Here is a 48,090-nt window from a genome sequence, read left to right as displayed (position 1 = left end):
CGAGAAAAAGCAGTGGAGTTATTCAAAGAGTTTTCACGGCAGGAAAACCAGGATAGTTTTATTGAATACAAGGAAGAAGAAAAAGTAAATAAGACAATACAAAATGAGCAAGAGGCAAAAGAGTATATCATCGAGCAATTACGAACACATAATGTATCTTTGGAAGAAATAACGAATGTAGCAAATATAAGAATACGAAATGACTTAATAGTGAAATTAAAAAACAAGTCAAGCTTATCTGTGCGTCAAATAGCGGAAATATTGGGTATTGGTAGAAATATAGTTCAAAGAGTCCAATGAGTCAAGGAACCGTCCCCTGACTCAGGACGTTATTATGTGTTTAACAGACGGATTTTCTTAAGTTTTGATGAAAAGTCAGGGAGGGGAATTTGGTTGAGGAAAATTGACGCAATCATTCGTCCGGACAGGCTGAATGCGGTGAAGGAGGCTTTGGTTCAGATCGGTGTCAAGGGGATGACGGTGTCCGAAGTGTTTGGCTGCGGGTTACAAAAGGGGCACACAAGCGTATACCGTGGACAAGAATACAAGATTAATTTATTGCCAAAGGTAAAAATAGAAATTGTCATACCGGCCGGCATGGTGCAGGACGTTGTTACGGTTATTAAGGAGCAGGCATATTCCGGCAAGATTGGCGACGGCAAAATCTTTATTTATCCTGTAGAAAATGTATATCGAATACGCACAGATGAGTCTGGAATAGCGGCTTTATAGTACATAAAGAAAAATAGTAGGTAAAATGTATTGCGGAATTAGGATACTATGCTATAATATAACTGAATTTCATACTAAAATCATGGCGAAGAAGCCAGTGACACTGATGTAATAGTTACATGGGTGTTGCTGGCTTTGTATTTTTTAAGGAAGGTGAGTACGGTGGAATTATCCATTAATTCATTGGCTGCCGGTATTGATACGGTTTGGGTGCTGTTGTGTGCTGCGCTGGTATTCCTGATGGAGGGCGGGTTTGCAGCGCTGGAAGCCGGCTTTGTCCGCAGCAAGAACTCATTAAATATCATTATGAAAGTGATCATGGATTGTACGGTCGGTATCTTAGGATATTTTGCAATTGGTTTTGCTTTGATGTACGGGTTGGATAAGGCCGGAATGATTGGCTGGTCGGGTTTCTTTTTAAAAGGTGATATGGACTATTTGGGGTTAAAAATACCTGTTTATGCATTTTGGCTGTTTCAGGCGGCTTTTGCCATTGCGATGGCGACCATAGTGTCCGGTGCGGTGGCCGAACGCATGAAGTTTATGCCTTATCTGGTCTTTTCGCTTGTTGCCACAACGGTTATTTACCCGGTTGCCGGGCATTGGGTCTGGGGAAATGGCGGCTGGCTGAATAAACTTGGAATGCTTGATTTTGCCGGATCGGCTGTTGTTCACTCGCTGGGAGGCTGGGCTTCTCTGGCCGCAGTGCTGGTGCTGGGACCACGGACAGGAAAATTTGGCAAAGACGGTGCTGTGCATGTTTTGCCTGGTCACAATTTACCGTTGGCAGCGCTTGGTGCTTTTTTATTGTGGTTTGGCTGGTTTGGTTTTAATCCGGGCAGTACCCTGTCAGGGCTTGATATGAATATTGCCCGTATTGCTGTTAATACGAATTTGTCCGCTGCGGCAGGCGGTACGATTGCGGCTCTCTATACAGCAATAAAATGGGGAAAGGTTGATCCAAGTATGGCGATTAACGGTGCATTGGGCGGCCTTGTGGCTATTACGGCCGGGTGCGCTTTTGTAGAACCTGTCAGTGCCATGATTATTGGGGGAATTGCCGGATTGCTGGTAGTGTTTGCCGTACCGTTTTTTGACCGTCTGCGGGCTGATGATCCGGTTGGCGCCATCGCCGTACATGGGGTATGCGGTACATTTGGCACAGTGGCTGTCGGCGTTTTTGCCGAAAAAGGCGGGTTACTCTATGGAGGCGGCCTGGCACTGTTAGGTATTCAAGCGCTGGGCGTTATCGCTGTATCCTTATGGGGATTTGCCGCTACTTACGGATTGTTTTCGCTGCTCAAGGCGGCGGTTGGCATCCGGGTATCGGTGGAAGCGGAGACAGATGGTCTGGATCTGAGCGAGCATGGGATTACGGCCTATAGTGATCTGGAGTGTAATCCGCTTACAACTTTTGGGCCGATTGGCAGTGCTAAGCCGCTGCCTGTTGGCCAGCAGCAACTGGCAGAGTAGTTTATAGGGCTTTACGTTTACCAAAAATCAGCACAGCCTGTTACTCAGGGTTATGCTGATTTTTTTCTTTAGCGAAATTTTTCTGGAGGAAATTACTTTTGTTTGATGGAATTTATCAAAAGAATAGCAGGTAAACTAATGGAAGTACAAGCTAGACAGCCTAGATGAACCCAAATGCGGATTCTCTAGATCAAGTGCGGTAATTCTGCTTTTGGGTTAGATAGAAAATAATTGCGGTAGGGTGATGGATTGGCAAATGTTGGTTGCTTTTATCAAGGGAAAGGGGTTTCTATGTGAGGAAAAAATTGCAGCAGCTTACCTACTATAAATGGATGCTTTTTGGTGTTGTCAGTGTAGGAACTTTTATGTCGACAATGACATCTTCGATTGTTAATGTGGCTTTACCGCCTATTACCCTGGCTTTGCATACCGATATCCCCACAGCGCAATGGGTGGTGACAGGGTATTTGCTGACGATTACCAGTTTGCTGCCGCTGGTGGGGCGGCTGGGTGATGTCCTGGGCCGGCGCAGAATGTATGGTTATGGTTTTATCGGTTTTACGCTGGGTTCTTTGTTATGCGGCCTGGCCGATTCTATCGGTATGTTAATAGGCTTTCGCATTATTCAGGCCATTAGTGCCGCCTTGCTCATGGCCAACGGTATGGCTATTGTGACGGCAAACTTTCCCGCCAATGAACGGGGCCGGGTGCTGGGAGCTGTCGGGACAATCGTAGCGCTTGGCGGCCTGAGCGGTCCGGGATTGGGAGGATTGCTTGTCGAAATGTTTGGCTGGCATGCTATTTTTTATGTCAACATTCCTATTGGTTTGCTCGGTTATGCCGGTGTGCGGCTGATCTTGCCGGCAGATCGCAATTTACAGCAGGAGAAAATAGATTACTTAGGGGCAGCTTTATTTACGGCAGGGATGGTTAGTTTTTTATTGCCCCTGAGTTATGGAACCAAGTGGGGCTGGCTTTCATGGAGCACACTTGGCTGTCTGGGAATTGCCGGTGTCATGTTTATGCTGTTTATTTGGCAGGAAAAAAGCATCGACTATCCGATGCTGGAATTGTCCATATTTAACAATTGGGAGTTTTCTGCCGGGAATTTGGCCGGGATGCTTTCCTTTATGGCTATGTTTACTAATACATTGCTATTGCCGTATTTTCTCCACGATGTACTGGCTTTTGCACCGTCTAAGACCGGGCTGATTATGTCGGCGTTTCCTGTTGTTATGGCAGTGGTTGCACCTCTTAGCGGCAGTTTGTCGGACAAGATCGGTACCGGGCTGATGGCTACGATTGGTTTGATTATCCTGGCATTAGGCCTGGTTTGGACCGCCAAGCTGCCGTTGGATGCTGCATTAGGAATCATCATGGCTTCGCAGGCCACAATGGGATTAGGTAATGGCCTGTTTCAGTCGCCGAATAATAACAGTGTGATGAGTGCCGTACAACCAAACCAATTAGGGGTGGCAAGCGGCGTCAACGCTTTAGCGCGCAATTTCGGGATGGTAAGCGGTACGGCTATGGCGGTATCCATTCTGGAATACCGGCGCTCTGCCAGCCTTAACGGGTTAAGCCAGCCAACCCCGGGGCAGCAGATAGCCGCCTTTATGGATGGCTACATGGTGGCTCTGCTGGTGGGGGCAGGTTTGGCTGTTGTCGGCGCGCTGATTTCTTTTCACAGGTCAGGGACAAAACGGTGATAGGGGTGAAAAACTTTTTTTACGAACCAAGAATTTTATTCAGTATACCAATAGGGAATAGGCGGTTGATCGTATGCTAAAGGCCGGACGGCTGTTTCGATTTTGGGGTTGGTTAAAACTTTTGCGTGACAATGCGTTGCTATTATATTATGCCTGGCGGCATCCGCAGACACCGGGTTACCTTAAGGGGTTACTGGCGGCACTCCTGCTTTATTTGTTCAGTCCGATTGATTTGGTGCCTGATTATCTGCCGGTAGTGGGCATTGCGGATGATGCGGTGCTGCTGACCAGTGCGATGCTTTTTCTAACTAATTTGCTGCCGGCTCAGGTAGTGGCGGAAAGCAGGCGGCAAAGTGAAAAGTGGCGCCGGCGAATGCCTTATATCACGGGGATTATCGCTATTGCGGTTGTTGCCTGGCTGGTAGTCATCTTTATGGTTATTCGTAAGATCATGCAATAGAAATCTTTTTGGGATAGGATAAAGGAAGTGATTCTTTGCGCTTGAAAAAACAATTTTGGCTGATGCTTTTGCTGACAATAGTAACGATTTTTGTTAATCTTGGCAGCATACCGCTGTTAGATCCGGATGAACCGGTTTATGGCGAAACTCCCAAAGAAATGATTCAATATAATGACTACTTATCGCCACGAATCTATGGCGAATTCTGGTATGATAAACCGCCGATGTACTATTGGCTGGTGGCGGGAGCCTATAAATTGCTGGGGATTGTCGAACTGGCGGCCAGACTGCCGTCAGCCGTCCTTGCCGTACTTTGTGTTGCAACGGTTTGTTATTTTACGACAAAATTATTTGATTCGCGCACCGGGATACTCAGCGGCTTGGTACTGGCAACCAGTTTGGAATTTTTTTATTTGGCAAAAGCGGCGGTTACCGATATTACGCTAACTTTATTTTTAACACTTACGCTGCTCTGTTTTCTAAACCGGCATTATCATTTGTTTTACTTTTTTTCCGGTTTGGCAACCTTGACCAAGGGACCCATTGGTCTGCTATTCCCGGGAGCCATTGTAATCCTTTGGCTGATATTTACCCGGCGGTTGCAGGAAATACGGCACATGAAAATTCTGCCGGGGATCATAATCTGGTCGCTTGTGACTTTGCCCTGGTATGGGGCGATGGCTTATATTCATGGCCTGGATTTTGTTAACGGCTTTATCGGGATAAATAATATCGCACGTTTTGCCACGCCGGAGCATGTGGAGACAGCAGGCTGGTACTTTTTTATTCCTGTGCTACTGATTGGCTTTTTTCCGTGGTCAGCTGTGCTTATTCCGGCGGTTATCAAGGCATTTAAAGCAAGGAATAGCGATCTGTTTTCAACAGTAAGTTTTCTTAGTATTTGGGTGGCTTTTATTTTTCTGTTTTTTACCTTATCCAGTACGAAACTTGTGACCTATATTTTACCGATATTTCCTGCACTGGCAATTCTTGTTGGCTGGTATATCAATAGCTGCCGGGATGAGGATTCAACCGGATACAGACTTGTTTGGCCAATTACCCTGACTGTACTTGTATTACTGCTGCTGGGAGCCATGGCGAAAGGTCTGTTTCTGTTCCCGGAAGTAGTAGGCGGCCTGACTGCATTAGCTGTTGTTCTAGGTATAATGGTCATAGCGGTTTGGTGGTTTGTGTATCGGGGTAAGCCGGCAAAAGCAGTGTGGGGACAAGCCGGGGCAATGGTGATGGTTTCTTTTATCTTGTTTAGCGTAATTTTGCCGCCGCTCGCGGATAATTTTCATAGCCGCGGGCTTGCACAGGCTTTTACCGGTGTATATGATGGAAAATCACCTGTTTATGTCATCAAATTTCTTCATCCCGGTTTTGCCTTTTATACCAATATGTATGGCAAGGAACTGAAGCCGGATGCGGAATTAAAACAATTTGTTGCATCGGCAGAGAAAGGCTACCTGATTATCCAGGAATTTGATTATCAGTTGTTGAGCGACCTGGAGAAGGAACGGCTGGATATTCTGACTCAGTTACATGGCAAAATGATAGTACTCAAAAAGTAAGAGGTTATTTATGAATGATTGGTTCATATCATGATATTTACGGTTCTCTGTTTAGCTTTTGCTTTTTTTGCCTTTTTTTCGGCGGCTTCTTCGCCGGCAGCCTTTAATTCGGCATCTTTCCGCTGGCGGGCTGCTTCAGCCGCCTTTATGCCATAATCCACTGCTTCGTTAAGGTCACTTTGTATTTCTGCGGTTTTCGTTGTAAAGCCGGATTGAGGGGACTGGCTGCCGGTTGTTTCTGCAGGCGATGGGCTTAAGGATAAGGACGGTTCCGTCCCGCCTGACGCTTGATACTGCGAATTCTTTATAGCGGCCGAAAGCAGTTTGCCTGTGCTGGCATTAGTAAGAGCACGTTCCTGCTTAGCCAGCGCCTTGGCCCGTTCCCGTTGGTTCTTGGCCATAGCCGCTTCTCGTTTCAGTCTTTCTAACTCAAGTTTCCTGGTTTCTTCTTCATATATCGTTTGCTGAATTTGTTTGTCGGCCGCTTGCAACTCGACAATAACCTGCTTGCGGTCTGAAGAAGCGTTATTGGTCTGGTGATCGGCGTTTACTGTTGGCTGATTACGCGTTGCTTGTTCCAGTTTATTTTGCAGCCCGTCACGATATTCTTTTAAAGCTGTTAACTGGCTTTTGGGATTGGCCATTGCCTGTAACATGTTTAAACTTGCCTGATCAATCGACATGGTAGTTACTCTCCTTACTTGTTATGCGTTGTTACTATAACTCCTATTACTTTACTATCGAGTAAATCGTGGAAAAAGTTAACAAATAGCGGAAGAATGAATAAAAACTGCCGGCAATTAGCTTTGTCGGCAGTTTTTAGTACTGGATTCATTTCTTATCTTATATTTGGACAAGAGAAATTCATAGTAGTCAACAAGACTATGTCTTGCTTCATGAGGCAGGTTTTCAAGGGCAATATGCTGCGAATGAATCGACTCACTGTAAAGGGACTGTTGTTCGCAAAATATGGTCTGCTCATTGTTTTTCAGATATTCGGCGGAGGAGTTTGCTGGTTCAAAAAGGTCGGTGGCACTACTGGCAGGCAAGTTAAAATAACTGAGTAAAGCGCTAATCAAATTTACAGTCAGATTTTTGCGCGTTCCTGTCTCAATCATGCTGAGATAAGAAGTTGAGATCCGGACGCCATAGTGTTTTTCAATTGCTTTAGCTGCTTCTTCCTGACTAAGCTGCATATTTTCCCTGGATTGTTTAATAATTTCTCCAAATCTCACAGGCATCACCTAATTGAATGTTTAGTGAATTGTTTGCAATCTCCTGTTAACTAATAGTAAAATAAAAATTAACTGATAGTAATTGACTTAGCGCCGATTTATCGTTATAATGGTGGCAAAAAGAAAAGGCGTGATACCAAGTGATTCGATACCTAGATGCCATCAGCAATGAAAGGAGTAACGGCATGGAGCACAGCCAACTGGATGAAATGCTGACCGCCGTGAAAAAATTTAATGAAGCACTGGAATTATCCCGGGAAAGTGCCGACTGCCTGCTGAATATCCTGGCAAATTGTCAACAAAATGCCGGTATTAATGCGGATGACAAAGCAGATATCATTGATGCCATGCAGCAGCTGTTATATTTGGAAACTAAGATTGGGAAGGTTAAAGCTGCATTTGATCATTGGGATGTGCTGAGCTCGCCTGCCAGGGAGACGGCAGTACTGACTCTTACGTAGCCCTTCTTGCCGGTTATAATCACAGTGTCGTAAGAGTGTAGCCGTTTTATGCAGTAACCACTCAGCCTTACATTATAATTATTTTGAAAACAATGATAAAAGATGCACCAAGACGTCAAATTATTACTGACGTCTTTTTCATATAGGCAATTAAAGAAACAAAAGATTTGTAGTGGTCAATTCAATCATAATCTGAATTTTGGGGATAAATTAGACGGAATTTTTATAGATACCAGACCGATTTGGGACTAATGTCCTAATGACAAGAGACTTTATTCCTAACTTTTTATTGACTTGCGAATCATTGAGTGTTAAATTATAGTTAAAGTTCCATTATTCGACATAATTATATAGTAGGCAAACTTATCGAAAGATAAGGACGCAAAGCTATGGGTCTAAGGACAGATGGGTCTATGATTGCCAAGTTGCCGATTCGATAAAGAATTGTACACTGGACACCAGTCTGTTTTTGGATTGGTGTCTTTATTTTCAATAGATACGGGTATCTGTAAAGTACATCGGTTACAAGGAGGAAAGCATGGATATAGTAACAGAGAATGTATTTGTCGTCTTGTTGGGAATGGGCGTTTGTGTTCTGGTGGTGCCATATTTATATTCAAAAACGCATCCTCGTAAAAGTATTTTTCAAAAACCAACCAACCATATTGAAATACGGACATGGCGGATTAAATAAACTGCTACGGCAGTAATGATGAACCACCTGATTTTGCGGTATAGAAGCGCTGCCTTTTGTCATTTTTTACATAAGCTTTATTAAAAAAGTTTGGGAATACTATAAATGTGCATTCATAGTACTTTTTGAGGAGGGATTTAATGAAAGAACTTATTCCCGGCATGTTTTCCAGTGTATCTGATGCTGAATTGCTCTTAGCAATGTCTGCCTATGATGAAGATGCATCCGAAGACGTAACAGATAAGTTTAGCGAGGATGGCAGCGACAATAGCCAAACCGGCGCAGAAATTAACTCCTCCCCTGTTTCCAACAGTTCCGTCCAGTAAGCTTTACGCATAATTTTGCGAAGAATCCCCACAAACTGAATTGTGGGGATTTTTATCGTTGGCAGGCGCTGCGCCGCATTAGCGATTATAAATGGTATAATTAATCAGGTTACTGCCATTTGAGTCGACAAATTTAATGTGGATAGGATTGTCAAAGTTTAATGTTAACCGATCTAGCGGAATCACGTCATTGGTTTTGGTAGGCCATAATTTATCAGTTTCCCAGGGGCTTTTCAGCCTGACTGTAACAGTCAGATCATTGCCTGTTTGGACTACTTTTTCAATGCCAATGCCATAGCCTTTGGCGGCAACCGAGCCAATATGCGCATACAAGGCGAGCTGCCGACCAAAGTCTATCGTATCCAGTTTATCAATAATGACACCGGGAATTTCCGCAGTATCGGCTGACTGCGGTTTAAGGAACAATACACCCAGCTTCATGTCAGCCGGATAGGTAGTTTCACGCCAGGACCAAGCGGCAAAGCTGTTGTTGGTATATAAAACCTGCTCATTGATGGTGGCAACCGGACCGGTGGCTGCCCCCAGAGTTGGATAGCCGTAAAGACTGGCAGGCCGGTAGGTGGCAGGGTAAACGCTGTTGCCAATACCCCGAATGGTGGTAATAATCCAACTGCCGGCGCGCCGTTCCAGATCAACCTTGAAAGTTTGGCCGCTGGTTTTTACTTGCACAATGGCTTTGCCGCCAGTTATGGATAAGAGGGTAAAGTAATCATTGTCGGCGTCGAAGCCAAAGGTTGCCGCATTGTCTTTTACAACCTCTACCGGGTCCCCGGCCTGAACGCCGTCACTATATCCGCCGGTGACAATTCTTTTTACACTGTCAATTGTCCAGGTACCATTATCCAGACTTAAATGAACTTTAAAGGTAGTTCCATTTTCTGTCTGCACGATAACCATCGCGTCGGTTTCACTTTGCCAGGCCAGCGAAAACTTATCATGGTTTTGATCAAAACCATATTTGGCAGCGGCGGCTTTAAGGGCTGCTATTGGTGAGGTGGCTGTGTTGCGTTCCCGCTCATGCCGGGGCTGTTTATCAGGTTTGGAGCCTTGGTCGTTGACAGGTAACTGGTTTTTTTCTGGGCTAGCGTTTTGGTCAGGCTGATTTTGCGCATCCTGTCCGGGAGTGGCAGTTTCGGCGGCAGTTTCGCCAGCCGGTGAGGCAGTTACTGTTTGATCGGCAGCATGTGCCTTGGAGATAGGAAGACCTGGCAGCAGAGCTGTGGAGACTAAAGCGGCACCGGCAAGAGCGGCCATAAGCTGCTTATATTTGCGTTTGGTAGTTTTTCGGCGACTGTGATGTTTCATGGTTTGCTCCTTTCCTGGTCCAATTATTTTCGTTATTTTATTGTTTGCAGAAACAACACACAACAACCAAGTCAGTTTATGGTTGTGTTGTTGCCAATAATACTTTTTTCATCAAAGAGAGTTAGACTGAATAAATAGTTGCATAAACAACTATTTATTGATAGGATTATGTTTGTAGCTAGAAAAATAAAGTGATTATTTTGCCAGGCATTTCTAAATAAATTCTAAAAATAGGATTATACAATTATAAAAAATAGCGGATAACCTTGTCCAAATAGTTGCGCAAACAACTTTTTGCCGAGGTCCTGCATGGTGCTTAATTTGAGTGGCGGTGATTACTATTAAACGACCTTACATAGGTAAATTTATTTCGATTTTGTATCGAATGGCACAAGCGTTTTTTGATAAGCACTTTGAAACATTCGGTGTCGGCAGTGGACGGTTTTCTTATTTGCTTTATCTCTATCGCCAGGAAGGGGTCAGTCAGGATGTTATGGCCAAGCACTTCTATGTGGATAAAGCCACAACGGCGCGCGCCATGGCCAAGCTGGAAGAGCTTGGCTATATTCGACGGGAAGAAGACCCTGTCGATAGAAGGGCTTATCTGGTTTACCTGACGGCTAAAGGCAGGGATTTGGAACCGAAGATCAGGGCGGTGCTGAAAGAATGGGCGTTGTTGCTTACCGAGGATTTAAGCCCGGAAGAACGCGATGTAAGTTATCAGTTACTTAAGAGAATGGCCGAAAAGGCTGGCATTGCCAAAGAACAGCAAAGCTATGGACAGAGAATCATGTAAAGGTTGAGGTACTTTAATTGGCGTTAGGCGTTATATGATTACAACATCAACCAAGCCGGGCTGGAGACGGCTAGGGGCATTGCGGTAAACGAGTAGGAGTACGGGCAAAGGAGCGATTCAGGTTATGCGGCATTTTACACCGAATTTAGGAAAAAAGAAAAAGCTCGTTATCTTTGGTGGCATCATTATTTTATTATGCGCAATCGTGGCGGTTACCAGACTGGTCCATCCTGCCGGGAACCAGGGAACGGCGGCCAGACTGCAGACAACGGTCGATGCCGCCAGTGTGCAGCGGGCTGACCTTGTCAAACATATTTCTTTGACCGGCCAGACGGTACCCGCAGCACAGGTTGACATTGCCGCTAAATATCAGGGGAAGGTTGTTGCAGTAAATGCTGTTCTGGGACAACAGGTCACACCGGGAGAAGTATTGGTTGTCCAGGATACCGGCGATGCGGAGTTGACAATTGGCCAAAATCAGGCTGCTTATAGTCAGGCTGTGGCGGATGCGATCGCCAGCGAGGCTACGGTTAATGCCAATTATGATAAAGCCAAAGCCGATTACCGGAAGGCATTGGCAACTTATCAACGGAATAAAACCGTATATGATGTCGGCGGTATTTCTTTGGACGAATTGGAATTAAGTGAACAGCAATTGGCCGACGCCAAGGCATCTTTGGATAGCCTGACAAACCAAATGAGCTCGGGTGTACCGGCGGCGGTTCAGTCATCACGTGCTGCTGCGCAAAAAATGCAGATTGCGGTAAGCGCTGCCCAAAAACAGAAAAATGATTTAATTATTACGGCTCCGCGTGCCGGTGTAATCGGTTACCGGCAGGCGGAAGTCGGCGATATGGTTGCAGCAGGGCAAAAACTAATCAGCATTTTTGATAATAGCCGTATTTACGTTGACTGTCAGGTACCTGAACAAGATTTGGGCGCACTAAAGTTAGGCCTTGCCCTGGGAGTGCAGATCGAATCATTAGGAAAAACATTTCCCGGTAAGATCATTTATATTAGCCCGGCTGCCGACTCGCAGAATCTTGTTTTCACGGCGCGGATAGAGCTTGATAATCCTGGCAATGATGTCAGAAGCGGTATGTTTTCCCGGGTGGCCGTTGACGCCCCGCTGCGGCAGGGTGTTTTGATCGTGCCTAAAGAAGCCGTTCAGGAGAAAGACGGACAGAGTTTTGTATTTGTCATTGGCCAGGGAAATGTTATTGAGAAAAGAATCGTTGAAATTGGCGCACGGAGTGACCAAAATATCGAGATATTAAGCGGACTAAACGAAGGTGAACAGATTGCCGCGACAAATCTGGCCCGGTTGCGTCCGAACATGATTGTCGCCGTACGTACGCCGGGCGCCAGAGGTGACAGTCAGTGAACATAACCCGCTTTTCCATCCAAAAGCCCATCGGCATTTCGATGATTGTTATGCTGTTTGTGGTGCTTGGTTTATTTAGCTTTTACCGTATCGGCGTTGAACTGTTACCGGCTATCAATATTCCCTACGTTACAGTAACCGTCAATTATCCAGGCGCCGGCACGGAACAGGTGGAGCAGGACGTCATCAAGCCCTTGGAAGACTCGCTGTCGTCGCTATCCAATTTAAAACATATGACATCGGTTGCCCGGCCGGAAAAAGCACAGATCACTCTGGAATTTGAGTTTTGGGCCAATGTCGATACTTCGGCAATTGACGCCACACAATATGTTAATCGCACCTTAAGCAAACTGCCCACCGGGATTCAGACGCCTACGGTAATCAAACGTGACGTCAATGCGCAGCCGATTCTGGAAATTGCGGTTATCGCCGATAAGCCGTTAGCTGATGTCTATACTTTGGCGAATGATGTCTTTGTGGAACGGCTGCAGCGGGCGAGCGGGGTATCCGACGTCCAGATTTACGGTGGCCGCGACAAAGAAATCGCTGTCGAGGTTGATAAAGATAAGCTGTCTTATTTTAATATTTCCATGAATCAAATTGCGACAAGAATTAATCAGGAAAATGTTTTAACGCCGGCCGGTTCGGTTTTTAACAATAATACCGAAACAAATGTCCGGTTGACAGCACAGTATACTTCCCCGGAAGAACTTGCCACAATCCATGTCACCAATGCCAAAGGTGTCAATATTCCGCTTAGCAGTCTGGCTACGGTCAAAGAGCAGGACCAACGGGTAACCCGCTATGCCCGCACCAATGGGCAGGAAGCGATTTCCCTGACGGTATACAAAAACAGTGATGCCAACCTGGTCGATACGGCCAAAGCGACAAAAGAGCAACTGGACAGTTTGCGGGCGGAATACCCTGACTATCAATTTATTCTTATCACCGACGCGGCCACTTATGTACAGGATTCGCTGCACAATACGCTGGAGGCGCTTATTGAAGGCCTTTTCACCACCGGCTTGGTGTTATTCCTGTTTTTACGGGGATGGCGTTCGACGGCGGCGGTGCTTATCGCGATTCCGACATCGCTTATTTCCACTTTTTTTGTCATGTATATGGCCGGGTTCACTTTTAACATGATGTCGCTCATGGGCATGTCGTTATGTATCGGCATACTTGTCGACGATTCTATTGTGGTGCTGGAAAATATTCACCGCCATTTAATCATGGGCAAGGAAGCCAAAGTTGCGGCTGAGGAAGGGCGGATGGAAATCGGCATGGCCGCCATCGCCATCACACTATGCGACGTGGTGGTGTTTATGCCAATTGCCTTTATGAACGGCATGACAGGCCAATATTTCCGGCAATTCGGCCTGACTATCGTGTTTGCTACGATATGCTCCTTATTTGTATCGTTTACGCTGACTCCCATGCTGGCATCGCGTTTTTTTAAGACAGGTGTATACAATCCGCAGGGCCGCATCTGGAATTTTATGGACAGGCTGGAACAAGGTGCAATCGAAAAATATGAACGGCTGCTGCATTGGAGTTTCGTTCATCCCCAAAAAGTTGTAGTCGCAGTAACCGTTATTTTTTTAGGGGCAGTCGCCCTGGTTCCCACCGGCATAATCGGTGCGGAATACATGCCGAAAACCGATGAAAGCACGTTCCGGATCAATTTGCAATTTCCTGCCGGACAAAATATTGATAAAACGAATAATGAAGTCCGGAAAATCGAAGATTATCTCACCACAGTGCCGGAAGTAGACACCTATTTGTCCAGCGTCGGTTCACCGGCCGGCAATTACGGCGGGGTAAGCGTAAAGCTTGTCGACCGCAAGGAGCGAGATAGGTCGGTTTGGCAGGTAACTGACCAGGTGAGGGGCTTTTTGCGTCAGAATTTTCCCCAGGCGATCACGCAGGTTAGTGAAACCCAGTCCTCGGTAGCCGGGGTGTCGGGCGGTACGGGTACCGGCGGTGGCGGCCCCAATAATTCGCCGGTGCAAATTGAAATTCGCGGCTCCAGTCTGGAGAATATTATTAAAGCGTCTTACCGGGTGCAGGATATCTTGGCAAAGATTAAGGGCGTCAAGGATGTTCGCAGTTCCTATTCCGAGGGTGCACCGGAATTACGGCTGGTTGTTGACCGGGAAAAAGTGAAGTTTTATAATACTACCGTTAATCAGATTAACAGTGTATTTTCCGGTGCTATGGCCGGAACACTTGCCGGATATTTTGCCAATGACCCCAATAACAATAACCAGAATACAGATATATACGTACGGTTAAAAGGCAGTGACGGATTTAAGGCATCCGACATTCGCTCTATTCCGGTTCAGGCCGGCAACGGCCTGGTAAGGCTGGGAGACGTAGCCAGAGTGGAAGATAGCACCGGACCGGTTATGCTGCGGCGGGTTGACAAGCAGGAATCCATCAATATTGGCGCCAATATTACCGATCGGCCGTTGCAGGAAGTGTTAAATGAAATTGCCCAAAATATTAAACCCGATGATTTAGGCCAAAATGTAACTTACCGGTTTACCGGCCAAGCCGACAACATGAAGACTACCTTCGGTGAAATGGCACAGGCGCTGGTCCTGTCCCTCATTTTAGTCTATATGCTCCTTGCTACCCTGTATGAGTCTGTTTCAACGCCGTTTATCCGGATGTTTTCGCTGCCGTTTGGCTTGATCGGCTCGCTGTTTTTTTTGGCTGTGACCCGCAATACCATAAATTTATACACATTAATCGGTATTTTGGTTATGGACGGTGTTGTCGCCAAGAACGGGACATTGCTGCTGGATTACACCCTAACGCTGATGGGGCGGGGGATTGCTGCCAAGGAGGCAGTTATCGAGGCCGGAAAACACAGATTAAAACCTATTTTTATGACTTCATTAACTATGATCATCGGTATGCTGCCTACTGCCCTGGCAATGACTGCAGGCTCGGAGACTAGGGTGGGCATGGCTTGGGTGGTTATCGGCGGGTTGATCACGTCGACCTTCTTTACGCTTATCGCCATCCCCATTATTTTCTTGTACTTCGAAAATCACCCGTTAAGCAAATGGATGAATTTTGCGGCGGCAATGGCCGTGCTTAAGGCGCACTGGCAACGGCTGACCCAATAAACCGACCTCTGTTGGCATATAATAGGAGTCTGCGGTTGTGATATACTAATATTTGGTTATTAAACAGGAAAGGAGAGTGATTTTATGAAAAAATATCTAGCGGCGGTTATTGGAATTTTTGCCATTGTGATGGTTGTTGCCGGTTGCTCTGGCAATAGTGCCACTACACCGCAGCAGACAGAGAACACGCCCCAGCAAACACAAACCGATAATACCGCCAAGAAAAACAGTGTTGCCCTGTTTGAAACTTCTAAGGGCAATTTCCGTGTGGAACTCTTCGAAGACAAAGCGCCGAAAACCAGCCGGAATTTTATTACGCTTGTCAACAAAGGCTTTTATAACGGCTTGATTTTTCACCGGGTGATTGACAATTTCATGATTCAAGGCGGCGACCCTAAAGGCAATGGCACAGGCGGTCCCGGTTATACGATCCCCGATGAGTTTCACCCTGACCTAAAACATGCGGCCGGCGTGATTTCCATGGCTAACGCCGGTCCCAATACAGGTGGTTCGCAGTTCTTTATTACGCTGAAACCGACTCCCTGGCTGGATAACAAACACGCCGTATTCGGCAAAGTGATCGAAGGTATGGACGTTGTACAGGCCATCGGCAAGGTTAAGACAGGGACGCAGGATAAACCGCTGGAAGATGTGGTGATTAAGAAAATTACCATAGAACCGGCGAAGTAAGCAAATAGTGATACAGCCGGAACTTTTAGGTTCCGGCTGTATCACTGAGGTTTATATGAATTGCCGCTAAGAAAATTTTCATTGGGTTGTAAACAGATGAGAACGTAGTCAATATATGAGAGGAGAGCGACAAAATGAAAAACAAAATTAGGATCACAACGGATGCCCAGGAACGGGAAAAAGCGTTTGCCATTCGGCGCAAAGTGTTTATAGAAGAACAACATGTTCCAGAAGAGCTGGAAATCGATGAGTACGATCAGCAACCGACCACCCGGCATGTGCTGCTGGTGAATCAGGATGAGCAGGCAATTGGTACAGCCAGATTTCGTCCCTATAAGGACGGTATGCTGAAAGTGGAAAGGGTAGCGATACTCAAAGAGCAGCGGGGAACCGGCGCCGGCAGGAGGATCATGGAGGCCATTGAAACGGAAGCCCGAAAATCAGGCTATCAGGGTATGAAACTGGGGGCTCAACTGCACGCCAGAAAATTTTATGAACGCCTCGGTTTTCAGGCGCAAGGGGAAATCTATCTGGACGCCGGGATTGAACATGTGGACATGGTAAAGAAAATAGAGGTCGGACAAGGTTAAAGGATGAGTCTGTGCAAGGGCATCCTCGGGCTTACCGGCAGGGGATAGTCCCTGGTATAGCCGACTCTTAACAGGAGTTGGACATCTTCGGTAATCCCCAGTGTTGTAAGGAGGTCTTTTTTTATGGCCGATTCTTCCAGCATCTGCGTCATGGGGTGGACGGCAATATTTTTTTCTCTGGCAGTGAGCCACATTTGCTGTAAGTTCCGCCCAACCCGGATAAGTTCGGCGAGGGAAGAATCTTTACTTGTAAGCAATAGCCAGCCGCTGCCGGTGGCTACTTGCTCCTGGACTTTTTTAACCGTTTCTGCGCGAAACCGCTGCGTCAATACCGATTGGCGGTTATAAAAGTTTTTTACATACCATCTTGCCAAGCCGGTGATTTCCATTGTTTCGGCGGTTAGGCCATTCCCGGACTGTTGAATCTCCTGATTGGACCAGCGGACCCAGTTGGCCAATTCCTCTTGTGCAGGACTTTGATATGCCTGCATTTGATTGGCCAGCAGAGTTCCTTCGGCCAGATACTGGCCTTCCCGGGACTGCCTGGGAAAGTAAATAAAGTGAGCTTTATCGTTGGCTGTCAGAAACCTGATGTCTTCCTTGGATAAATCATCGGTAAGCAGGCTGTTGCGCACAGTTCGGCGCAGTTTGATCTTTTCAACGTCAAAATGGTTTGCTTCATCTTTTTTATATAGTTTTATCTCCAGCAGGTCTTCGTCCTTAGAGTTTTGCGATAATAGATTAACACTTACCTCATAGCCATATGCACCTGCCGCCATGACTAAGTTTTCTAAAAAGGCGCCTAAGGAAATCAGCATTTCCCTGTTTTCCGGGTCAACAACCGGCAGCCAGCGGGAGGAAGCGGTACCGATCAGCCAATGCTGCGTGTCCAGCAGCCTTATTGTCCAAGGCTGGGCGTTATGCCCGCTGGGAGCCAATGAGGCTAAATACAGTATGTCAACATAAGCTTTTTCCAGTTTGTTGGCAATGTCGGGCACAGCTCTCGGGACTGTTTCTAATTGGGCAAGAGACTCAAACAGGGGGAATCCCCCAACGAAAGCAAGAACTGCCCCGCTCCGGATAATAAATTGCCGTCTGTTCATCAAGCCACCTCTTAATACAAAATTAGTTTGATAAAACTAACTATTTATCTATATAAAACCCGCTTATGTGCGGGTAATATTATCCGTAACCTTATTCAGCAGCAAAGCAAAAGTTTCCCGTTCGGTTTCATCCAGGGTAGCCATAATGTGTTTGGCGAATTGATAGTATCCCTCATCCTCAAGTTGAATTAACCGTTTTCCTTTTGCTGATAAGCGTATATGGTTTACGCGCAAGTCGTTTGTTGATGGAAGTTTCTCAATAAAATCGCGTTCTAAAAGTTTATTGATCGCCACAGTGACGGTTGATTTTTGCACACCGAATATCTCCGCAAGTTCAGTAATTGTAGGGTTATTGTGTTCTCTTACGGCATGGAGATAATGCAGTTGCGTTATGGATAGATTAAATAATTCCCTGCTGGCAGGCGTACTTTCTTTGTACTTTCGCATAGACTCACGCATGGAATCCGATAAAATAGTAATCGCCTTAACGATGGTATCTTCCGTGGGCATAGTAAAATCCCTTCTCATAATTAGTTTCATTAAACTAACTATATGCTGCCGGCAGTTTTTTGTCAAGCACAAAAATTTGCAATCAGGACAGACCGAAGCAGGCAAAAGTGAAATATATGTTGAACAGTTACAGAAATGATAGGCAATTGATCAAAAAAGTATCATGGAGGGAGTACCTTGGAACTACATACCATTGAGCAAGCAGCAGCCGCTTTTATTGCCCAAACGCCACTTAATGCGGCGGCCGAAATCAAGCTGACTCAAATCTACGACCAGCCGTTAGTTGGTGTGGCCAGCGCGGCAGATCCCATGTTTGCCATGCTGAAGGCAGACACGATTGTTGGTGAGCAGCATAAGCTGCCGGACGACTGGCTGCCTGCGGCGCAGTCGGTGGTTGCTTATTTTTTACCCTTCAGTCAGGCTGTCCGGGAGGCCAACCGGCAGGGCGGGCAGCCGGCTGTTGAGTGGCTGTACGCGCGAATTGAAGGTGAGATTGTCAGCAACGCCCTGCGGAAGTTTCTGGTAGAATGGTTTGAACAGGCCGGCTATCAGGCTGTCGCCCCCGGGCTTGATTCCCGCTTTACGGTCGTTAACCGCAAGAGCAATTGGTCTGAACGGCACGTTGCCTATGTGGCCGGCTTAGGAACTTTTAGCCTGAACCGGTCATTTATTACCCGCGCCGGTGCAGCCGGACGCCTGGGCAGTGTCGTTGTGTCTGCTGCTATCGCACCCACGCCGCGCAGCTATCAGTCTTACGATGAATATTGCAGCCAATGCGGGGCCTGCATCAGGCGCTGCCCGCCTCAGGCTATCGATGAAACAGGCAAAAATAATGAACTTTGTGCCCGGTATCTTGACAGTACGGCCGAGCGCTATAAACCCCGTTACGGGTGCGGCAAATGCCAGACAGGTGTTCCTTGTGAAGCGTCTGCGCCGGTAGTTACAGATCATTAGTCTTTGCTAAAAGAACAATATCCTGTGAATTATGCCGTAAATGCACGATTTTTTGTACAAATACCATGCCGTTTGCCCAAACGGCGCTTTTTATTACTTCCAAACTTTAATACGTTAAAGTACAATAGAGATAGAATTTGGGAGAGTGGAGGAGTTAATGTGAAAAAAGTACTGACAGCTATTTTAGTGGTACTGATGGCCGGAATGCTGGTGGCCGGCTGCGGCGGGACCGATAAGAAAAAAATCGTCGTTGGTCTTGACGATAATTTTCCGCCTATGGGTTTTCGGGATGATAAAAATACGATTGTCGGCTTTGACGTTGATATGGCCAAAGAAGCAGCCAAACGGCTGGGTATGGAAGTGGAATTCAAACCCATTGACTGGAACAGCAAGGAAGCCGAACTTAGCGGCAAGCGGGTTGACGTACTGTGGAACGGCTTGACCATTACCGAAAAGCGTAAGGAGAATATTCTCTTTACCAAGCCTTATATGGAAAACCGCCAAATCATCGTTGTAGATGCTAATTCGCCGATCAAAACCAAGGCCGATTTGGCAGGCAAGGTAGTGGGGGCGCAGGATGGCAGCAGCAGTATTGAGGCCCTGGAAAAAGATGCCGCAACCATGAAATCTTTCAAAGAACTGAAAAAATTCGGCGACAATGTTGCCGCCCTGATGGACTTAAAAGCCGGACGGCTTGACGCTGTGGTTGTGGATGAAATTGTCGGCCGTTATTATATCGCTAAAAAGCCGGGTGAATATACAATCCTCAAAGATAACTTCGGGTCTGAAGAATATGGCGTTGGCTTGCGAAAAGACGATAAAGAACTTGTAGGCAAGCTGCAAAAGGCACTGGATGAAATGAGAAAAGACGGTACTTCGGCTAAAATTTCGCAGCAGTGGTTTGGCGAAGATATCGTAAAGTAAGGAAGACATAAATGGACTATGTATTAGGAATTTTGCCGCCGCTGCTGGCAGGCACGGTTGTGACGCTGCAAATGTTTTTTGCCACCATTGTCCTTTCTTTGCCACTAGGATTGCTGTTGTCCTTGGCCCGTATTTCCCGGTTTAGGACTTTGAGCGGGGCTGTTGGCGTCTATATCTGGCTCTTTCGGGGAACGCCCCTGATGCTGCAGCTTTTATTTATTTACTTCGGTCTGCCGTTCTTGCCGTATGTTGGCATCCGGCTGTCGGATTTTCCGGCTGCGCTGCTGGCCTTTGTGCTTAACTATGCCGCCTATTTTGCCGAAATATTCCGGGCAGGCATTCAGTCTATTGACCGCGGCCAGTATGAGGGGGCAAAGGTTCTCGGCATGACCTATATCCAAACCATGCGCCGGATTATTTTACCCCAGGTAATAAAAAGAGTGCTGCCGCCTGTAAGCAACGAGACCATCACCCTGGTCAAAGATACCTCCCTGATTTACGTTTTGGCAATGAATGACTTACTGAGAACGACCCGGGCCATTGTCCAGCGTGATTTTAATACCATGCCTTTTATTGTAGCTGCTGTTTTTTATCTGATTATGACCCTGGTGCTCACCTGGGTGTTTCAAAAGCTGGAAAAGAAGTATGCCGTATATGACGAGTAGGAGCAAATGGTTATGAATATGATTAAAGCAGTTTCTATTTATAAGCAGTTTAATCAACTTGAGGTACTAAAAGGCATATCACTGGCAGTGGACAAAGGCGAGGTAATTGCCATTATCGGTCCTTCGGGCTCAGGGAAAAGTACGTTTTTACGCTGTCTGAACAGGCTGGAAACCATTGACCGGGGAACTATCGAAATTGAAGGCGATGTGTTGGCGACTGATCACGGTGAGGGGAAAGTCAATTACGCTGCCGAGACGGAGGTTAGAAAAATCTGCCGGCGGATGGGAATGGTGTTTCAGCAATTTAATTTATTTCCCCATCTGACCGTGTTGGAAAATCTCATTGAAGCACCCATTACCGTCAAAGGCATGAGGCAAGAGGCGATTGTGCCTAAGGCCGAGGATCTGCTGCGCAAGGTCGGACTGGCGGAAAAACGGGACGTGTATCCGTCCAGGCTGTCTGGCGGCCAAAAGCAACGGGTAGCCATTGCCAGAGCACTGGCGATGAATCCGGATATTATGCTGTTTGACGAGCCGACATCGGCGCTTGACCCGGAGCTTACCGGCGAGGTCCTGAAAACCATGCGCCAGCTGGCGGAAGAACATATGACTATGATTGTTGTTACTCACGAAATGGCTTTTGCCCGGGAGGTGGCCAACAGGGTCATTTTCATGGATAACGGTGAAATTGTGGAAGAAGGGCTGCCGGCAACCATCTTTGGCTCACCGTCGCAGCCGCGGACAAAAGCCTTTTTAAACAAGGTATTGTAAATTTTTTAGATGCTATATAAATAAAAGCGAGACTGCCTGGACGGTTCACAGTGATTTGCGAACACATGAGCAGTCTCGCTTTTTTGTTTGGCCAATGGATTCATTCAAAGAAGCGGGAAAGCTTTACGGTTTGATCGTTTCCTTGTAAACTTGCTTCCCGTCTTTCATTTCAATGATGACTACGCCGCGGACAGCATCGTGCGTAGCGTTTAATTTCATTTCGCCGCTTACGCTTTTAAAGCTTTGAGTTGCGGCCAGCGCCTCACGAATTTTATTGGGATCAGTGCTGTTCGCGCGGGTAATGCCGTCAACCAGCAGATAGGCGGCATCATAACCCATGGCCGCCATGGAATCCGGGATTTGACCGTATTCTTGCTTGTAGGCTTCCACGAAAGCGTTGGAGGTGGGGTTTTTATCCTCTACGGAATAAAAATTCGTAAAGTATGTATTGTTTAATGGCTGCGGACCGCCAATTTCCACTAATTTAGGCGAATCCCAGGCGTCTGCTCCCAGAATCGGCACCGTTATACCCAGCTCGCGCGCCTGTTTGACAATTTTGCCGACGTCTTCATAATAGCCGGGAATGTAGATCAGATCAGGGCTTTGGGCTTTAATTTTGGTGAGGATGGATTTAAAATCCTGGTCTTTCTGGAGGTAGGCCTCTTCAGCAAGGATTTGGCCGCCTCCTGCCAGGAAGGTTTCTTTAAAAATCTGGGTTAACCCTTTGCTATAGTCACTGGAATTATCCGTCATAATGGCGGCCTTTTTGGCTTTCAGGCTGTTTAAGGCGAAGTTGGCACCCACTGTGCCTTGAAACGTGTCAATAAAGCAAGCCCGGAAGGTATAATCTTTTACTTTACCGGTTTGATCATTGATGGTAACTCTGGGGTTGACAGTGGCGGCGGCAACAAAAGGAATTTTGTTGGCTTCGGCCACAGCCGACCCGGCAATTCCACAGGAACTGACGGTAAAGCCAGTAACTGCGATTACTTTATCCTGGGTAATTACTTTCGACATAGCATTGGTTGATTCGGAAGGTTCACCTTTATTATCGGCAATAACCAACTGGATTTGTTTTCCCAGTAGGCCCCCTTTGGCGTTGATTTCTTTGAAAGCCAGTTTGGCGCCGTTGGCGGCGGAAGTTCCGTAAGAAGCCGTATTACCTGTTAACTCGTAGACCATACCAATTTTGATGTCTTTGCTTTCACTGCTCCCGCAGCCGGCAACCAGACCGGTAATTAGGATAAGAATAAGTACAAGGTAACCAATGTAACGAAATCTCTTTACCATTATTACCCTCCTATGCATTATTAAAAAATAACGGAAAAATAGTAAAATTATTCTATTTTTTTAAACATTTGTCTCCACCTCACATAATTAAATTAGCATATTGCTGAATATGGTAAAATTATAACGCTAACATGTAAACTGGTGCAATAGGAAAGGACTTGTAATAAAAAAGTATACAATCCGCAAAATATGCGCAGCAATGGGCAAAACAAAATAATTGTCGATTGGTGAAAATGTTATAGCGGTTAGGCCTGTTTATCTGGGGCATTCCTTGTTGACGGCGAGGACAAAAATCCCTAATTATAGGAACAATACAGAGTAAAAACAAAAAAATAGACATAAAAAAGGATTTTGACAGTTATGGGAACCTTACGCTAAAATAGAAAGGTATTGCTACATATTTAATTAAGGAGCAAAAAATGAGTGTTTTAACTGTTGATAATGTATCTCACGGTTTTGGTGCCCGCGCCATCCTTACGGAGGCTTCCTTCCGCCTGTTGAAAGGTGAACATGTAGGTCTAGTTGGGGCTAACGGCGAAGGAAAATCAACCTTTTTAAATATTATTACCGGCCAATTGACACCGGATGAAGGCAAAGTGGAGTGGTCTAATCGCGTTACTGTCGGTTATCTTGACCAGCATTCTGTTTTGACTAAGGGAAAAAGCATCCGTGAAGTATTGCGGGAAGCTTTTCAAAAGATGTTTGACATGGAAACCGAGATGCTGGGGTTGTATGATAAAATGGGCGAAGCTTCTCCGGAAGAAGTAGAAAAAATGATGGAAGAAGTCGGCGAAATCCAAGACATGCTTGAACATGGCGGCTTTTACACTATTGACGCCAAAATTGAGGAAGTGGCGAATGGCTTGGGGCTGGGGGATATCGGGCTTGAACGGGATGTGACTGATTTAAGCGGCGGCCAGTGCACCAAGGTGCTCTTAACTAAGCTGCTTTTACAAAATCCCACTATTCTTATTCTGGACGAACCTACAAACTATCTTGACTTTGAATATATTGAATGGCTGAAGCGTTATCTCAAAGAGTACGAAAACAGCTTTATTCTTGTTTCCCATGATATTCCGTTTTTGAATGAAGTAGTGAACGTCATCTACCATGTGGAAAATGCTATACTTACCCGTTATACGGGTGACTACGAGCAATTTCGGCAAATGTATGCTATGCGCAAGAGCCAGGAGGCCAAAGCCTACGAACGGCAGCAGCAAGAGGTTGACCGTCTGGAGGACTTCATTGCCCGCAACAAGGCGCGGGTTGCGACCCGGGGGATGGCGAACAGCCGTCAAAAGCGACTGGATAAAATGGAAATACTGGAAAAGCCACGGGAGAAGCCGAAACCTACCTTCCAGTTCCGCGAGGCACGGACACCTGCCCGGTTTATCGTTGAGGCCAAGGGTTTGGTGCTGGGCTATGATGAGCCGCTTACCAAGCCGGTGGATATTGTGCTTGAACGCGGGCAAAAGGTAGCCATCAGAGGCGTTAACGGTTTGGGGAAATCGACATTATTGAAAACCTTGCTGGGGTTTATCCAGCCTGTTGCCGGTACGGTTGAACTGGGCGACTATCTGCAGCCCGGCTACTTTGAACAGGAATCCAGCCGTAATAACAGCCGGACTGCCATGGAAGAAGTATGGGACGAGTTCCCCGGTTTGACTAATTTTGAAGTAAGGGCCGCACTGGCGCGCTGTGGTTTGACAAACGAGCATATCACCAGTCAAATGATGGTGTTAAGTGGTGGCGAAAATGCCAAAGTGCGGTTATGCAAGCTTATGCTCAAAGACATTAACTGGCTGGTGCTGGACGAACCCACCAATCATCTGGATGTTGAGGCCAAAGCCGAATTAAAACGGGCACTTGTCGAGTATAAAGGTACGGTTCTCCTGGTGTCGCACGAACCTGATTTTTATGAGGATTGGGTTACGGCTGTCTGGAACGTGGAGGACTGGACGACAAAGATTGTGTAGCTACTCATGTATTCCTGGGTTTTACTAGTTTATTCAAAAAGCCATTCCAATCTTGGAATGGCTTTTTTGCATAACAAATTATTAAGAGATTAGTAACATTTCCCCAATAACAAAATCAGTGAAAACAAAGATCCAATCATCAAATAATATAACCTGTCAAATATATCTTACAAAATATATTTGACAGGTTATATTATATAAGATACAATATAGACAGATAAATGCAAAAATAAAAACAATTTAGACTTGGGAGGGGATGTTTTAGACATTATACGAACAAGCTTTTCGATAAAAGGAAAAACTACAAAAAGGGGGCAGGGTTAATGGATGATCAACAACAAAATGCGAACAAAAAGCAAATGATGAAAGTTGTTCTTGGTAGCTATGCAGGGGCCTTAATGGAATGGTATGACTTTTTTATTTATGGAACAGCGTCCGCCTTGGTGTTTAATAAATTATTTTTTCCACAAATGGATGCGGTAATGGGAACAATTTTAGCCTTTGCTACCTTCGGCGTCGGTTTTGTTGCCAGACCACTAGGCGGTATTATTTTTGGACATTACGGAGATAAAATAGGCCGCAAGAAAATCTTAATTATGACGATAATGATTATGGGACTTGGTACTTGTTTTATTGGATTATTACCAACCTATAATCAGATTGGCATATGGGCACCAATTTTGTTGACGATAATGCGTATCCTGCAAGGAATTGGCCTTGGCGGTGAATATGGCGGCGCAGCACTCATAACAATCGAGCATGCGCCCCGTAGCGAGCGTGGCTTTTGGGGAAGTTTACCTCAGTCTGCTACTTCGGGGGGAATATTGTTAGCTACAGGTGTATTTGCAATCATTAGTAAGATGCCGGAAGCCGACTTATTAAGCTGGGGCTGGCGGATTCCCTTTTTAATTAGTGTTGTGTTATTGATTCTCGGCGTGTTTATTCGTTCGAATGTATCGGAAACCCCTGAATTCGAAAAAATGAAAGCAAAGAACAAGGGCTCGAAGATTCCTCTGTTTGAGTTATTTAAGAAATATCCTAAAAACATCATGATTGCTTTTGGCGCACGTCTAGGGGAAACCGTATCTTCCAATATCTTAAATGCATTTTGTATTGCCTATATCAGCAATAATTTGGGAATGTCGAAAAATGATGCGCTAACAGGCATATTGATTGCATCTATTATTGGTATGTTTATCTGTCCGCTATTTGGTTATATTTCGGATAAAATTGGTCGCCGGCCAGTATATATGGCGGGCGCTGGATTTTTAACACTGTTTGCCTTTCCGTTTTTCTATCTGGTTAACATGAAGGACATGAATATATTATGGATAGCTATTATTTTAGGTTATACATTTGGACCGACGTTGATGTTTTCCGTGCAGTCAGTATTTTTCTCTGAATTGGTTGGCACGCAAGTAAGATACAGTGGATTATCAATTGCTTATCAAGGCTCAGCAATAATTGGCGGATTTACACCGTTAATCGCTACAACCTTATTGGCTACCGGCGGTGGTCAGCCCTGGCATGTAGCCGGCTATCTCTGTGTGATATCGTTATTGTCCTTTATTTGTACTTATCTGGCAGCCGAAACCTTTAAGAAAGACGTATCGGAAATGGAAGACGAAGAAGCGAGTATTTGAACGGGGGGATAATTATGCGTGAGGCAATAATTGCCAAACCTAAAGTTATGGAAATAAGAGAAGTACCGGAAGTGACCCGCACGCCGGGGTATGCAATCATCAATGTGGAATTTTGCGGCGTTTGTGGTTCAGAGTTGCATGTATATTTGGGAAAACATCCCAAAGTTAAGCCGCCGACGGCTTTTGCCCCTGGACACGAGGCCTCCGGCATTATTGTGGATATTTCTGAGGGTAACCACGATTTCAAAATTGGGGATAAAGTTGCTATTGTGCCGCTGGTAGGTTGCCAGGAATGCGTGTATTGTCAGAACGGTTATCCCAATTTATGTGTAAATCGGCGGGTTATCGGGTTCCAAATGCCAGGCTGCTTTGCCGATAAAGTGGCTGTGCCGATAGAAAATCTAGTGCGGTTGCCGGAAGGATGCGATGCAATTGACGGAGCTTTACTAGAACCGATGGCGGTTGTGGTACATAGTGTGGCATTATTAAATCAAGTACCTTATAAAGCCTCGCAGGCTATTATTACCGGGGCAGGAACGATTGGACTAGCAATAGCCTTATATTTAAAGCAGTTTCATAATATGACAGTGCATATCGTGGAAGTAAATAAGCAAAGAAAAAAATTAGCAGAAAAATTAGGCTTGCAAGTACATGAAAGCGTGCAGGATATTTCCCTGGGCGGAATGCGGCCTGTGATATTTGAATGCACCGGTAACAAAGCTGTTTTAAATTCAATAATTACCTGTGACCCGGCTCCGGAAGTTTTAGTTATTTTGGGAACGTTTGACCGTAGTGAAGAAGTTAATCTATTTGAATTATGCAAGCGGGAAATAATGGTGATCGGCAGCCAGATGTACGTTAAATCCGATGTTGAAAAAGCTGCGCAAATAATGTCATCGCCATTCAAAAATGAATTGCGTAAGATTGTTTCAGATAAACTATTCTCTTTAGATGAAATTCAGGAAGCTTTTGAGGAAGCTCTGGGCGGCGTAAAAGGGACAAAAGTATTAGTAAAAGTTAAAAAAGGATAACACACAATTTATTAGCATACTTTGTTGCCTGAAAATCTATTTATGGATTTTCAGGCAGTCGGGTATTTACTGGAGACTTGGAGGCTAGTAAAGTGGTTATCGATTTAGCGAACGATTGCATTGCCATTTCGGTAAAGTCAAAAGGCTCGGAAATGTGCAGCTTGAAAAAAAATAATACGCAATATATATGGCAGGGAGATCCAACACATTGGCCGTGGCAGGCACCTGTTTGTTTTCCGATTGTAGGCGTCTTAGCAAACAGTTTCTCCCCGTTTTCACATAATGAGTAATTTGTGTTAAAATAGGTATAAAAGATTTATAATAAATGCAGATATGTGAGAAACGAAAGGGTAGATTGCCGAATGTCGCTTGATAAGGAAGTTCCGGTACAGCTACATTATCAGCTAACCAATGAATTACGTAATTGTATTGAAAAAGGTCATTGGAGTATTGATGATATTTTTCTGACTGACAGAGAAATTATGGAAAAATATAATGTAAGTGGCACTACTGTCCGCCGGGCAGTAAAGCAATTGGTTAAAGAGGGCTGGCTGGAACGTAAGCCGGGAAAAGGAACATTTATAAGAAAAGAACAACTAAACGAGTCTTTAGGTCGACTTACCGGCTTTTTCGAAGAAATACGGGCTAAAGGGTTTATTCCCAGTGCCGAAATTTTTTCATCTAAATTAGTAAGCGTAAATTCTAAGTTACTTAATCAATTTCCGGCATTGGAGGCTTTTCAAGAAAATGAATTAGTCATGTTTGAGAAGTTACATAAGTGCAATGACAAGCCGTTAGTTTATGTGGAAAGTTTTTGGCGAGCTAAATATGGACAGAAGATGTTAGAAGATGACTTAGCTTTAGAAGGTTTGTATGAAATGGCCGCAAAAAAGCTGAATTTAAATTTAACAAAGGCAGATCAAACTATTTCGGCAGGCGCGGCTTCTGAGAAAGTAGCGCATATTTTGCAAATAAAAAAGAAAGATCCTGTTTTAATCATGGAACGTTTTGCTTATGTGGAAAACGAACTGGTGGAATTTTCTTATAACATATACAGATCTGACCGTTATCGTTACCAAGTTGTACTGCATAATGATCGGCCAAATGGAGAAATGATTATTGTTCCCTAAGAATGTATATATAGATTAGGGGAAACGCAATTTTTAGTGAAGCTTTTTTTATTTTTTTTACCTTCAAATATATCTTATAGAATATATTTTACGAGAACTTTATTATAAAAAAACGGAGGGTTACTATGTCAATTGCAACACTGAGAGAAGTGCTTAAGACAGGTCACGACAGGGGGGCAATAGGGGCATTCAGCACATATGACTTATTTACTGCGCAGGGTATCATGAACGGTGCTGAAAAAGCGGGCTTGCCGGTAATTGCTATGATAGGGGCACCTGTACTTAATAAACAGGGCAATGAGGAAATTGGGAGGCTTATGGTCAGGCTGGCTGATAAAGCCAAAGTACCGGTAGTGGTATTTCTTGACCATGCAAAAGACTTTGAAAGCTGCATGAAGGCGATACGCCTTGGTTTTAGTGCGGTAATGATTGATGGTTCGCATTTATCATTTGACGAAAATGTTCAGTTAACAAAAAAAGTAGTAACAGTAGCTAAAGCTGTGGGTGTGTCTGTTGAAGGGGAAATTGGTGCCCTGGCCGGTGTGGAAGATGGTGAAGGGGTCGTAAGTTCTAAAATGACTAATCCGGATGACGTACCTCGTTTTGCTGATCTCACGGGAGTGGATGCCTTAGCGATTTCTATCGGCAATGCTCACGGGTTATATAAAGGAAAACCTAATTTAAATTTTGGCATTTTGGAAAAAAGCGCAAAATTGACCCAGACTCCCCTTGTCCTTCACGGCGGCACGGGAATAGAGAAAAAGCAGTTTGCCAGAGCAATTGACCTTGGGATTAAAAAGGTTAACATTGGTACGGAGGTTAAGTGTGCCTTTATGGATACTTTCACCAAGCTGCATAGCGAAAACAAAGAAGCTTATGATTTGGTTGGCATCCCGCAAGCGATAAAGCAGGCAGTGGCAGAAGTCGCCGAAAAAGATTTAAAGTTCTTTGCGGAGCAATGGCGGGAGTATTTGAAATAAAGGGTATACTGCGCGTACGTGGAGGTCAATATTTATGCAAGAAGTTTTACATAAAAGGGAGAATGGGAAAATTCCCAAAACAATCATAGTTGCCCAAACAGGCGGGCCAAGTGCCGTTATAAATTGTACGTTAGCTGGAATTGTTAGTAGATGCCAGGAAAATCAGGTCAAAGTTTTAGGTTTGGTAAATGCTTTTGAAGGATTATTAGCTGGCAATATAGTTGATTTAAGTGGGCTTGACGCAGAGACCATACAACGTTTATATTCAACGCCGGGAGCTTTTCTGGGGTCAAGCCGTTTGCAATTAACAGCGAGTATCTTAAAAAAAATTCCGTATCTTATAAAAAAACTTGGGGGAGAGGGCTTATTATTAATTGGCGGCAATGGAACTATGTTTGCCGCTCATATCATTAGTGAAGCTGCTAAAATGGAAAATACAGCATTACAAGTTTTAGGTGTTCCCAAAACCATTGATAATGATATCGTTGGGTTGGAACGAACTCCTGGGTTTGGCAGCGCAGCAAAATACGTAGCCCAAGCTGTTCGGGATATTGGCATTGATTTAGAAGCGATGAAAACTTTTGAACAAGTGCGTATCATTGAGGTAATGGGCAGGTCGGTAGGCTGGTTGGCAGCTGCCGCAGGACTTGCTAAAAATCATCCGGCCGCATCGCCGCATCTAATATATTTACCTGAGCAGCCGTTCGATGAAAATGAATTTATTTCGGAAATAAAGCGGGCATATGAAAAATACGGCTTTGTGGTGGCTGTTGTTGGCGAGGGAGTAAAGTATCAGGACGGAACGCCGGTAGGGGCATCTCCTTTTGCCGAATTGGATAATGGCAGTCGCATTTATGGTGGGGCCGCAAATTATCTGGCTGACTTGGTAAATAACAGGCTGGATGTTCGGGCCAGGGCGCAAGATTTGACTATGGCCCAGCGGTGCTTTAAGCTTTCCCGGTCCCCCGTAGATGAAAAAGAGGCTTATACTATTGGTCAATTAGCTGTGAACGCGTTTTTGGATGGTTGCGATGACAGTATGGTTTGTTATGGAATGAGTGAAGATACCTATTCCTTATTACCGCTTAGCGATGTGGGGGGAAAAGAAAAAAGTGTGCCAACTGCATACTATGATAAGCATACTAAACAGGTTACGCCGGCTTTTTTGGAATGGCTACGTTTAGCAGTTGGGGATTGGGACTACTCGTATTTAACATTGAGAGATATCGGCTATGAAAGGCCTCGCTAACATAAATGGACTGCGTTTATATTTTTAATAGCATGAGGGGGAGCGCGCATGAAAATCGGATATATTGGATTGGGTTTAATGGGAGGACCTTTAGCGAGAAATTTAATTCGGGCAGGACAAAATGTATTGGTATATGATTTAAATAATGATGCGATAGCACGGACTTTAGCTGCGGGAACTACCGGCAGTGCGGCTGCCAAGGCTGAAGATATGGCTGACTGTGATGTAATTTTTACAAGTCTTCCTTTACCGGTGCATATTAAAGAAGTGATGATGTCTGAGCATGGTTTGTTAACTAAAATGAAACAAGGCAGTATTTATATTGATGTTAGCACAATTGACCCTACTACTGCCGAAGAAATAGAGAATTTTGCAAAAGCTAGAGGAGTTGGTTTTGTCGGTTGCCCCCTCGGTAAGGGACCGGCACAGGCGGAAAAAGCGGAAGAACCCATTTTTGCCGGGGGAGATAAAGCAACTTTTGAAAAAGTGCTTCCTATTTTAAATAGAGTAGGAGCTCCCGTGCATTATTTAGGAGGGGTAAAACAGGCCTATGCCTTTAAAGTTATTAGTAATATGATTGGGATGACGAATCTTGCGGTTTTAGCGGAAGGCCTGCATTTGGGGAACCAAGCCGGTATTGATGCTAAACAATTCTTGGAACTGCTGGCTGAAACCGGAGCAAACTCCTTCCAGCTGCAGGTGAGAGGACCCTGGATTGTAAACAATGATTTTGCTAATCGCTTTGGCGTTAGTCTCGCCCTTAAAGATGTCCGCTTAGGCTGTGAAATGGCTGATAGTTGGGGATATGACGCCAGATTTACCAAACAAGCAAAGAAATTCTACGAGCAAGCCGAGCAGAAAGGTTTGGGTAGAGAAGATTGCAATGCTGTATATAAAGTTCTTTAAAAGATTTAAAAGTTGCTTTTTTTTGATTGGAATTGAAAAGCGGTCGGCGGAAAATGAATCATTGTAGCTTTTGTTAGATGCAATAAGAGCCCTTCCGGGTATGTTTTATGAACGGAGGGGCTTTAGCGTTTAAATATTTTAAAAGTTGTTACGAGATATATATTCCGCATTAAAGAAGTTTGCAAAATTCTTTAGCACGTTGTATATAGATGACAGAAAAACGAAGATAGGAGAATTCCATGGATGTATTAAGTGTAGTTTTATTTGGGATAGTAGTCCTCGCAACCCATTTTATGGAGGGAATAACGGGGTTTGGCTGTACGGTTCTGGCTCTTCCTTTTTGTATTGCTTTAGCAGGTATAAATGTCGCTGTGCCTGTTCTTATCGTATTAGCATGGTTACTGTGTTTTTATATTGTCGTAATTGATTTCAAAAAGATTATTTGGAAAGAATATATTAAAATAATTTCTTTCGTTATTCTCGGACTGCCGATAGGAATGTGGTTATTTACGAGCATGCCGGAAAAAGTATTGAAAACCATGCTGGGAGTCTTTATGATCGTTGTAGCACTGAGAGGCTTGTATATATCTTATGGTTCCAAGCACGAAAAAACTAATGCAAACAACGATATGAATAAGATGACGAAAGTTAAAAAATACTTACTGAATGTATTGCTGTTTTTGGGGGGGATTATGCACGGGGCTTTTAGTTCAGGCGGTCCCTTTGTGGTGATATATGCTTCGCTGGCTTTGCCGGATAAAAGCAACTTTAGGGCTACTCTTTGTGCAATGTGGGTTACTCTTAATTTAATTATGATTTTTAATAACATTAGAACAGGCGTAATGGCCGGGCCTGTTTTGGATTTGATTTTCTGGACGCTGCCATTTTTAGCAGCGGGTACACTTCTTGGAAACTATGCGCATAACAACATTAAGGGAGAAACTTTTATTAAACTTGTCTATATTGTATTGTTATTGTCAGGAATTTTCATGCTCAAATAGTACCATTTAGTAAGTATGCTCGTTTTAGAGAACTCGTCAGTAAATATAATATAAGGTAATTTTACTTCTTCATGACATTTGGTGCCAGTTCATTAAGGGAACAAAAACCCGAGTAGATACACAGTAAAAGATAGAGCTAGGAAACTCCTGCCATAAAATACAAGGCAGGAGTTTCCTTTGTGGAAAAAGAAAAAAAGAGACTGTTATCACAGTCCGATGTATTGTTGGTTATTGGTAGAAGTTTTTTGGCTTTTTTCCATAAAAAATGTCTTTTCGACAGGCGCGCGGCTATGGTATAATTCGAACTATGAGTTAAAAAAAATATCGAACGTTCGGTTATGGAGGATGGAAATTGTTCACATTGCGTACAGTAGCGCAACCGGATACACTGGAAGCTGCTTACAAACTAGTAACGGAAAAAAGAAACAATACCATACTTGGCGGCTGTGCCTATCTCAGACTGGGCTCGCAAACCATTCCTGTGGGGGTGGATTTGTCGAAGCTGGGTTTACAATATATTACGGAACACAGTAGCACCATTGAAATCGGGGCTATGACCAGCTTGCGGGAAGTGGAAACCCACGCCGCCGTAAAAAACTGCGGAGCCGGTCTGTTGTCCAAAGCAGTGGCCAATATTGTCGGTGTGCAGTTTCGCAATATCGCTACCGTTGGCGCGTCTGTTTTTATGCGCTACGGTTTTTCCGATTTTCTCACCGCTCTGCTGGCGCTTGATGCCGAAGTTGAATTGGTGAAAGGCGGGCGGATGAGCTTAATCGCTTTTTTGGACAGCCCCCGCACCAAGGATATACTAACCAAAGTCATCATTCGCAAATGTAACGGGCATGCGGCTTATCAGGCTTTGCGCAACTCAGCGGCCGATTATCCTTTGCTGACAGTCGCCGTATCCCGGCTTGACGGCAAGTGGCGGATTGCTGTGGGGGCGAGGCCGACCCGTGCCAAGCTGGCGGCGCAGGCTGCCGCCCGGCTGGAAAATGCCGGCCAGGAGATTACTGCCGCTGTCACGGAAGAGGCAGCGCGGCTGGCAGTAAGTGAGCTGCCTTTTGGCAGCAACCGGCGGGCCTCGGCCGCATACCGCCAGGCTGTGGCTGAAACTCTTATTAAGCGGGCCATCGCGGAGGTAGCAGCATGCAAATAGCAGTCATCATTAATCATCAGCAATTTACCCTGGAAGTTCAGCCTGACGATTTTCTCGTGGACACGCTGCGCGCACAGGGCTTATATAGCGTTAGAAGAGGGTGTGAAACTTCCAGTTGCGGCTTATGCACCGTTTGGCTTAACGGGAAGCCGACCCTGTCGTGCTCGCTGCTGTCTTTTCGTGCTGCTGGCCAGCATATTACGACAATCGAGGGCCTTCGCTCCGAGGCGGAAGAGTTTGCCCAATTCATGGCGGCAGAGGGAGCGGACCAGTGCGGTTATTGCAGTCCCGGTTTCATCATGACTGTACTGGCGATGAAGCGGGAATTGGTTAATCCCACAGAAGCAGATATGATTCATTACTTGACAGGCAACCTGTGCCGTTGTACCGGTTATCAGGGGCAGCTCAGGGCAGTCAAGAAATACCTGGGGGTGTAGGATCATGAAGTATGTCGGTAAAGCCCTGCCCAAAACAGATGCTCTCGCCATCAGTACCGGCAAGCCTGTCTATACGGAAGACTTAGCGCCGGACAATGCGCTGGTGGTAAAAATTCTGCGCAGTCCCCATGCTTTTGCCAGAATCAAGTCTATTGATACAACAAAAGCGCACTCGGTCAAAGGGGTCGAATGCATTCTTACCTATAAAGATGTGCCGCAGGTGCGCTTCACGCTGGCCGGGCAATCCTATCCCGAACCATCGCCTTATGACCGGCTGATTCTTGACCAGGTCGTCAGGTATGTTGGCGATGAAGTGGCTATTATTGCCGCTGCTGACGAACGGGCTGCCAATGCGGCAATGAAGCGAATTAAAGTAGAGTATGAGGTTTTTGAGCCGGTGCTTGAGTTTGAGCAAGCCATTGGCCATGCCTCGGTTGTTCATCCGGAAGCGGATCTTTCCTGCAATTTTGATATCGGCATGGATAAGGCGCGCAATATCTGTTCTTCACATATCCTGGCAGAAGGCGATGTCGAGCAGGAACTGAAAAAATGCGACATTGTTATTGAAGAAACCTATTATACACAGGCGCAGGCACCGGCGATGATGGAAACTTTCCGCGCGTTTACCTATCTTGACCATACCGGCCGGCTGGTAGTTGTTAGTTCCACGCAAGTTCCTTTCCATATAAAGAGGCAGGTGGCGAGGGCGCTGGAATTGCCGGCCAGTCAAGTGCGGGTTATCAAGCCGCGGATTGGCGGCGGCTTCGGCGGCAAGCAGACGGGGTCAGGCGAAGTATTTACCGGACTGGTTACCCTTAAGACCGGTAAACCCGCCTTTTATATCTATAACCGCAGCGAAACTTTTAGCTGCACTACCAGCCGTCATGCCATGCGGCTCAAGGTCCGGCTGGGCGCCGACAAGGAAGGGGTTATCCGCGCTCTGGATATTGAGAATTTGTCCGATACCGGTGCCTATGGCGAACATGCGCCAACTACTTTTGCCGTATGCGGCGATAAGACATTGCCGCTATATAATAAAACCAGGGCGGTTCGCTATCATGGTCATGCCGTATATACCAATAAAATGCCGGCAGGGGCGCTCAGAGGATATGGCGCTACACAGGGAACCTTTGCCCTGGAATCGACTGTTAACAAACTGGCGGCCAAGCTTGGCATGGACCCCGCCGAACTAAGACTGAAAAATTTAATTAAAGAAGGCGAGACCTCCCTTGCTTTTCATGGCAATGTGCTTGGCAGCTCGGCTTTAGATCGTTGTATTGAAAAAGGCAAAGAACTGATCGGCTGGCAGGATAAATATCCCCGTAAACAATTGCCCAACGGCAATATACGCGCCGTCGGCATGGCTGTTACCATGCAAGGGTCCGGCATTGCCGGGATTGATACGGCTTCCGCCTCCGTTCGTCTGAACGAGGACGGCAGCTATTGCCTGCTGATCGGTTCAACCGATATGGGGACAGGCAGTGATACCATGCTGGCGCAGGTTGCGGCCGAGGTGCTTGCTATGCCGCCGGAAAAGATCATTGTCCATGCTGCCGATACGGATATTTCCCCGTATGACCCCGGTTCTTACGCCTCAAGTACGGCCTATGTGACCGGCATGGCCGTATTACGGGCCGCGGAGGACCTGAAAAAGCAAATCATTACCCAAGGCGCACGCATGCTGGAAGTTGCTCCCGCACAAGTTCAATTTGACGGACAGCAGCTTACCGCCCCGTCAGGCCGGGAGATCAGCATTAAAAAACTGGCGGAATTGCTGGTTGTGGGGACGGGAAACTGTCAGTTGGTGGGCAATGCCACCTATGGTTCACCCATATCGCCACCGCCTTTTGTGGCCGGCTTTGTGGAGATTGAACTGGATCCGGGAACCGGCAAATTTGAGATTATCAATTACGTAGCTGTTGTCGATTGTGGCACCGTGCTTAATGCCAATCTGGCTAAGATCCAGGTAGAAGGCGGCATAGCCCAGGGTATCGGCATGGCCATGTATGAGGAAGTCCGCTATGACGATCGCGGCAGGATGAAGACCAATAATTTTATGCAATACAAGATTCCCTGCCGGAAAGATGTTGGCAAAATTACCGTGGCCTTTGAAGAAAGCTATGAGCCGACCGGCCCGTTTGGTGCCAAGTCCATTGGTGAAGTAGTCATCAATACACCGTCGCCGGCAATTGCGCAGGCAATTTACAACGCTGTGGGCGTCAGTATCGCCAGTTTGCCGATTACTCCGGAAAAAGTATTTATGGGAATGAAAGGAGCTATGATTCATGCAAAACAATCAGATGAAACATCCGGTTGATGAAATGCTGCCGTTGGGTCAGCTCTTTACCTATGGTTTGCAGCATGTCCTGGCAATGTATGCCGGAGCGGTGGCTGTGCCGCTTATTATTGCCAATGCTTTGGGCTTAAGCAAAGAACAGCTAATTTACCTGATTAACGCTGATTTATTTACCTGCGGCATTGCGACGCTGATTCAAACCTTGGGCTTTTGGAATATGGGTATCAGAATTCCGATTATTCAGGGAGTAACATTTGCCGCGGTGACACCGATGATTATTATCGGCAAGACCCATGGACTGACAGGAATTTACGGTTCGATTATGGTGGCCGGTCTGGTTACCTATTTAATGAGTCCTTATTTTAGCCGTCTTATCCGCTTCTTCCCACCGGTCGTGACCGGAACTATCATAACCATTATTGGGGTTACGCTTATGCCGGTCGCTGTCCGCTGGGCCGCCGGAGGGAATCCGGCCGCTAAGGATTTTGCTGCCTTTCCGTATATTTGTATGGCATTGATTACCTTGGTGCTTGTATTATTTCTCTATCGCTATTTTAAAGGTTTTTTAAGTAATATTGCCGTTCTTTTGGGACTTATCGTCGGCACGCTGATCGCTATCCCGTTTGGCATGGTCAATTTTTCGCAGGTTTCCACTGCTGCCTGGCTGGGAATTACCACGCCGTTTGCTTTCGGACTGCCGACTTTTGATGCGGCGTCCATTATTGCCATGGTGCTGGTTATGCTGGTTGTAATGACGGAAACGACAGGCGATTGTATTGCCGTGGGTGAAATCATTCAAAAGCCTATTACCCAGCAAGACCTGACCCGGGGGCTGCGTGCCGATGGCTTTTCCACCATTCTGGGCGGTATTTTGAACAGTTTTCCCTATACTGCATTTGCCCAGAATGTCGGTTTGGTCGGTTTGACGCGAGTCAAGAGCCGGTTTGTTGTGGCTGCAGCCGGCATAATTCTCATTGTTTTGGGATTATTCCCCAAGGTGGCCGCCATTATTTCCGCTATTCCCAACCCGGTCCTGGGCGGCGCCGGTATTGCCATGTTTGGCATGGTAGCTGCCAGTGGCATCAAAACGTTATCCAAGGTTCAATTTGATGGTACCCATAATATCATGGTGGTTGCCATTAGTTTGGGTGTGGGGATGATCACGCTGGCTGTGCCTAACTTCTATCAAAATTTTCCTAGCTGGGCGCAGGTTATTCTCCACAGCGGCATTACGGCCGGCAGTGTGGCGGCCATCCTTCTCAACGCAGTGCTAAATGGTACTGATCAACCGGCCAAAGCTGATATTGGCAAGCAGGAATACATTGGCTAAATGGCGAAACAATAGAGGCGACAACTGCTTAATGTGGTTGCCGCCCTTATTTATTTACAGATTAATTATTATAGGAGTCAGCATGCGCGATTTAGTCATTCTTAAAGGGGGCGGTGATATTGCAACCGGTATTGCTCACCGCTTGTATCAGAGTCGATTTGCTGTTGTTATCACAGAAATACCACGGCCAACGGTCGTTCGGCGTACGGTGGCCTTTGCCCAGGCCGTAGCGAATGGTCAGGCGGTTGTTGAAAACGTGGCGGCCCGCTTGGTTGCGCTGCGGGAAGTGCCGGCGGCACTGGCTGCCGGTTTTATTCCGGTAGTGGTTGATGAGGCTGCTGCCTGTGTGGCTGAACTCAAGCCGCAAGCCGTAGTGGATGCGATTATTGCCAAACGCAATACCGGCACCAGGCTAACTGACGCGCCGGTGGTGATTGGCGTAGGCCCCGGTTTTGAAGCGGGCACTGACGTACATGCTGTTATTGAAACCATGCGCGGTCACGATTTGGGACGGGTAATTTACCGGGGAACGGCAATTGACAACACCGGTATCCCCGGCGACGTGGACGGCTATACGCTGGAACGTCTGATCAAGGCACCGGCGGACGGTGTGTTTATGGCCTGCCGGACAATTGGTGATCAGGTATCAGCCGGTGAAATTGTCGGCCATGTGGGGGAAACGCCTGTCAAAGTTACAATTTCCGGGGTGTTGCGCGGTTTGATTCAGGCAGGGTTGACAGTATCCCAAGGGTTAAAAATTGGCGATGTTGACCCGCGCTGCCGGCGGGAACATTGCTTTACCATTTCCGATAAGGCACGGGCCATCGGCGGCGGGGTGCTGGAGGCCTTGCTGCATCTGAGAAGGGGGTAATATGCTGAAGGACGCATTAGGTTTGAAACAGCCCGGGGTAGTGGCCTGTGTGGGGGCAGGCGGCAAGACTTCCGTAGTGCAGTCGCTGGCCGCCGAACTGGACGGGGCTGTTGTGGTTACAAGTACAACCAAGATGTTTTGCCGCCAGGTAGACAATTATGCGTTGGTCATGCTTGATCATTGCAGCGACGGGGTGGCTGAGGTTGCAAAGCTTTTGCTCAAACAGCCGAGGGTGGCCTGGTTTGCCGGGCAAGTCAGAGAAAAAATAATCGGCTTGCCGCCGGAATGGGTGGACAAACTGGCTGTTTGTGTGCCTGACGCTTATATTTTGGTCGAGGCCGACGGCGCACGCCGTTGCCTGCTTAAAGCTCCGTCTTGCAGTGAGCCGGTTATTCCCGAACGTACGGCAATGACTGTCGGGGTATTAAATATCGGCGCTATGGGCCAAATGCTATCGCCGGAGAACACGCACCGGCTGGAATTGGTGACCGCAATTATCCAGCGGCAGCCGGGAGACAGAATCACCTGGCAGGACATAGCCCGATTGGCTGTTCATCCACAGGGAATTTTCCAATATGCCAGAGGAACCAAGGTGCTGTTGCTGAGCGGAAATCAAGGCCCGGTTGCCAGACAGGCCGTGAAAGAGATAGCCGGCTATGTTAAGGCGGCTCAGGTGGGCATTGAGCGGGTAGTGGCAGCAACCGGATATGGTGACGCGATGCGGGCGAGTGCGGTGTTTGTGCTGTGAGCAACAGGCTGGGTGCAGTGATTTTGGCGGCGGGAACCGCCAGCCGGATGGGAAAACAAAAGTTATTGCTGCCGCTAAATGGACGGCCCTTGTTAACACATGTGCTCGATACGGTGCACAAAGTCCCCTGGAGTGACTGTATGGCCGTTATCGGTGAGCCGGCAGCGGAATTGGCCGCTCTGTGCCAACAGCGGGGAATCCGGTCTGTGTATAATTCGCAGCGGCTGGAGGGACAGGCCACCTCGCTTACCCTGGCGCTGCGGCATTTAAGCGGTGATCTTGCGGGAATTATGTTTTTTTTAGGTGATCAGCCGCTCGTATCCCTGGCACTGATTGAGAGCCTCATTGCCCAATTCTTTCAGGCAGGCAGTACTAAGGTGATTATTGTGCCCTGCCAGCAGGGGCAGCGCTATAGCCCGGTGCTGTTTGGCAGTTATTGGCGCCCGGAGTTGGCTGTTTTAACCGGCGACACCGGCGGCCGGCAGATTATGCGCGCCAATCCGGCTCACGTTATTGAGGTAGAATGGCCGGAACCGGCATGTTTTTATGATGCGGATACGGAAAACGAATATCGGCAGCTCAAAAACCTTCTGGACAATAAGCGGGGCTGACGGATAGCGGTATTTTTTGCTTGGTATAATTAAGAATAAGAGGCGATGACGTTGTATTTTGATACTGCTGAGGGGCCGGTATTTCGTCCGCCCAGTGAGGCGCACAGTTTTATTTTGCGGGTAACCATCGGCTGTTCGCACAATGCCTGTTCATTTTGCACGATGTACCGCACGGTCGCTTTTCGGGCTCGACCGCTGCCGGAAATTCTGTCGCAAATTGACGCTGCCAGACCATATGCCCCGCATATCCGTCGCATCTTTTTAGCCGATGGCAACGCGCTGGTCTTAGCGACAGATAAACTGCTTGCCATACTGCAGGCATTGCGGGAAACGTTTCCCCGCCTGCAGCGGGTATCCTGCTATGCCGGTCCCAAGGATATGTTAAATAAAACACCGGCAGAGCTTGCTGCGTTGCGTGAGGCCGGGTTAAAGCTGGTGTATTACGGTCTGGAATCAGGAGATAACCTGATTTTACAGAGAATCAACAAGGGAGTGGGGACGGCGGAGGCCATTGCCGCCGGTCAACGTATTGTCGCGGCCGGTATAAAACTGTCGGTTATGGTCATTGCCGGTCTGGGCGGTCAGGCTCATTCCGATAGTCATGCGCTGAATACGGCCAAAGCAGTTAATGCTATTCAACCACAGATGCTAAGCGCATTGACACTCATGCTATATCGTGGCAGTGAACTGTTAACCGAATATGAACGCGGTGAGTTTGCGCCCCTGTCACCGGCAGCGATTATGGGCGAACTTTATCAGTTTGTCAGTCATATTTGTTTGCCGCAAGGCCATCACTGTTTGTTTCGCAGCACGCATAGTTCTAATTATGTTGCCTTGGCGGGGACTTTGCCCAAGGATAAGGACAGACTGTTGCAGGAACTAAAGGCCGCGGCAACCCGGCTGAGCCGGATGACAGACTGGGACCCTTATAATAATGTCGAATGAAACGTCTTTTTTCTGTCAAGGTATTCCATATCTTGACAAAGGCTGTCCCAGGGATTAAAATGATGAAAGCTTTAACAGCTATGAATGGAATTATTGATGAATTAGGAGGGGTTTTATGCGACGAATAATTCAGGTTGAAGAAAAGCTGCCACTGATTGAAACATTGCCGTTAAGTCTGCAACATCTGTTTGCCATGTTTGGGTCTACCGTACTTGTGCCTATTTTATTTAAAGTTAACCCGGCCACGGTACTGTTGTGGAATGGTATCGGCACACTGCTCTACATATTGATTACCAAAGGCAGGATTCCGGCCTATCTGGGATCAAGTTTCGCTTTTTTATCTCCGGTATTTTTAGTTTTGCCTCAATTTGGTTATAATGCCGCTCTCGGCGGTTTTATTGCCACCGGCCTTATTTTTTCCATCGTAGCTTTGAGTATTGGTATTGTTGGCACCAAGTGGATAGATATTGTTTTTCCGCCTGCCGCCATGGGCGCCATTGTGGCTATCATCGGGCTGGAACTGGCACCGGTTGCCGCTGAGATGGCAGGCCTGCTGGCCAAAACACCGGATCCTATCGCGATCACGGTTTCCCTCTTCACCTTAGCGGTGACCATTCTTGGTTCCGTATTGTTCCGCGGCTTTATGGCCGTTATTCCGATTTTAATCGGCATTGCGGCCGGTTATATTCTGGCTTTGGCCTTTGGAATAGTAAATCTGGCAACAGTTTACGCAACACCGTGGTTTGCCCTGCCCACCTTCTATGCGCCGGAATTCAATCTGCAGGCCATCCTCATTATTATTCCTGCGTCTTTGGTGGTTATTGCCGAGCATATCGGCCATCTGGTTGTGACCGGCAATATTGTGGGCCGTGATTTGTCAAAATCGCCCGGCTTGCACCGCTCCTTGCTGGGAAATGGCATATCAACCATGATATCAGGCTTTTTTGGCTCGACACCCAATACTACCTATGGAGAAAACATTGGTGTTATGGCCTTGTCCAAGGTCTACAGTGTATGGGTAATCGGTTTTGCTGCTGTTATTGCCATTGTTCTTTCCTTTGTCGGTAAATTGGCAGCTCTGATTCAAAGCATCCCCGCCCCGGTTATGGGGGGCGTATCCCTCCTGCTGTTCGGTGTGATTGCAGCTTCCGGTGTGCGTATTCTGGTGGAATCCAAAGTGGATTATAATCGCTCCCGGAACCTGATTCTAACAGCCGTTGTGCTGATTATCGGCGTCAGCGGCGCGCATATGACCTTTGGGTCGGTTACCCTCAAAGGCATGGCGCTGGCGACCATTGTGGCCATTATTCTGGGCTTAACGTTTAGAATTCTTGATCTGCTTGGCCTTACCAATGATCGTGATCCGGCCGATACACAGAGTAGAGAGGATTATCTTGACTAATGGGGCCATACGGGGCCGGTTTGCCCCCAGTCCTACCGGAGAAATCCATTTGGGAAATGCCTGGACGGCACTGCTGGCCTGGCTGCAGGTTCGTGCCGCCGGCGGCACTATGGTTCTGCGGATTGAGGATCTTGATCCTGACCGGTCACGTCCTGCCTACAGTGAAGCTCTGATCGCCGAAATGAAATGGCTGGGGCTTGACTGGGACGAGGGGCCGGATAGCGGCGGAAAGTATGCGCCGTATTGCCAGGATGAACGGCGTGGCTTATATCAGGCGGCGCTTGAGCGGCTGGATGCGGCCGGGCTGGTATACCCCTGCTATTGTACCCGGACTGAATTGGCGGCTTCTGCGCCGCATGCCGGCGAACAGGAACGCGTTTACCCCGGTATCTGCCGGCAGCGAACAATCGACCCGGCCCGGCGAGCAAAACGGCGGCCGGCGCTTCGCCTGGCTGTGCCGCCTGGTGAAATTTCTTTTACTGACCTGCATGCCGGTTGGATTAGCCAGGATATCAGCCGGGAGGTTGGCGACTTTGTCGTACGCCGTTCCGACGGGGTTCACGCCTATCAACTGGCGGTTGTGGTGGATGATGCCGCTATGCAGATTACCCATGTCTTACGCGGGGACGACTTGCTGCGTTCCACGCCGCGCCAGTTGCTGCTGTACCGGCTGCTGGGTTTGAAAGCTCCGGTATTCACCCATGTGCCGCTGCTAATCGACAACCAGGGCTACCGGCTGTCAAAACGGCAGCAGGCATTGTCGATTGCGGCGCTGCGCTCACAGGGGGTTAAGCCGGAAGCCATTATCGGTTATTTGGCTTGGAAGGCCGGGCTGCTTGATCAATACCAGCCGGTCAAGGCAGCAGAGCTTGTCGGCAGCTTTGCGCTTGCTAGGATGCCGTCAGGGCCGGTTGTGGTTGATTGTCCGCTGCCTGTATAAAAAAGCATTAATGACAGAAAAAATCCAATTCGTATGCAAACTGCAGCCTGTTGAGATATTAGGGCTGCCTTTTATTTTGGAGGACGGGAATTGCGGATAGTAAAAGTTAATAATGACTTAGCAGCGGTATTCTTGACTTAATTTTCTCGGTAGGTATTCCACATCAGAGAGGTCTGCAAAAATCTTCCGTACGTTGTTAAAAGCAATGTTGGAGTTATTTTGGAGAGGCTGCCTGCTATATAAAAAAATTATGAAAGTTGGCATAAGATTTGCATTACAGATAAGAAAGAGGCGAAATGCAGCGGACTCCGTCAAAGGCCAAGCAAAATGCACGGCAGTGTGCCAACCGGGAGGTAAGTCAAAAAGTGTTCGGTTTAGATGGGATTCTTAAGAAAGCGGAACAGGAAATACCACTCAGTTTCAAAGAAATTTTAGGGTTGCTGAGTGTAAATTCGCCCAGCGAACTGGGGAAAGTCGCTTTAGCTGCGAGGAGGCTGCGCGAGCGGTATTTCCAAAATAAAGTTTTTCTTTACGGTTTTGTGTATTTTTCCACATACTGTCGCAATGATTGCACTTTTTGTCTTTATCGTAAATCTAATCAGACTTATTCACGTTATCGAAAAAATTTTGAAGAAATTATGGCGGCAGCACGTTGTCTGGCCGATTCCGGTGTCCACTTATTAGATATGACGATGGGGGAAGACCCGCTGTATTATAATAAAAAAAACGGATTTGACGAGCTGGTGCAATTGGTAAAAGAACTTAAACGGGAAACCCGCAGACCGGTCATGATTTCTCCGGGGGTAGTACCGCAGAAGATCCTGGAGGAATTTAAAGAGGCCGGCGCCGACTGGTATGCCTGCTATCAAGAAACACACAACAAGACACTTTATCAGCAATTGCGGGTGAAGCAGAGTTACGGGGAACGCATGATCCGTAAGCTTACGGCAAAAAAAATGGGCTACCTAATCGAAGAAGGATTGTTGACCGGCGTGGGAGAGAGTAAGGGGGATATTGCCCGGTCACTGTTGCTGATGAAAAATATGGAGGCCGATCAGGTAAGGGTTATGACATTTATTCCTCAGGAAAATACCCCGTTTGCAGGTTGGCCGGCAAATTCTCAATTTCGTGAGCTGCTGATCATTGCGGTTATGCGCCTGATAATGCCGGACCGGTTGATTCCTGCTTCGTTAGATGTAGACGGATTAAAGGGACTGCAGGACCGGCTGGCATCCGGTGCCAATGTTATTACTTCGCTTATTTCACCGGCAGCCGGTATGGCCGGTGTTTCCCAAAGTACGCTTGATATTGGTGAAGGAAACCGCACTGTTGAGAAAGTTTTGCCGGTTCTTAAGGCCAACCATTTAGAAGCGGCAACCCAGGGAGAATATCAGGCCTGGATTAAAGCACGGCAAACGCGTTCTGCCAAACCAGCGAGAGGAGGCCTGCCATGCGGGTAGCAATTATCGGGGGGAGGCTGCAGGGTGTAGAAGCAGCCTATTTGGCCCAAAAAGCGGGCTGGGAAGTCATTTTATTTGACCGCAGGCAGCAAGCGCAGGCAAGCGGCCTTGCCGACAGATTTTACTGTATGGATGTACTTGCCTGCCGGGACGAAGTTATCGCCGGATTAAAAGGCGTTGATCTCATTATTCCGGCTATCGAAGATGATGGGGTTTTGCAGGCCCTCAAATCCATTGCGAACCTTACCGGGATTCCATTGGCTTTTGATTTTAGTGCCTATAGTGTTTCTTCTTCCAAGCTAATTTCCAATCAATTGTTTTCCCGGTTAGGCGTGCCTAGGCCGCAACCCTGGCCCCAATGCCAATTTCCCGTTTGTTTGAAACCTTCCGGCCGGAGTGGCAGTGAAGGTGTGCAAATTCTGTATACCCAGGAGGAATTAGCTGGTAAGCGCACGCGTAATGCGGATGAAGATTGGGTTATCGAAGAGTATTTGCCGGGGCCGTCTTATTCACTTGAGGTTATTGGCTTTGCCGGTAAGTACCAGGTATTCCAGGTCACGGAGTTAGAGATGGACCGTGTGCATGATTGCAAACGGGTTCTTGCTCCGGGCGAACTTAATGCTAAGCTGCTGGCCGAATTTGCAGCGGTTGCTGTGAAACTAGCCGGAGCATTATCCTTAAATGGGATTATGGATGTTGAAACCATTCTGCATAACAGAACGTTAAAAGTTTTAGAAATTGATGCCCGGCTGCCAAGTCAAACGCCAACCGCCGTTTATCATTCTTCCGGGATCAATATGGTTGAGTGGTTAGGTTATTCGTTTTTGCAGAAAAATTTGCACGTTCCCATTCAAAAGCAACAGGCGGAAAAATGTGTTATTTATGAGCATTGTAGAGTAACTCCTCAGCAAATTGAGATTGCAGGCGAACATATTTTGTCGGAAGCAGGTCCTCTCCAACTGAGGGCTGGTTTTTTCGGTGCCGATGAAGTTCTGACTGATTATGTGCCAGGCAAGCGGGAATGGGTAGTAACCTTAATCGTCAAGGGAGTGAGTTTTGAAGAGGCCTGGGATAGACGCGATGCGATACTGCGCAGAATGCAACGGGCATTTAATATTCCGGAAATTTCGGATCTGTGTCCCGAAAATGAATTAAGCCAAGGGGGTGGCAGGAAGCATGACCCGTTTATGCGAGAAAGATATTGACGGCATTGCTTGCCGAATGGAACAGTATGATCAGGAATTAATCAACAAGACCGGCCATACGCTTGCTGAAATTGCCGCCCACGCGGCCGGCATGGAGCAACAGGGTGGAGAAAAAATTTATGATCCGGGGCTTGTTGCCGTTATCCCGATGACTTGTGGACAGGGGATTATTGGCGGGTTTACGGAAGCGGTTGCGGGAATTCTGTCATTTCTCGAGATGCGGGTTTTCATTCCCCGTGCCGGCGATGTTAATGGAATTGCGGCAGCACTGGCACGCGAGGCGAAAATATTGTTTATGGCTGATGATGACCGTTTTATTGCCGTTCACCTGAAGTCGGGCCGTTGCATCGATAACGGTGAGGCAACCGGCAAGGGGTATGTGGCGGCGTTGGATTATATGCTTAAGGGGGTTAACGGGCAGCGCATCCTTATACTGGGGGCCGGACCGGTAGGCTGCGCCGCTGCTTTTGCCGCAGTCAATTTTGGCGGCAATGTTGCTGTTTATGATAAAAAAGCGGAAGCTAGTGAAAGAATGGCCCAAGATATCTTCAACCGCTACGGCCGGAAAATTTGTATAGAACAGGACTTAAAATCGGCTTTGACAAATCATCACGCGATCGTTGTTGCCTGCCCTGAAGCCGGCTTTATTACGCAGGAGGTTCTTGCTGCCGATAGTTATGTGGCTGCTCCGGGAATACCGTTGGGAGTTTGTGAAGATGCCCGGGAACAAATTCAGAACCGGCTGCTGCATGATCCATTGCAAATAGGTGTGGCAACCATGCTCTATGAGTGCTTAAAACGATCTGATTATCATTGCCAAGGAGATGAAAATAGGTGAGTCCGGAAGCAAATACGAAAGAAAAGAAACGCTATTACCGAAAAACGGTCGATTTTTTCAATTTAGTGGCAAAGATAAAACTTTGGCCGTCACGTAATGGCACAATGCATGGGATTAAGTCAATGACCCGCAGGGGAAGCATTGCGGAGATTGTAACCCACTGCAACCGGCGCTTTATTATTCATAATTCCCGCCACAGCAGGGCCGCCCGCTGGATGCGAAACAAATGGTTTTTCGATCTTTGTCCAACCTGTAAGATACCGGCATGGAAACTGCAAAAATATTCCGCTACAGTTATGAGCCAGCATTACGGCGCCCATCTTTAACAGGACAGACAGGGCAAGAAGCAAAGGAATCCAAATCCTCTTTGGGTTCCTTTGCTTCTTTGGTTTAAAGGGAGAAAATTGTTAGAACTTTGGTTTTTTCTTGGAGGCTTCTTTTTCTTTCGCCTTAATTTCAGCGGTTTCAGCCTCAGCCTCTTTAACAATTTCGTTAAGCTGCCGCTGGATATTCTCGGGCAGCGGGCTTGGATCTTTGAAGTTTTCGAGAATATCATGGGCCTTTTCATAAGAGCGTTCGACGATATCTTTGCTGCCGTCGGCTGTCCAGGCATCGCGGTTTCTGCGATCAAGCAACCTGGATTGGGAAAGCTCTTTGAAATGTTTGAAGGTGTGATCATGGCTGATGAATTCTCCGCCGGGTCCTACCGAACGAACAACTTCAATAGCCATTTTCTCATCCGATACAGGAATTCCCTTAATTGTGTGCAAAATCATGCGGGCCATTTCATTTTGCATCACCATTTGAGCATAGTCCCAAGTGAGGCCTCCTTCAAGCATCCCTAAGCCGTAAATCATATTAGCACCGGCTAACGCCGGTAATAAGGCTGTGAGGGTAAATTCATGGGCTGCTTGGGCATCGGGGACTTTGCTATCAGTCTATCCCCCGGCGACCCAGCTCGGAATGTTATAGAACTGGGCAAGTTTGGCTACCGCAGAACTAAAGAGGGCGAGTTCCGGGGTGCCAACACAGGCAACGGTCGTCCGGAGGTCAATCATGGTCGTTGAAGTTCCATAGACCATGGGATGGCCCTTTTTTACCAACTGACTGAGCACAAACATACTGAGAATT

General features: G+C 46.8%; 46 protein-coding genes, 1 pseudogene and 1 riboswitch (1 of these 48 running past the window's edge). Of the genes and pseudogenes, 40 read left to right on the top strand and 7 right to left on the bottom strand.

Annotation, left to right across the window (positions count from 1 at the left end; all coding sequences use genetic code 11):
- From BLR65_RS29815 to BLR65_RS13895, 6 genes are all read left to right on the top strand, one after another.
- Nucleotides 1-300: hypothetical protein (locus tag BLR65_RS29815; protein ID WP_425441017.1), on the top strand; the 300-nt coding region annotated here is incomplete at its 5' end.
- Nucleotides 301-387: 87 nt separating this feature from the next.
- Complete coding sequence (locus BLR65_RS13915) at nucleotides 388-732, top strand: P-II family nitrogen regulator (RefSeq protein WP_425441018.1); 345 nt, start codon at nucleotides 388-390, stop codon at nucleotides 730-732.
- 153 nt (nucleotides 733-885) lie between these two features.
- Complete coding sequence (locus tag BLR65_RS13910) at nucleotides 886-2,205, top strand: ammonium transporter (protein ID WP_245692782.1); 1,320 nt, start codon at nucleotides 886-888, stop codon at nucleotides 2,203-2,205.
- A gap of 293 nt (nucleotides 2,206-2,498) precedes the next feature.
- Entirely contained in the window at nucleotides 2,499-3,914 is a 1,416-nt protein-coding gene (locus BLR65_RS13905; protein WP_211285127.1) for an MFS transporter, read from the top strand.
- A gap of 73 nt (nucleotides 3,915-3,987) precedes the next feature.
- Nucleotides 3,988-4,374, top strand: coding sequence for a YkvA family protein (locus BLR65_RS13900; RefSeq protein ID WP_093794785.1), 387 nt, complete (start codon nucleotides 3,988-3,990; stop codon nucleotides 4,372-4,374).
- A gap of 35 nt (nucleotides 4,375-4,409) precedes the next feature.
- Nucleotides 4,410-5,948 (top strand): ArnT family glycosyltransferase, encoded by a 1,539-nt coding sequence (locus BLR65_RS13895; protein ID WP_093794784.1) that lies wholly within the window; start codon nucleotides 4,410-4,412, stop codon nucleotides 5,946-5,948.
- A gap of 23 nt (nucleotides 5,949-5,971) precedes the next feature.
- On the opposite strand, the gene BLR65_RS13890 is transcribed toward BLR65_RS13895, so the two are convergent.
- Entirely contained in the window at nucleotides 5,972-6,631 is a 660-nt protein-coding gene (locus BLR65_RS13890) for a hypothetical protein (RefSeq protein WP_093794783.1), read from the bottom strand.
- Between the two features lie 117 nt (nucleotides 6,632-6,748).
- On the bottom strand, nucleotides 6,749-7,183 hold the full coding sequence (locus tag BLR65_RS13885) for a helix-turn-helix domain-containing protein (protein WP_169716835.1): 435 nt from the start codon (nucleotides 7,181-7,183) through the stop codon (nucleotides 6,749-6,751).
- A 185-nt stretch (nucleotides 7,184-7,368) separates the two neighbouring features.
- On the opposite strand from BLR65_RS13885, the gene BLR65_RS13880 reads away from it, so the two are divergent.
- The 3 genes from BLR65_RS13880 to BLR65_RS13875 all read left to right on the top strand — a co-directional run bounded on the left by BLR65_RS13880 (nucleotide 7,369) and on the right by BLR65_RS13875 (nucleotide 8,664).
- On the top strand, nucleotides 7,369-7,644 hold the full coding sequence (locus BLR65_RS13880; RefSeq protein ID WP_093794781.1) for a hypothetical protein: 276 nt from the start codon (nucleotides 7,369-7,371) through the stop codon (nucleotides 7,642-7,644).
- 346 nt (nucleotides 7,645-7,990) lie between these two features.
- Nucleotides 7,991-8,077, top strand: a riboswitch (cyclic di-GMP riboswitch).
- Between the two features lie 105 nt (nucleotides 8,078-8,182).
- Nucleotides 8,183-8,338, top strand: coding sequence for a hypothetical protein (locus tag BLR65_RS29810; protein ID WP_169716834.1), 156 nt, complete (start codon nucleotides 8,183-8,185; stop codon nucleotides 8,336-8,338).
- Between the two features lie 140 nt (nucleotides 8,339-8,478).
- The gene (locus BLR65_RS13875) at nucleotides 8,479-8,664 is read left to right on the top strand and encodes a hypothetical protein (protein ID WP_093794780.1); all 186 of its coding nucleotides are present in this window, start codon (nucleotides 8,479-8,481) and stop codon (nucleotides 8,662-8,664) included.
- 78 nt (nucleotides 8,665-8,742) lie between these two features.
- On the opposite strand, the gene BLR65_RS13870 is transcribed toward BLR65_RS13875, so the two are convergent.
- Nucleotides 8,743-9,990 carry a hypothetical protein gene (locus tag BLR65_RS13870; protein WP_093794779.1) on the bottom strand — a complete coding sequence of 416 codons (1,248 nt, stop codon included), beginning with the start codon at nucleotides 9,988-9,990 and terminating at the stop codon, nucleotides 8,743-8,745.
- Between the two features lie 385 nt (nucleotides 9,991-10,375).
- Between BLR65_RS13870 and BLR65_RS13865 the strand changes: the two genes are divergently transcribed.
- From BLR65_RS13865 to BLR65_RS13845, 5 genes are all read left to right on the top strand, one after another.
- A complete protein-coding gene (locus BLR65_RS13865) occupies nucleotides 10,376-10,786 on the top strand; it encodes a MarR family winged helix-turn-helix transcriptional regulator (RefSeq protein ID WP_093794794.1) in 411 nt (136 codons plus the stop codon).
- 124 nt (nucleotides 10,787-10,910) lie between these two features.
- Complete coding sequence (locus BLR65_RS13860) at nucleotides 10,911-12,170, top strand: efflux RND transporter periplasmic adaptor subunit (protein ID WP_093794778.1); 1,260 nt, start codon at nucleotides 10,911-10,913, stop codon at nucleotides 12,168-12,170.
- Nucleotides 12,167-15,307, top strand: a complete 3,141-nt coding sequence (locus BLR65_RS13855) for an efflux RND transporter permease subunit (protein WP_093794777.1) — start codon at nucleotides 12,167-12,169, stop codon at nucleotides 15,305-15,307. The genes BLR65_RS13860 and BLR65_RS13855 overlap by 4 nt, the downstream gene beginning before the upstream one ends.
- Before the next feature lie 84 nt (nucleotides 15,308-15,391).
- Nucleotides 15,392-15,997 (top strand): peptidylprolyl isomerase, encoded by a 606-nt coding sequence (locus BLR65_RS13850; RefSeq protein ID WP_093794776.1) that lies wholly within the window; start codon nucleotides 15,392-15,394, stop codon nucleotides 15,995-15,997.
- A 134-nt stretch (nucleotides 15,998-16,131) separates the two neighbouring features.
- Nucleotides 16,132-16,587 (top strand): GNAT family N-acetyltransferase, encoded by a 456-nt coding sequence (locus BLR65_RS13845; RefSeq protein WP_093794775.1) that lies wholly within the window; start codon nucleotides 16,132-16,134, stop codon nucleotides 16,585-16,587.
- Here BLR65_RS13845 and BLR65_RS13840 read toward each other — a convergent pair.
- Nucleotides 16,584-17,690 carry an Acg family FMN-binding oxidoreductase gene (locus BLR65_RS13840; protein WP_093794774.1) on the bottom strand — a complete coding sequence of 369 codons (1,107 nt, stop codon included), beginning with the start codon at nucleotides 17,688-17,690 and terminating at the stop codon, nucleotides 16,584-16,586. The two genes, BLR65_RS13845 and BLR65_RS13840, sit on opposite strands and share 4 nt — an antisense overlap.
- Before the next feature lie 63 nt (nucleotides 17,691-17,753).
- Nucleotides 17,754-18,230 (bottom strand): MarR family winged helix-turn-helix transcriptional regulator, encoded by a 477-nt coding sequence (locus BLR65_RS13835; protein ID WP_245692781.1) that lies wholly within the window; start codon nucleotides 18,228-18,230, stop codon nucleotides 17,754-17,756.
- 147 nt (nucleotides 18,231-18,377) lie between these two features.
- Between BLR65_RS13835 and BLR65_RS13830 the strand changes: the two genes are divergently transcribed.
- The 4 genes from BLR65_RS13830 (at nucleotide 18,378) to BLR65_RS13815 (ending at nucleotide 21,514) form a co-directional block, all read left to right on the top strand.
- Nucleotides 18,378-19,154, top strand: a complete 777-nt coding sequence (locus tag BLR65_RS13830) for an epoxyqueuosine reductase (protein ID WP_093794772.1) — start codon at nucleotides 18,378-18,380, stop codon at nucleotides 19,152-19,154.
- Nucleotides 19,155-19,313: 159 nt separating this feature from the next.
- Nucleotides 19,314-20,078: an amino acid ABC transporter substrate-binding protein gene (locus BLR65_RS13825; protein WP_093794771.1), complete on the top strand. Its 765-nt coding sequence runs from the start codon at nucleotides 19,314-19,316 to the stop codon at nucleotides 20,076-20,078.
- 11 nt (nucleotides 20,079-20,089) lie between these two features.
- The gene (locus BLR65_RS13820) at nucleotides 20,090-20,743 is read left to right on the top strand and encodes an amino acid ABC transporter permease (RefSeq protein ID WP_093794770.1); all 654 of its coding nucleotides are present in this window, start codon (nucleotides 20,090-20,092) and stop codon (nucleotides 20,741-20,743) included.
- 12 nt (nucleotides 20,744-20,755) lie between these two features.
- Nucleotides 20,756-21,514 (top strand): amino acid ABC transporter ATP-binding protein, encoded by a 759-nt coding sequence (locus BLR65_RS13815; RefSeq protein ID WP_093794769.1) that lies wholly within the window; start codon nucleotides 20,756-20,758, stop codon nucleotides 21,512-21,514.
- A gap of 123 nt (nucleotides 21,515-21,637) precedes the next feature.
- Here BLR65_RS13815 and BLR65_RS13810 read toward each other — a convergent pair whose 3' ends face one another.
- Nucleotides 21,638-22,804: an ABC transporter substrate-binding protein gene (locus tag BLR65_RS13810; protein WP_093794768.1), complete on the bottom strand. Its 1,167-nt coding sequence runs from the start codon at nucleotides 22,802-22,804 to the stop codon at nucleotides 21,638-21,640.
- Nucleotides 22,805-23,223: 419 nt separating this feature from the next.
- Here BLR65_RS13810 and BLR65_RS13805 point away from each other — a divergent pair, with 419 nt between their 5' ends.
- The 22 genes from BLR65_RS13805 to pylSn all read left to right on the top strand — a co-directional run bounded on the left by BLR65_RS13805 (nucleotide 23,224) and on the right by pylSn (nucleotide 47,285).
- Complete coding sequence (locus tag BLR65_RS13805; RefSeq protein WP_093794767.1) at nucleotides 23,224-24,780, top strand: ABC-F family ATP-binding cassette domain-containing protein; 1,557 nt, start codon at nucleotides 23,224-23,226, stop codon at nucleotides 24,778-24,780.
- Nucleotides 24,781-25,103: 323 nt separating this feature from the next.
- Nucleotides 25,104-26,423 (top strand): MFS transporter, encoded by a 1,320-nt coding sequence (locus BLR65_RS13800; RefSeq protein ID WP_093794766.1) that lies wholly within the window; start codon nucleotides 25,104-25,106, stop codon nucleotides 26,421-26,423.
- 14 nt (nucleotides 26,424-26,437) lie between these two features.
- Nucleotides 26,438-27,454 carry a zinc-dependent alcohol dehydrogenase gene (locus BLR65_RS13795; RefSeq protein WP_093794765.1) on the top strand — a complete coding sequence of 339 codons (1,017 nt, stop codon included), beginning with the start codon at nucleotides 26,438-26,440 and terminating at the stop codon, nucleotides 27,452-27,454.
- A gap of 362 nt (nucleotides 27,455-27,816) precedes the next feature.
- Nucleotides 27,817-28,584: a GntR family transcriptional regulator gene (locus BLR65_RS13785; protein WP_093794763.1), complete on the top strand. Its 768-nt coding sequence runs from the start codon at nucleotides 27,817-27,819 to the stop codon at nucleotides 28,582-28,584.
- Between the two features lie 125 nt (nucleotides 28,585-28,709).
- A complete protein-coding gene (locus BLR65_RS13780) occupies nucleotides 28,710-29,564 on the top strand; it encodes a class II fructose-bisphosphate aldolase (protein WP_093794762.1) in 855 nt (284 codons plus the stop codon).
- Between the two features lie 34 nt (nucleotides 29,565-29,598).
- The gene (locus BLR65_RS13775; RefSeq protein ID WP_093794761.1) at nucleotides 29,599-30,813 is read left to right on the top strand and encodes a diphosphate--fructose-6-phosphate 1-phosphotransferase; all 1,215 of its coding nucleotides are present in this window, start codon (nucleotides 29,599-29,601) and stop codon (nucleotides 30,811-30,813) included.
- 48 nt (nucleotides 30,814-30,861) lie between these two features.
- Entirely contained in the window at nucleotides 30,862-31,719 is an 858-nt protein-coding gene (locus BLR65_RS13770) for an NAD(P)-dependent oxidoreductase (RefSeq protein WP_093794760.1), read from the top strand.
- Between the two features lie 239 nt (nucleotides 31,720-31,958).
- Nucleotides 31,959-32,720 carry a sulfite exporter TauE/SafE family protein gene (locus BLR65_RS13765; RefSeq protein ID WP_093794759.1) on the top strand — a complete coding sequence of 254 codons (762 nt, stop codon included), beginning with the start codon at nucleotides 31,959-31,961 and terminating at the stop codon, nucleotides 32,718-32,720.
- 352 nt (nucleotides 32,721-33,072) lie between these two features.
- On the top strand, nucleotides 33,073-33,876 hold the full coding sequence (locus tag BLR65_RS13760) for an FAD binding domain-containing protein (protein ID WP_093794758.1): 804 nt from the start codon (nucleotides 33,073-33,075) through the stop codon (nucleotides 33,874-33,876).
- On the top strand, nucleotides 33,867-34,313 hold the full coding sequence (locus BLR65_RS13755; protein WP_093794757.1) for a (2Fe-2S)-binding protein: 447 nt from the start codon (nucleotides 33,867-33,869) through the stop codon (nucleotides 34,311-34,313). Before BLR65_RS13760 ends, BLR65_RS13755 begins: the two co-directional genes overlap by 10 nt.
- A 4-nt stretch (nucleotides 34,314-34,317) precedes the next feature.
- A complete protein-coding gene (locus BLR65_RS13750; RefSeq protein WP_093794756.1) occupies nucleotides 34,318-36,630 on the top strand; it encodes a xanthine dehydrogenase family protein molybdopterin-binding subunit in 2,313 nt (770 codons plus the stop codon).
- Nucleotides 36,599-37,939 (top strand): nucleobase:cation symporter-2 family protein, encoded by a 1,341-nt coding sequence (locus BLR65_RS13745; protein WP_093794755.1) that lies wholly within the window; start codon nucleotides 36,599-36,601, stop codon nucleotides 37,937-37,939. The genes BLR65_RS13750 and BLR65_RS13745 overlap by 32 nt, the downstream gene beginning before the upstream one ends.
- An 82-nt stretch (nucleotides 37,940-38,021) precedes the next feature.
- On the top strand, nucleotides 38,022-38,810 hold the full coding sequence (yqeB, locus tag BLR65_RS13740) for a selenium-dependent molybdenum cofactor biosynthesis protein YqeB (protein WP_093794793.1): 789 nt from the start codon (nucleotides 38,022-38,024) through the stop codon (nucleotides 38,808-38,810).
- Between the two features lies 1 nt (nucleotide 38,811).
- Complete coding sequence (yqeC, locus tag BLR65_RS13735; RefSeq protein WP_093794754.1) at nucleotides 38,812-39,558, top strand: selenium cofactor biosynthesis protein YqeC; 747 nt, start codon at nucleotides 38,812-38,814, stop codon at nucleotides 39,556-39,558.
- Nucleotides 39,555-40,169, top strand: coding sequence for a nucleotidyltransferase family protein (locus BLR65_RS13730; RefSeq protein ID WP_093794753.1), 615 nt, complete (start codon nucleotides 39,555-39,557; stop codon nucleotides 40,167-40,169). Before yqeC ends, BLR65_RS13730 begins: the two co-directional genes overlap by 4 nt.
- A gap of 45 nt (nucleotides 40,170-40,214) precedes the next feature.
- Nucleotides 40,215-41,114: a radical SAM protein gene (locus BLR65_RS13725; RefSeq protein WP_245692780.1), complete on the top strand. Its 900-nt coding sequence runs from the start codon at nucleotides 40,215-40,217 to the stop codon at nucleotides 41,112-41,114.
- Between the two features lie 115 nt (nucleotides 41,115-41,229).
- A complete protein-coding gene (gene uraA / locus BLR65_RS13720; RefSeq protein WP_093794751.1) occupies nucleotides 41,230-42,516 on the top strand; it encodes a uracil permease in 1,287 nt (428 codons plus the stop codon).
- Nucleotides 42,509-43,456: a tRNA glutamyl-Q(34) synthetase GluQRS gene (gene gluQRS / locus BLR65_RS13715; protein ID WP_245692779.1), complete on the top strand. Its 948-nt coding sequence runs from the start codon at nucleotides 42,509-42,511 to the stop codon at nucleotides 43,454-43,456. Before uraA ends, gluQRS begins: the two co-directional genes overlap by 8 nt.
- 296 nt (nucleotides 43,457-43,752) lie before the next feature.
- On the top strand, nucleotides 43,753-44,916 hold the full coding sequence (gene pylB, locus BLR65_RS13710; protein WP_093794749.1) for a methylornithine synthase PylB: 1,164 nt from the start codon (nucleotides 43,753-43,755) through the stop codon (nucleotides 44,914-44,916).
- Entirely contained in the window at nucleotides 44,907-46,121 is a 1,215-nt protein-coding gene (gene pylC, locus BLR65_RS13705) for a 3-methylornithine--L-lysine ligase PylC (protein WP_093794748.1), read from the top strand. Before pylB ends, pylC begins: the two co-directional genes overlap by 10 nt.
- On the top strand, nucleotides 46,093-46,959 hold the full coding sequence (pylD, locus tag BLR65_RS13700; protein WP_093794747.1) for a 3-methylornithyl-N6-L-lysine dehydrogenase PylD: 867 nt from the start codon (nucleotides 46,093-46,095) through the stop codon (nucleotides 46,957-46,959). Before pylC ends, pylD begins: the two co-directional genes overlap by 29 nt.
- Entirely contained in the window at nucleotides 46,956-47,285 is a 330-nt protein-coding gene (gene pylSn, locus BLR65_RS13695) for a pyrrolysine--tRNA(Pyl) ligase small subunit (protein WP_093794746.1), read from the top strand. The genes pylD and pylSn overlap by 4 nt, the downstream gene beginning before the upstream one ends.
- A gap of 81 nt (nucleotides 47,286-47,366) precedes the next feature.
- Here pylSn and mttB read toward each other — a convergent pair.
- Nucleotides 47,367-48,090, bottom strand: a pseudogene (gene mttB, locus BLR65_RS30930) ([trimethylamine--corrinoid protein] Co-methyltransferase) (it continues 737 nt past the right edge of the window).

It is taken from the genome of Sporomusa acidovorans (genome assembly GCF_900101845.1).
GTDB lineage: Bacteria > Bacillota > Negativicutes > Sporomusales > Sporomusaceae > Sporomusa > Sporomusa acidovorans.
Note: the sequence above shows the minus strand (reverse complement) of the source record. Positions and strands in the feature narration are given on the sequence as shown.

What these genes read in the sequence shown, in the direction of transcription:
- BLR65_RS13900 (WP_093794785.1), top strand. Translation starts at nt 3,988, where the DNA reads ATGCTAAAGGCCGGACGGCTGTTTCGATTTTGGGGTTGGTTAAAACTT.
- BLR65_RS13890 (WP_093794783.1), bottom strand. Translation starts at nt 6,631, where the DNA reads ATGTCGATTGATCAGGCAAGTTTAAACATGTTACAGGCAATGGCCAAT.
- BLR65_RS13880 (WP_093794781.1), top strand. Translation starts at nt 7,369, where the DNA reads ATGGAGCACAGCCAACTGGATGAAATGCTGACCGCCGTGAAAAAATTT.
- BLR65_RS29810 (WP_169716834.1), top strand. Translation starts at nt 8,183, where the DNA reads ATGGATATAGTAACAGAGAATGTATTTGTCGTCTTGTTGGGAATGGGC.
- BLR65_RS13875 (WP_093794780.1), top strand. Translation starts at nt 8,479, where the DNA reads ATGAAAGAACTTATTCCCGGCATGTTTTCCAGTGTATCTGATGCTGAA.
- BLR65_RS13870 (WP_093794779.1), bottom strand. Translation starts at nt 9,990, where the DNA reads ATGAAACATCACAGTCGCCGAAAAACTACCAAACGCAAATATAAGCAG.
- BLR65_RS13865 (WP_093794794.1), top strand. Translation starts at nt 10,376, where the DNA reads ATGGCACAAGCGTTTTTTGATAAGCACTTTGAAACATTCGGTGTCGGC.
- BLR65_RS13860 (WP_093794778.1), top strand. Translation starts at nt 10,911, where the DNA reads ATGCGGCATTTTACACCGAATTTAGGAAAAAAGAAAAAGCTCGTTATC.
- BLR65_RS13850 (WP_093794776.1), top strand. Translation starts at nt 15,392, where the DNA reads ATGAAAAAATATCTAGCGGCGGTTATTGGAATTTTTGCCATTGTGATG.
- BLR65_RS13845 (WP_093794775.1), top strand. Translation starts at nt 16,132, where the DNA reads ATGAAAAACAAAATTAGGATCACAACGGATGCCCAGGAACGGGAAAAA.
- BLR65_RS13840 (WP_093794774.1), bottom strand. Translation starts at nt 17,690, where the DNA reads ATGAACAGACGGCAATTTATTATCCGGAGCGGGGCAGTTCTTGCTTTC.
- BLR65_RS13835 (WP_245692781.1), bottom strand. Translation starts at nt 18,230, where the DNA reads ATGAAACTAATTATGAGAAGGGATTTTACTATGCCCACGGAAGATACC.
- BLR65_RS13820 (WP_093794770.1), top strand. Translation starts at nt 20,090, where the DNA reads ATGGACTATGTATTAGGAATTTTGCCGCCGCTGCTGGCAGGCACGGTT.
- BLR65_RS13815 (WP_093794769.1), top strand. Translation starts at nt 20,756, where the DNA reads ATGAATATGATTAAAGCAGTTTCTATTTATAAGCAGTTTAATCAACTT.
- BLR65_RS13810 (WP_093794768.1), bottom strand. Translation starts at nt 22,804, where the DNA reads ATGGTAAAGAGATTTCGTTACATTGGTTACCTTGTACTTATTCTTATC.
- BLR65_RS13805 (WP_093794767.1), top strand. Translation starts at nt 23,224, where the DNA reads ATGAGTGTTTTAACTGTTGATAATGTATCTCACGGTTTTGGTGCCCGC.
- BLR65_RS13800 (WP_093794766.1), top strand. Translation starts at nt 25,104, where the DNA reads ATGGATGATCAACAACAAAATGCGAACAAAAAGCAAATGATGAAAGTT.
- BLR65_RS13795 (WP_093794765.1), top strand. Translation starts at nt 26,438, where the DNA reads ATGCGTGAGGCAATAATTGCCAAACCTAAAGTTATGGAAATAAGAGAA.
- BLR65_RS13785 (WP_093794763.1), top strand. Translation starts at nt 27,817, where the DNA reads ATGTCGCTTGATAAGGAAGTTCCGGTACAGCTACATTATCAGCTAACC.
- BLR65_RS13780 (WP_093794762.1), top strand. Translation starts at nt 28,710, where the DNA reads ATGTCAATTGCAACACTGAGAGAAGTGCTTAAGACAGGTCACGACAGG.
- BLR65_RS13775 (WP_093794761.1), top strand. Translation starts at nt 29,599, where the DNA reads ATGCAAGAAGTTTTACATAAAAGGGAGAATGGGAAAATTCCCAAAACA.
- BLR65_RS13770 (WP_093794760.1), top strand. Translation starts at nt 30,862, where the DNA reads ATGAAAATCGGATATATTGGATTGGGTTTAATGGGAGGACCTTTAGCG.
- BLR65_RS13765 (WP_093794759.1), top strand. Translation starts at nt 31,959, where the DNA reads ATGGATGTATTAAGTGTAGTTTTATTTGGGATAGTAGTCCTCGCAACC.
- BLR65_RS13755 (WP_093794757.1), top strand. Translation starts at nt 33,867, where the DNA reads ATGCAAATAGCAGTCATCATTAATCATCAGCAATTTACCCTGGAAGTT.
- BLR65_RS13750 (WP_093794756.1), top strand. Translation starts at nt 34,318, where the DNA reads ATGAAGTATGTCGGTAAAGCCCTGCCCAAAACAGATGCTCTCGCCATC.
- BLR65_RS13745 (WP_093794755.1), top strand. Translation starts at nt 36,599, where the DNA reads ATGCAAAACAATCAGATGAAACATCCGGTTGATGAAATGCTGCCGTTG.
- yqeB (WP_093794793.1), top strand. Translation starts at nt 38,022, where the DNA reads ATGCGCGATTTAGTCATTCTTAAAGGGGGCGGTGATATTGCAACCGGT.
- yqeC (WP_093794754.1), top strand. Translation starts at nt 38,812, where the DNA reads ATGCTGAAGGACGCATTAGGTTTGAAACAGCCCGGGGTAGTGGCCTGT.
- BLR65_RS13725 (WP_245692780.1), top strand. Translation starts at nt 40,215, where the DNA reads ATGACGTTGTATTTTGATACTGCTGAGGGGCCGGTATTTCGTCCGCCC.
- uraA (WP_093794751.1), top strand. Translation starts at nt 41,230, where the DNA reads ATGCGACGAATAATTCAGGTTGAAGAAAAGCTGCCACTGATTGAAACA.
- pylB (WP_093794749.1), top strand. Translation starts at nt 43,753, where the DNA reads ATGCAGCGGACTCCGTCAAAGGCCAAGCAAAATGCACGGCAGTGTGCC.
- pylC (WP_093794748.1), top strand. Translation starts at nt 44,907, where the DNA reads ATGCGGGTAGCAATTATCGGGGGGAGGCTGCAGGGTGTAGAAGCAGCC.
- pylD (WP_093794747.1), top strand. Translation starts at nt 46,093, where the DNA reads ATGACCCGTTTATGCGAGAAAGATATTGACGGCATTGCTTGCCGAATG.